This is a genomic window from Pseudonocardia sediminis, from assembly GCF_004217185.1.
Lineage (GTDB): Bacteria > Actinomycetota > Actinomycetes > Mycobacteriales > Pseudonocardiaceae > Pseudonocardia > Pseudonocardia sediminis.
The window spans coordinates 6029433-6084480 of sequence record NZ_SHKL01000001.1 but is presented as its reverse complement, the minus strand read 5'-3'; the positions used below and the strand labels follow the sequence as shown (position 1 = coordinate 6084480).

64 protein-coding genes, 1 tRNA gene and 2 riboswitches (1 of these 67 running past the window's edge) are annotated in these 55048 nt (G+C 72.4%); of the genes, 45 read left to right on the top strand and 20 right to left on the bottom strand.

The genetic code is table 11. The features are described 5' to 3' along the window. Positions 1 to 68, top strand: the 3' end of a protein-coding gene (locus EV383_RS28485; protein ID WP_207223683.1) for a YihY/virulence factor BrkB family protein. It extends 976 nt beyond the left edge of the window; 68 of the gene's 1044 nt are visible here — the last part of the coding sequence; its start codon lies beyond the left edge, outside the window; the stop codon is at positions 66 to 68. 23 nt (positions 69 to 91) lie between these two features. On the opposite strand, the gene EV383_RS28480 is transcribed toward EV383_RS28485, so the two are convergent. Further along, on the bottom strand, positions 92 to 1594 hold the full coding sequence (locus tag EV383_RS28480; RefSeq protein WP_242623350.1) for a helix-turn-helix domain-containing protein: 1503 nt from the start codon (positions 1592 to 1594) through the stop codon (positions 92 to 94). Positions 1595 to 1849: 255 nt separating this feature from the next. Here EV383_RS28480 and exaC point away from each other — a divergent pair, with 255 nt between their 5' ends. The 3 genes from exaC to EV383_RS28465 all read left to right on the top strand — a co-directional run bounded on the left by exaC (position 1850) and on the right by EV383_RS28465 (position 4491). Next, positions 1850 to 3373: an acetaldehyde dehydrogenase ExaC gene (gene exaC, locus EV383_RS28475; RefSeq protein ID WP_130292913.1), complete on the top strand. Its 1524-nt coding sequence runs from the start codon at positions 1850 to 1852 to the stop codon at positions 3371 to 3373. Continuing rightward, positions 3373 to 3795, top strand: a complete 423-nt coding sequence (locus EV383_RS28470; protein WP_130292911.1) for a DUF779 domain-containing protein — start codon at positions 3373 to 3375, stop codon at positions 3793 to 3795. Before exaC ends, EV383_RS28470 begins: the two co-directional genes overlap by 1 nt. Before the next feature lie 105 nt (positions 3796 to 3900). Next, on the top strand, positions 3901 to 4491 hold the full coding sequence (locus tag EV383_RS28465) for a cysteine hydrolase family protein (protein WP_130292908.1): 591 nt from the start codon (positions 3901 to 3903) through the stop codon (positions 4489 to 4491). 58 nt (positions 4492 to 4549) lie between these two features. Here the strand turns inward: EV383_RS28465 and EV383_RS28460 are convergent, their stop codons facing one another. Beyond that, positions 4550 to 5314: an SIR2 family NAD-dependent protein deacylase gene (locus EV383_RS28460; protein WP_130295154.1), complete on the bottom strand. Its 765-nt coding sequence runs from the start codon at positions 5312 to 5314 to the stop codon at positions 4550 to 4552. 95 nt (positions 5315 to 5409) lie between these two features. Further along, complete coding sequence (locus EV383_RS28455) at positions 5410 to 5733, bottom strand: antibiotic biosynthesis monooxygenase family protein (protein ID WP_130292906.1); 324 nt, start codon at positions 5731 to 5733, stop codon at positions 5410 to 5412. Between the two features lie 18 nt (positions 5734 to 5751). Between EV383_RS28455 and EV383_RS28450 the strand changes: the two genes are divergently transcribed. Next, a complete protein-coding gene (locus EV383_RS28450; protein ID WP_242623349.1) occupies positions 5752 to 6567 on the top strand; it encodes an alpha/beta fold hydrolase in 816 nt (271 codons plus the stop codon). A 159-nt stretch (positions 6568 to 6726) separates the two neighbouring features. Here the strand turns inward: EV383_RS28450 and EV383_RS28445 are convergent, their stop codons facing one another. From EV383_RS28445 to EV383_RS28435, 3 genes are read right to left on the bottom strand one after another with little or no spacing between them, the layout of a single operon-like run. Beyond that, a complete protein-coding gene (locus EV383_RS28445; protein WP_479725237.1) occupies positions 6727 to 7056 on the bottom strand; it encodes a Clp protease N-terminal domain-containing protein in 330 nt (109 codons plus the stop codon). A 5-nt stretch (positions 7057 to 7061) separates the two neighbouring features. Further along, positions 7062 to 7559 carry a 2'-5' RNA ligase family protein gene (locus EV383_RS28440; RefSeq protein WP_130292904.1) on the bottom strand — a complete coding sequence of 166 codons (498 nt, stop codon included), beginning with the start codon at positions 7557 to 7559 and terminating at the stop codon, positions 7062 to 7064. A 4-nt stretch (positions 7560 to 7563) separates the two neighbouring features. Beyond that, a complete protein-coding gene (locus EV383_RS28435) occupies positions 7564 to 8436 on the bottom strand; it encodes an HhH-GPD family protein (RefSeq protein WP_130292902.1) in 873 nt (290 codons plus the stop codon). A gap of 324 nt (positions 8437 to 8760) precedes the next feature. On the opposite strand from EV383_RS28435, the gene EV383_RS28430 reads away from it, so the two are divergent. Continuing rightward, positions 8761 to 9609, top strand: a complete 849-nt coding sequence (locus EV383_RS28430; RefSeq protein WP_130292900.1) for a RodZ family helix-turn-helix domain-containing protein — start codon at positions 8761 to 8763, stop codon at positions 9607 to 9609. Positions 9610 to 9631: 22 nt separating this feature from the next. Here EV383_RS28430 and radA read toward each other — a convergent pair whose 3' ends face one another. Continuing rightward, positions 9632 to 11005: a DNA repair protein RadA gene (radA, locus tag EV383_RS28425; protein WP_130295150.1), complete on the bottom strand. Its 1374-nt coding sequence runs from the start codon at positions 11003 to 11005 to the stop codon at positions 9632 to 9634. Then, on the bottom strand, positions 11002 to 11715 hold the full coding sequence (locus EV383_RS32450; protein ID WP_165438177.1) for a copper chaperone PCu(A)C domain-containing protein: 714 nt from the start codon (positions 11713 to 11715) through the stop codon (positions 11002 to 11004). Before EV383_RS32450 ends, radA begins: the two co-directional genes overlap by 4 nt. 321 nt (positions 11716 to 12036) lie before the next feature. On the opposite strand from EV383_RS32450, the gene EV383_RS28420 reads away from it, so the two are divergent. From EV383_RS28420 to ispF, 3 genes are read left to right on the top strand one after another with little or no spacing between them, the layout of a single operon-like run. After that, positions 12037 to 12528 carry a CarD family transcriptional regulator gene (locus EV383_RS28420; protein ID WP_130292898.1) on the top strand — a complete coding sequence of 164 codons (492 nt, stop codon included), beginning with the start codon at positions 12037 to 12039 and terminating at the stop codon, positions 12526 to 12528. A 23-nt stretch (positions 12529 to 12551) separates the two neighbouring features. Continuing rightward, a complete protein-coding gene (ispD, locus tag EV383_RS28415; RefSeq protein WP_130292896.1) occupies positions 12552 to 13253 on the top strand; it encodes a 2-C-methyl-D-erythritol 4-phosphate cytidylyltransferase in 702 nt (233 codons plus the stop codon). Next, positions 13250 to 13717 carry a 2-C-methyl-D-erythritol 2,4-cyclodiphosphate synthase gene (ispF, locus tag EV383_RS28410; RefSeq protein ID WP_130292894.1) on the top strand — a complete coding sequence of 156 codons (468 nt, stop codon included), beginning with the start codon at positions 13250 to 13252 and terminating at the stop codon, positions 13715 to 13717. Before ispD ends, ispF begins: the two co-directional genes overlap by 4 nt. Positions 13718 to 13727: 10 nt before the next feature. On the opposite strand, the gene EV383_RS28405 is transcribed toward ispF, so the two are convergent. Next, positions 13728 to 14156, bottom strand: a complete 429-nt coding sequence (locus EV383_RS28405; RefSeq protein WP_130292892.1) for a VOC family protein — start codon at positions 14154 to 14156, stop codon at positions 13728 to 13730. Positions 14157 to 14254: 98 nt separating this feature from the next. Between EV383_RS28405 and cysS the strand changes: the two genes are divergently transcribed. After that, complete coding sequence (gene cysS / locus EV383_RS28400) at positions 14255 to 15643, top strand: cysteine--tRNA ligase (RefSeq protein ID WP_130292890.1); 1389 nt, start codon at positions 14255 to 14257, stop codon at positions 15641 to 15643. Between the two features lie 43 nt (positions 15644 to 15686). Continuing rightward, on the top strand, positions 15687 to 16652 hold the full coding sequence (gene rlmB / locus EV383_RS28395; protein ID WP_130292888.1) for a 23S rRNA (guanosine(2251)-2'-O)-methyltransferase RlmB: 966 nt from the start codon (positions 15687 to 15689) through the stop codon (positions 16650 to 16652). 71 nt (positions 16653 to 16723) lie between these two features. Here the strand turns inward: rlmB and EV383_RS28390 are convergent, their stop codons facing one another. Genes EV383_RS28390 through EV383_RS28380 form a run of 3 tightly spaced genes read right to left on the bottom strand, consistent with a single transcriptional unit; the run spans position 16724 to position 19510 of the window. Next, a complete protein-coding gene (locus tag EV383_RS28390) occupies positions 16724 to 17569 on the bottom strand; it encodes a metal ABC transporter permease (RefSeq protein WP_130295148.1) in 846 nt (281 codons plus the stop codon). An 8-nt stretch (positions 17570 to 17577) separates the two neighbouring features. Next, a complete protein-coding gene (locus EV383_RS28385) occupies positions 17578 to 18453 on the bottom strand; it encodes a metal ABC transporter ATP-binding protein (RefSeq protein ID WP_423213670.1) in 876 nt (291 codons plus the stop codon). A 46-nt stretch (positions 18454 to 18499) separates the two neighbouring features. Next, complete coding sequence (locus EV383_RS28380) at positions 18500 to 19510, bottom strand: metal ABC transporter solute-binding protein, Zn/Mn family (protein ID WP_130292886.1); 1011 nt, start codon at positions 19508 to 19510, stop codon at positions 18500 to 18502. A 178-nt stretch (positions 19511 to 19688) separates the two neighbouring features. Here EV383_RS28380 and EV383_RS28375 point away from each other — a divergent pair, with 178 nt between their 5' ends. Both EV383_RS28375 and EV383_RS28370 read left to right on the top strand, forming a co-directional pair. Further along, the gene (locus EV383_RS28375; RefSeq protein WP_130292883.1) at positions 19689 to 20792 is read left to right on the top strand and encodes a LacI family DNA-binding transcriptional regulator; all 1104 of its coding nucleotides are present in this window, start codon (positions 19689 to 19691) and stop codon (positions 20790 to 20792) included. After that, entirely contained in the window at positions 20789 to 21685 is an 897-nt protein-coding gene (locus EV383_RS28370; RefSeq protein ID WP_278044856.1) for an MOSC domain-containing protein, read from the top strand. The genes EV383_RS28375 and EV383_RS28370 overlap by 4 nt, the downstream gene beginning before the upstream one ends. A 17-nt stretch (positions 21686 to 21702) precedes the next feature. On the opposite strand, the gene otsB is transcribed toward EV383_RS28370, so the two are convergent. Genes otsB through EV383_RS28355 form a run of 3 tightly spaced genes read right to left on the bottom strand, consistent with a single transcriptional unit; the run spans position 21703 to position 25412 of the window. Further along, positions 21703 to 22470 (bottom strand): trehalose-phosphatase, encoded by a 768-nt coding sequence (otsB, locus tag EV383_RS28365; RefSeq protein WP_130292879.1) that lies wholly within the window; start codon positions 22468 to 22470, stop codon positions 21703 to 21705. Continuing rightward, on the bottom strand, positions 22467 to 23915 hold the full coding sequence (locus EV383_RS28360; RefSeq protein ID WP_130292877.1) for an alpha,alpha-trehalose-phosphate synthase (UDP-forming): 1449 nt from the start codon (positions 23913 to 23915) through the stop codon (positions 22467 to 22469). Before EV383_RS28360 ends, otsB begins: the two co-directional genes overlap by 4 nt. A gap of 51 nt (positions 23916 to 23966) precedes the next feature. Next, complete coding sequence (locus EV383_RS28355) at positions 23967 to 25412, bottom strand: threonine/serine exporter family protein (protein WP_242623347.1); 1446 nt, start codon at positions 25410 to 25412, stop codon at positions 23967 to 23969. A gap of 136 nt (positions 25413 to 25548) precedes the next feature. Between EV383_RS28355 and EV383_RS28350 the strand changes: the two genes are divergently transcribed. From EV383_RS28350 to cutA, 7 genes are all read left to right on the top strand, one after another. After that, positions 25549 to 25827, top strand: coding sequence for a hypothetical protein (locus EV383_RS28350; protein WP_130292875.1), 279 nt, complete (start codon positions 25549 to 25551; stop codon positions 25825 to 25827). Between the two features lie 38 nt (positions 25828 to 25865). Beyond that, a tRNA-Thr gene (locus EV383_RS28345) sits at positions 25866 to 25940 on the top strand. Positions 25941 to 26030: 90 nt separating this feature from the next. Beyond that, a complete protein-coding gene (locus EV383_RS28340; RefSeq protein ID WP_130292873.1) occupies positions 26031 to 27344 on the top strand; it encodes a tyrosine-type recombinase/integrase in 1314 nt (437 codons plus the stop codon). Positions 27345 to 27368: 24 nt separating this feature from the next. Continuing rightward, a complete protein-coding gene (locus EV383_RS33225; RefSeq protein ID WP_130292871.1) occupies positions 27369 to 27656 on the top strand; it encodes a colicin E3/pyocin S6 family cytotoxin in 288 nt (95 codons plus the stop codon). Further along, positions 27649 to 28008: a hypothetical protein gene (locus EV383_RS28330; protein WP_130292869.1), complete on the top strand. Its 360-nt coding sequence runs from the start codon at positions 27649 to 27651 to the stop codon at positions 28006 to 28008. The genes EV383_RS33225 and EV383_RS28330 overlap by 8 nt, the downstream gene beginning before the upstream one ends. Continuing rightward, positions 28001 to 28942, top strand: a complete 942-nt coding sequence (locus EV383_RS28325) for an ImmA/IrrE family metallo-endopeptidase (RefSeq protein ID WP_165438532.1) — start codon at positions 28001 to 28003, stop codon at positions 28940 to 28942. The genes EV383_RS28330 and EV383_RS28325 overlap by 8 nt, the downstream gene beginning before the upstream one ends. Before the next feature lie 27 nt (positions 28943 to 28969). Then, on the top strand, positions 28970 to 29290 hold the full coding sequence (gene cutA, locus EV383_RS28320; RefSeq protein ID WP_130292865.1) for a divalent-cation tolerance protein CutA: 321 nt from the start codon (positions 28970 to 28972) through the stop codon (positions 29288 to 29290). Here the strand turns inward: cutA and EV383_RS28315 are convergent. Together EV383_RS28315 and EV383_RS28310 are read right to left on the bottom strand one after the other, a co-directional pair. Continuing rightward, the gene (locus EV383_RS28315; protein WP_130292863.1) at positions 29246 to 30616 is read right to left on the bottom strand and encodes an NsdA family TPR-like regulatory protein; all 1371 of its coding nucleotides are present in this window, start codon (positions 30614 to 30616) and stop codon (positions 29246 to 29248) included. The genes cutA and EV383_RS28315 overlap by 45 nt on opposite strands. A 204-nt stretch (positions 30617 to 30820) precedes the next feature. Next, positions 30821 to 31177 carry a helix-turn-helix domain-containing protein gene (locus tag EV383_RS28310; RefSeq protein WP_130292861.1) on the bottom strand — a complete coding sequence of 119 codons (357 nt, stop codon included), beginning with the start codon at positions 31175 to 31177 and terminating at the stop codon, positions 30821 to 30823. A 175-nt stretch (positions 31178 to 31352) separates the two neighbouring features. On the opposite strand from EV383_RS28310, the gene EV383_RS28305 reads away from it, so the two are divergent. From EV383_RS28305 to mobF, 11 genes are all read left to right on the top strand, one after another. Continuing rightward, positions 31353 to 31610: a helix-turn-helix domain-containing protein gene (locus EV383_RS28305; protein ID WP_130292859.1), complete on the top strand. Its 258-nt coding sequence runs from the start codon at positions 31353 to 31355 to the stop codon at positions 31608 to 31610. Further along, entirely contained in the window at positions 31610 to 31855 is a 246-nt protein-coding gene (locus EV383_RS28300) for a hypothetical protein (RefSeq protein WP_130292856.1), read from the top strand. Before EV383_RS28305 ends, EV383_RS28300 begins: the two co-directional genes overlap by 1 nt. After that, entirely contained in the window at positions 31852 to 32046 is a 195-nt protein-coding gene (locus EV383_RS28295) for a hypothetical protein (protein WP_130292853.1), read from the top strand. Before EV383_RS28300 ends, EV383_RS28295 begins: the two co-directional genes overlap by 4 nt. Further along, positions 32043 to 32396 carry a hypothetical protein gene (locus tag EV383_RS28290; RefSeq protein ID WP_130292851.1) on the top strand — a complete coding sequence of 118 codons (354 nt, stop codon included), beginning with the start codon at positions 32043 to 32045 and terminating at the stop codon, positions 32394 to 32396. The genes EV383_RS28295 and EV383_RS28290 overlap by 4 nt, the downstream gene beginning before the upstream one ends. A gap of 101 nt (positions 32397 to 32497) precedes the next feature. Beyond that, positions 32498 to 32950: a WhiB family transcriptional regulator gene (locus EV383_RS33275; RefSeq protein WP_130292848.1), complete on the top strand. Its 453-nt coding sequence runs from the start codon at positions 32498 to 32500 to the stop codon at positions 32948 to 32950. Further along, positions 32950 to 33483 (top strand): hypothetical protein, encoded by a 534-nt coding sequence (locus EV383_RS28280; RefSeq protein WP_130292845.1) that lies wholly within the window; start codon positions 32950 to 32952, stop codon positions 33481 to 33483. Before EV383_RS33275 ends, EV383_RS28280 begins: the two co-directional genes overlap by 1 nt. Next, entirely contained in the window at positions 33459 to 35363 is a 1905-nt protein-coding gene (locus tag EV383_RS28275) for a type IV secretory system conjugative DNA transfer family protein (protein WP_242623346.1), read from the top strand. The genes EV383_RS28280 and EV383_RS28275 overlap by 25 nt, the downstream gene beginning before the upstream one ends. Next, on the top strand, positions 35360 to 35980 hold the full coding sequence (locus EV383_RS28270) for a hypothetical protein (protein ID WP_130292843.1): 621 nt from the start codon (positions 35360 to 35362) through the stop codon (positions 35978 to 35980). The genes EV383_RS28275 and EV383_RS28270 overlap by 4 nt, the downstream gene beginning before the upstream one ends. Next, positions 35977 to 36669: a hypothetical protein gene (locus tag EV383_RS28265; RefSeq protein ID WP_130292841.1), complete on the top strand. Its 693-nt coding sequence runs from the start codon at positions 35977 to 35979 to the stop codon at positions 36667 to 36669. The genes EV383_RS28270 and EV383_RS28265 overlap by 4 nt, the downstream gene beginning before the upstream one ends. After that, positions 36666 to 37547: a hypothetical protein gene (locus tag EV383_RS28260; RefSeq protein ID WP_130292839.1), complete on the top strand. Its 882-nt coding sequence runs from the start codon at positions 36666 to 36668 to the stop codon at positions 37545 to 37547. The genes EV383_RS28265 and EV383_RS28260 overlap by 4 nt, the downstream gene beginning before the upstream one ends. A 202-nt stretch (positions 37548 to 37749) precedes the next feature. After that, the gene (gene mobF / locus EV383_RS28255; protein WP_130292835.1) at positions 37750 to 42123 is read left to right on the top strand and encodes a MobF family relaxase; all 4374 of its coding nucleotides are present in this window, start codon (positions 37750 to 37752) and stop codon (positions 42121 to 42123) included. A gap of 81 nt (positions 42124 to 42204) precedes the next feature. Here mobF and EV383_RS28250 read toward each other — a convergent pair whose 3' ends face one another. Continuing rightward, entirely contained in the window at positions 42205 to 42780 is a 576-nt protein-coding gene (locus EV383_RS28250; protein WP_130292832.1) for a hypothetical protein, read from the bottom strand. Between the two features lie 977 nt (positions 42781 to 43757). Then, positions 43758 to 43819, top strand: a riboswitch (Fluoride riboswitch). Between the two features lie 26 nt (positions 43820 to 43845). Here EV383_RS28250 and crcB point away from each other — a divergent pair. The 7 genes from crcB (at position 43846) to EV383_RS28215 (ending at position 48954) form a co-directional block, all read left to right on the top strand. Next, on the top strand, positions 43846 to 44337 hold the full coding sequence (crcB, locus tag EV383_RS28245) for a fluoride efflux transporter CrcB (RefSeq protein ID WP_341273750.1): 492 nt from the start codon (positions 43846 to 43848) through the stop codon (positions 44335 to 44337). Then, positions 44334 to 44711, top strand: coding sequence for a fluoride efflux transporter FluC (locus tag EV383_RS28240; protein WP_130292826.1), 378 nt, complete (start codon positions 44334 to 44336; stop codon positions 44709 to 44711). The genes crcB and EV383_RS28240 overlap by 4 nt, the downstream gene beginning before the upstream one ends. 13 nt (positions 44712 to 44724) lie before the next feature. After that, positions 44725 to 45174, top strand: a complete 450-nt coding sequence (locus tag EV383_RS28235) for a universal stress protein (protein WP_165438531.1) — start codon at positions 44725 to 44727, stop codon at positions 45172 to 45174. 43 nt (positions 45175 to 45217) lie between these two features. Further along, positions 45218 to 46129, top strand: a complete 912-nt coding sequence (locus tag EV383_RS28230) for a LysR family transcriptional regulator (protein ID WP_130292820.1) — start codon at positions 45218 to 45220, stop codon at positions 46127 to 46129. A 73-nt stretch (positions 46130 to 46202) separates the two neighbouring features. Next, positions 46203 to 46895 carry a uracil-DNA glycosylase family protein gene (locus tag EV383_RS28225; RefSeq protein ID WP_130292818.1) on the top strand — a complete coding sequence of 231 codons (693 nt, stop codon included), beginning with the start codon at positions 46203 to 46205 and terminating at the stop codon, positions 46893 to 46895. Continuing rightward, positions 46892 to 48679, top strand: coding sequence for an aa3-type cytochrome oxidase subunit I (gene ctaD, locus EV383_RS28220; RefSeq protein WP_207223680.1), 1788 nt, complete (start codon positions 46892 to 46894; stop codon positions 48677 to 48679). The genes EV383_RS28225 and ctaD overlap by 4 nt, the downstream gene beginning before the upstream one ends. Then, positions 48676 to 48954, top strand: a complete 279-nt coding sequence (locus EV383_RS28215) for a DUF3040 domain-containing protein (RefSeq protein WP_130292816.1) — start codon at positions 48676 to 48678, stop codon at positions 48952 to 48954. Before ctaD ends, EV383_RS28215 begins: the two co-directional genes overlap by 4 nt. Positions 48955 to 48965: 11 nt before the next feature. On the opposite strand, the gene EV383_RS28210 is transcribed toward EV383_RS28215, so the two are convergent. Beyond that, positions 48966 to 49889, bottom strand: coding sequence for a LysR family transcriptional regulator (locus EV383_RS28210; protein WP_130292814.1), 924 nt, complete (start codon positions 49887 to 49889; stop codon positions 48966 to 48968). Positions 49890 to 49960: 71 nt separating this feature from the next. On the opposite strand from EV383_RS28210, the gene EV383_RS28205 reads away from it, so the two are divergent. From EV383_RS28205 to EV383_RS28190, 4 genes are all read left to right on the top strand, one after another. Then, positions 49961 to 51142 carry a TDT family transporter gene (locus EV383_RS28205; protein ID WP_130292812.1) on the top strand — a complete coding sequence of 394 codons (1182 nt, stop codon included), beginning with the start codon at positions 49961 to 49963 and terminating at the stop codon, positions 51140 to 51142. A gap of 29 nt (positions 51143 to 51171) precedes the next feature. Further along, the gene (locus EV383_RS28200) at positions 51172 to 52161 is read left to right on the top strand and encodes a malate dehydrogenase (RefSeq protein ID WP_130292810.1); all 990 of its coding nucleotides are present in this window, start codon (positions 51172 to 51174) and stop codon (positions 52159 to 52161) included. Positions 52162 to 52263: 102 nt separating this feature from the next. Further along, positions 52264 to 52324: riboswitch (Fluoride riboswitch) on the top strand. A 24-nt stretch (positions 52325 to 52348) separates the two neighbouring features. Then, a complete protein-coding gene (locus EV383_RS28195) occupies positions 52349 to 52663 on the top strand; it encodes a DUF3040 domain-containing protein (RefSeq protein WP_130292808.1) in 315 nt (104 codons plus the stop codon). Between the two features lie 74 nt (positions 52664 to 52737). Next, on the top strand, positions 52738 to 53088 hold the full coding sequence (locus EV383_RS28190) for a YrhK family protein (RefSeq protein WP_412763166.1): 351 nt from the start codon (positions 52738 to 52740) through the stop codon (positions 53086 to 53088). Here the strand turns inward: EV383_RS28190 and EV383_RS28185 are convergent. Beyond that, positions 53042 to 53503 carry an SRPBCC family protein gene (locus EV383_RS28185; protein WP_130292804.1) on the bottom strand — a complete coding sequence of 154 codons (462 nt, stop codon included), beginning with the start codon at positions 53501 to 53503 and terminating at the stop codon, positions 53042 to 53044. The genes EV383_RS28190 and EV383_RS28185 overlap by 47 nt on opposite strands. A 189-nt stretch (positions 53504 to 53692) precedes the next feature. Here EV383_RS28185 and EV383_RS28180 point away from each other — a divergent pair, with 189 nt between their 5' ends. From EV383_RS28180 to EV383_RS28170, 3 genes are all read left to right on the top strand, one after another. Beyond that, a complete protein-coding gene (locus EV383_RS28180) occupies positions 53693 to 54094 on the top strand; it encodes a hypothetical protein (RefSeq protein ID WP_130292801.1) in 402 nt (133 codons plus the stop codon). Between the two features lie 75 nt (positions 54095 to 54169). After that, positions 54170 to 54451: a hypothetical protein gene (locus tag EV383_RS28175; protein ID WP_130292798.1), complete on the top strand. Its 282-nt coding sequence runs from the start codon at positions 54170 to 54172 to the stop codon at positions 54449 to 54451. Between the two features lie 65 nt (positions 54452 to 54516). Continuing rightward, positions 54517 to 54777, top strand: coding sequence for a hypothetical protein (locus tag EV383_RS28170; RefSeq protein ID WP_130292796.1), 261 nt, complete (start codon positions 54517 to 54519; stop codon positions 54775 to 54777). Positions 54778 to 55048: the final 271 nt, after the last annotated feature.

Below are 55048 nucleotides of genomic sequence, written 5' to 3'. Positions count from 1 at the left end.
TGCCCGACACCGACGACGACGGCATTCCCGACACCCTCGACGCCCACCCGGGTTCCGGCCCGCGCTGACCAGCGACGCCGGCTCGGAGCGGTCAGGGACGGCGCAGGGTGGTCAGCTCGATGTGCCGCGGGTCGGTCGGGGGCAGGGCGCGTAAGAGGCGGGCCACCAGCTCGGTGTCCTCCCGGCCCTCGGGCGTGCGGGCCAGGGCCCACATCGCCTCGGCGTCCCCGCGCTGCACGACGGCCGCGCGCACGCTCGCCTCCAGATGCTCCCGCTCGGCCCGGACGCCCGGCGCCTCGGACGCGGGGAGCAGCGGGCCGCGGGCGGCCTCCTCGGCGGCGTCGCGGATGCGTCCGGAGCGCAGGGACTCGCGGACGTCGAGGAAGTCGGCGTCCACCCCGGCGTGGAGCCGGTAGGGCTGGGTGCGGATGACACCCTCGTCGAGGTGACAGCGCAGCCGGTGCATCTCCGCGCGCACCGTCACCGGGTTGCCGGCGTCGCCGTAGAGGGCGGTGGCCAGACGGTCCGCGGTCAGGCCCTCCGGGTGCAGAGCGAGCAGGGTGAGCAGCTCGGCGTGGCGCAGGCTCAGCCGCACCGCGCGCCCGTCCAGCCACACGACGGGGCGCTGCGCACCGAGGAACGGCATCGACAGCGACGCCCACCGACGACCGCCGGGGCGCAGCACGCGGAGCAGGTACCCCTCGGCCAGCGGCTCCAGGACGCCCTCGGTGTCCTCGCCGAGGATCACGCGGTCCCCCTCGTGCGGGAGCACCACGCGGTCGCTGACCCAGCCCAGCGGCTGCGCGGCCAGCACCCGTCCGCGGGAGGAGAGCAGCGCGCCCGGGGCGTCACCGAGCCCGGCCAGGTGCGGCAGGTTCCGGGCCCGGAACACCTCGTCGCGCAGCGCCATCCGGCTGGTCAGGTGGTTCTCCGCGAGCCGGGCCGCGGCCACGACCAGCGACATCGTCGTCGGGTGGAACGTGCTCAGCGGACCGGTGACGTCCACCGCGCCGATCGTCTCGCCGGTGTCCGGGTCGTGGATCGGGGCGGCCGCGCACGTCCACTGGTGGTAGGTGCGGACCAGGTGCTCGGCCGAGTGGATCTGGACGGGGGAGTCGGCGGCCAGCGCGGTGCCCATCGCGTTCGTGCCGATCGACTCCTCGCTCCAGCGGGTGCCCTCCACGAGCTCCACCTGCTCGGCGCGGCGCAGCACGTCACGCTCGCCCTCGCGCCACAGGATGTGTCCCTGGGCGTCGGTCACGATCATCATGTGGTGGGCCTGGTCGGCGATCGCGACCAGGGTGTCGCGCAGCAGCGGCAGCACCGGGGAGAGCGGGTGCCCCTCCCGCAGGTCGTCGACCTCGCGGCGCTCGAAGGCGTGCCACGGGCGTCCGTGCTCCGGGTCGACGTGCGCGGCCAGCGACCGCTGCCAGGACTCCGAGACGACCTCACGGGGCCCGTCGTCGGTCGCGTCCCGGGACAGGACGGCCTCACGCGTGCGGGCGAGCCGGTCGACGTTGCGCGAACGGGTGGTCCTCGTCGCGTGGTCGCGGTCGACGTCCCCCGCGGGTCGTGCACTTCGGCCCTGAGCCACATCGCTCCCGTGTCGACGAAGGGTGGTTCGCCCGGTGCCGGCGTCGAGCACAGCACCCGGCCCCCCTCCCCGCTGTCCTCCGAGCATCCCCTAGATCATGAACTGAGGCAATCCTGAGCTTGATCCGCTGCTGCGGCCCTACCCCTCAGGTGAGGATTCGCATCTGCGTGCAACGCGGTTGCAACCCCGGCCTTTCTAGTGTCGGGCGTCACGTGCAAGCACTGACGTGCATCCCGACGTATGGAGGATCCGAAGATGGCCAAGTACGCGGCTCCCGGCCAGCCGGACAGCGTTGTCACTTTCAAGCCCCGTTACGACCACTACATCGGTGGCGAGTACGTGGCGCCGGTCAAGGGCCAGTACTTCGAGAACCCGACGCCGATCACCGGTGAGGTCTTCACCGAGGTCGCGCGCGGCACCGCCGAGGACGTCGAGAAGGCTCTCGACGCGGCCTGGGGCGCGGCACCGGCCTGGGGCAAGACCTCGGTCACCGAGCGCGCCAACATCCTCAACAAGATGGCCGACCGCATCGAGGCGAACCTCGAGATGATCGCCATCGCGGAGAGCTGGGAGAACGGCAAGGCCTGCCGCGAGACCCTGGTCGCCGACATCCCGCTCGCGATCGACCACCTGCGCTACTTCGCCGGTGCGATCCGCTCGCAGGAAGGCAGCATCTCCCAGATCGACGAGGACCTCGTCGCCTACCACTTCCACGAGCCCCTGGGCGTCGTCGGCCAGATCATCCCGTGGAACTTCCCGATCCTGATGGCGATCTGGAAGCTGGCCCCGGCCCTGGCCGCCGGCAACGCGGTCGTGCTGAAGCCGGCCGAGCAGACCCCGGCCTCGATCCACGTCCTGATGGACGTCATCGGCGACCTGCTGCCCCCGGGCGTGCTGAACATCGTCAACGGCTTCGGCGTCGAGGCGGGCAAGCCGCTGGCCTCGAACAAGCGCATCCGCAAGATCGCGTTCACCGGTGAGACCACGACCGGCCGACTGATCATGCAGTACGCGTCGGAGAACCTGATCCCGGTCACGCTGGAGCTCGGCGGCAAGAGCCCCAACATCTTCTTCGACGACGTCGCCTCGCAGAACGACGCGTTCTACGACAAGGCGCTCGAGGGCTTCGCGATGTTCGCCCTCAACCAGGGCGAGGTCTGCACCTGCCCGTCGCGCGCGCTCATCCAGGGCGGCATCTACGACGACTTCCTGCAGCAGGCCGTCAAGCGCACCGAGCAGATCAAGCAGGGCCACCCGCTCGACACCGAGACGATGATCGGTGCGCAGGCCTCGAACGACCAGTTCGAGAAGATCCTGTCCTACATCGACATCGGCCGGCAGGAGGGCGCCAAGGTCCTCACCGGTGGTGGCAAGGCCGACCTCGGTGGCGAGCTCGCCGGCGGCTACTACATCCAGCCGACCGTGTTCGAGGGCAACAACTCGATGCGGGTCTTCCAGGAGGAGATCTTCGGGCCGGTCGTGTCGGTGGCCCGCTTCACCGACTACGACGACGCCATCAAGATCGCCAACGACACGCTGTACGGCCTCGGCTCGGCCGTCTGGTCGCGTGACGGCGGCGTCGCCTACCGCGCCGGCCGCGACATCCAGGCCGGCCGGGTGTGGGTGAACAACTACCACGCCTACCCGGCGCACGCGGCGTTCGGCGGTTACAAGAACTCCGGTGTGGGTCGCGAGAACCACAAGATGATGCTCGACCACTACCAGCAGACCAAGAACCTGCTGGTGAGCTACTCGCAGAACGCCCAGGGCTTCTTCTGATGAGCCAGGACTCGACCGCCACCGAGGTACCGGAGGTGCCCGGTGGCACCGAGCGGGTGACGCTCACTCCGGCGGCGGCCGAGCTGCTGGTGAAGATGACCGACATCCACGGTCCGCTGATGTTCCACCAGTCCGGTGGCTGCTGTGACGGCAGTGCTCCGATGTGCTACCCGGACGGGGACTTCAAGACCGGTGCGTCCGACGTCCATCTCGGGGACCTCTCGGTCCCCGGGCTGGAGAAGACCATCGGTTTCTACATGGCGGCGGACCAGTTCGAGTACTGGAAGCACACCCACCTCACGGTGGACGTCGTGAAGGGCCGCGGCAGCGGGTTCTCGGTCGAGGCGCCGGAGGGCGTCCGGTTCCTGATCCGCTCCCGGCTGTTCACCGACGACGAGTACCGGGCGATGGAAGGCAAGTGACGTAGCACCGAACGGGCCCGGGGCGAGTGAAGCCCCGGGCCCGTTCGGCGTCCCGGGTCGCGTGTGAGCACGCGGCCCACCAGCGTGTCGAAGGAGACCGCACACATGTCCGACCTGCACACCCTGCGCGGACTGATGGGGCTGCCGGCCACGCCGGCGCCGCTGTCCGAGTCCGCTCTGATCATGGTCGACCTCCAGAACACCTACACCGAGGGGATCATGAAGCTCGACAACGTCGAGCCCGCCCTCGAGGAGGCGGCGACCCTGCTCGACCGGGCCCGATCGGCCGGCGCCAAGGTGATCCACATCCAGCACGACGCCGGCGAGGGCTCGCCCTACGACGTGAAGGCCGACATCGGCGCGATCCACTCCTCCGTCGCCCCGCGCGACGGCGAGTCGATCATCATCAAGAACTTCCCCAGCTCGTTCGTGGGCACCGACCTGCAGGCGCAGCTCGGCGACATCCAGAACCTGGTCCTGGCCGGGTTCATGACGCACATGTGCATCAACTCGACGGCACGCAGCGGCTTCAGCCTGGGCTTCGCCCCGACCGTCGTCGCCGCCGCGACCGCGACCCGCTCGCTGCCGAACGGAAACGAGGACGTCCCGGCCGCGCACGTCCAGGCCGCGAGCCTGGCCGCGCTGTCCGACCTGCCCGGCATCGTGGTCCCGGACAACACGTCCGTCCCCAGCTGAGCATGCTCCCAGCGAGCGGCACCCTCGTCGGAACCTTTCCGACGAGGGTGCCGCTCGTTCACGTTCCGGGGTGCTCCAGCGCGGCGTCGAGGGCCGCGAGGGTGGCGGCGGCGGGCGCGGCGAGGCCCACTCCGTGGCCGTGGCGGACCTCGGGTTCGCGGACGTTGATCCGCACCAGGGCGCCGGACGAGGCGGCGGCCAGCTCCGACTGACGGCGCACGGTGGGCACCGCTGTCCCCGCTCCGAGCTCGACGACGGCGAGGCGGGCGCCGTCGCGGCGCAGCTCGCGCAGCCAGGCGACGTGCCGTTGCAGGCGGGGCCCGATCTCGCGGTCGTCCCACGCCAGGTCACCGAACATCAGGATGTTGGGCCGGGCCAGCGAACCGCAGCGCGGGCAGGACGGCAGGGCGCCGACCGCGCGCATGGTCGTCTCGTCGACGTCCACCTCGACGTCGTCGGCCCGCCATACCGGCTCGCCGCACTCGGCGAGGCACTGCAGGTGGTGGATCGTGCCGTGCACCTCGGCGACGTCGGAGGCGTCGAACCCGGCGCGCTGGAACTGCCCGTCGACGTTCGACGTGAACACCCGCGCCGGCCACCGCCGCGACCAGCGCAGCAGGACGTCGAACCCGGAGTGCGGCACCGTCGTCCGGTAGAGCTGCATGCGGTGGCCGTAGAAGCCCCAGGCCAGCGGCGGATCGTCGACGAAGTGGACGGGCCCGGCCAGGTCCTGGAAGCCCAGGCCGAGCCCGCGGTAGGCCGGATAGGCGCGCCAGAAACCCTCGTGTCCCCGGAAGTCGGGCAGCCCGGAGTCCACGCCCATGCCGGCCCCGGCGCAGACCAGCACCGCGTCGGCGGAGCGCAACAGCCCCGCCGCCGCGTCGAGATCCTCCGCCGGGACCGGGGTGGTGTCGGTGATCAGGACCCCGCCGACTGCTTCGCGATCTCCTCGAGGTCGACGACCTCGAACTCCAGCACGGACGACCCCGACCCGACCGGGCGGGCGCGCTCACCGGAGTGCGCGGCGACGCCGTCGCCCTTCATCCAGTTGTGGAACGCCTCGTCGGACTCCCACTGGGTGACGATGAAGTAGCGCTCGTCACCGGAGACCGGCCGCAGCATCTGGAAGCCCAGGAAGCCGGGCTGACCGTCCACCGCACCCAGACGGTGGGCGAAGCGGCGCTCCAGCTCGGGGCCCTGGCCCTCGGGGACCTCGATCGCATTGATCTTCACAACAGCCATGCCCCCTACGCTAGCCGCGTGCGGCGGACGGTGCGGAGCTCGGACGGTGTGGCCCTGGAGGTCGTCGAGTTCGGTGGCGACGGAACCCCGGTCGTGCTCCTGCACGGACTGATGGGGCGGGCGACGACGTGGTGGCCGGTCGCGCGCGAGCTGACCCGGCACGGGCGGGTGCTGGGCCTCGACGCCCGGGGGCACGGCCGGTCCGAGCGCCCCGCGACCGACGCGTGGGACCCGCAGCGGATGGCCGCCGACGTCGTCGAGCTCGTCGAGGGGCTCGACGCCGGGCCGGTCGCGCTGATCGGGCACTCGATGGGCGGGCTGCATGCACTGCTCGCCGCCGCCGCGCGCCCGGACCTGGTCCGCGCGCTGGTCGTGGAGGACATGGCCGTCGACCTGACCGGCCTGTCCCCGCACACCGTCGACGACATGCACGCCTGGTTCTCCGCGATCCCGCAGCCGCAGCCGTCCCTCGCCGCGGTGCGCGAGGCGTTCGGGCACCCCTACCCGGAGGCCGGTGACTACATGTCCGAGTGCGTCGTCGAGCGCGCCGACGGCTACCACCTGCTCACCGACGTCACGGACGCGACGACGATCGCCGCGCACTGGACCCGGACGGCACACCGGGACGCGGTCGAGGCGCTCGCCGCGGCCCGGATCCCGACGCTGCTGATCGAGGCCGGGCAGTCGATCACCCCGCCCGGGCAGCTCGCGGCCGTGGCGGCGCGGATCCCCGGCGCCCGGCATCTGAGGATCGAGGGGACGGGACACCTCGTGCACGCGGCCGCGCCGGAGGCCTACCTGGACGCCGTGCACGATCTGCTGGCCCGGACATGATCGCCGTCGTGGCAGCGGATCCCGCCGGATCCGGTGCCGTTCGCTGCCGGCGCGCCGATCATCCGGGGACCGCGGGTCAGCCCTCGGCCCGGACCCGGGCCTTCTCGACCTCGATGCGCACCTGCTCGTCGGCCGCGGCGCGGTCGAGGCCGAGCCCGGTCAGCGGGCCCTTCCCGTCCTCCAGCTCGAGCAGCGCGAGCAGGATGTGTTCCGTACGACGTAGTTGTGGCCCAGCCGCAGCGCCTCGCGGAACGTCAGCTCCAGTGCCTTCTTGGCCGCGGAGTCGAACGGGATGAGCGAGGGGAGATCCTTGGCCGGAGCCGGCAGGGTCGTGGTGAGGGTCCGCCGTGCCGTCTCCACCGAGACACCGAGGGCCCGGAACACGCCCCCGGCCAGGGAGGACTCGGCCTCGTCGAGGAGCCCCAGGCCCAGGTGCACGGTGCCGATCTCGGCGTTGGAGGACCCGCACGCGTGGTTCTGCGAGGCGATGACGATCAGGCGAGGGTGTCGGTCTCCCCGGAGCGGGTGTCGTGCAGCTCGACGGCCGTGATCCGGGCCCGGATCGGGCCGACCGGGTGCAGCAGCGCGAACGCCTCCGCCGGGCGGGACCGGGCGAGGACGACGTGCGGCAGCCACGAGCCCGGCAGGTGCGCGGCGAACGGCGAGCGCACCCGGCCGGCCAGCACGTCGTGCACGGCGATGTGCACGGCCAGTACCTCCGGATCGGTGACGGCGGCGAGCACGAGACGCTCGTCGTCGCCCGTGACCGAACCGAGCGTGGCCAGCCACAACGCGGGCAGCGCGACGAGGCGCAGCTCGGCGACCAGGGCGTCCCGGGCCGCGCGCGGGACGGTCGCCGTCGCGGCCACCGTGACGTCCGGCCGGTGCCCGGCCGGCGGGGCGTCGACACCGGCCGCCGTGAGTCGTGCCCGCAACCCGCTCAGGGCGGCGACGGCGTCGTCGTCGAGCCGGAGCCGGACGTAGTGCGGCACCGGGTCAGGCGGGCAGTGCGAAGCGGCCGTCGTCGGTCTGCTCGCACAGGCCGTCGACCAGCAGGGAGTCCAGGCAGCGGTCGCGCTGCCCGGCGTCGGACCAGACGGCGTCGAGCGCGGCGCGGGGCACCGGGCCGGGGGAGTCGCGCAGCACGTCGAGAAGCTTGCCGCGGACCTGACGGTCGGTCCCGGCGAAGCCCTGCACGGGCTTGCGCGGGCCGTCGTAAGCCGGGCGCCCGTTGGCCACCCACGCGCACACCGACGACGCCGGGCAGAGCCCGCAGTGCGGCGTCCGGGCGGTGCAGACGACGGCGCCGAGCTCCATCAGCCCGGCCGACACGACGGCCGCGGAGTCGTCGTCGGGCGGGAGCAGCGCGTCGACGTCGGCGAGGTCGGCGCGGACCCGGGCCGGGCCGGCGTCGCCCGCCCCGTGCACCGCGCGGGCCACCACCCGCCGGACGTTGGTGTCCACCACCGGCGCGCGCAGCCCGTAGCCGAACGCGGCGACGGCGCGCGCGGTGTAGGAGCCGACGCCGGGCAGCGCCTCCAGGGCGTCGACGTCGGAGGGGACCTCGTCGCCGTGCTGCTCCGCGATCGCCGCGGCGGCGTCGTGCAGCCGGATCGCGCGGCGGGGGTAGCCGAGCTTGCCCCAGGCCCGCAGCACGTCCGCGCGCGGCGCCGCGGCCAGGTCCGACGGTCGCGGCCAGCGCTGCATCCACACGTTCCAGATCGGCTCGACGCGGTTCACCGGCGTCTGCTGGAGCATGAACTCGCTGACGAGCACGCCCCACGGCGTCGTCTCCGGGCGGCGCCACGGCAGGTCCCGGGCTTCGGCGCGGAACCAGGGGAGGACGAGATCGGCCAGCGGGGACGACACGGCCCCATTCTCGCCGTCGCGTCCGCCCGTGAACCGGCCGGGCCCCGTACCCGGTCGGCCCGCGTTCCATGCGCCGGGCACACGCGGGCCCGGCGTCCGGGACGTACGGCGCCACGGTGCGTGTGCGGTCGCGGCACCGGAGCGTGAACGACACCGGGGTGGCGCTGTTCCTGCAGGTGACGGGCGATGGCGGTGGGTCCGGCGCCGACGTATCCGACACGGACGGGACGGCGGGTGTCGATCAGAAGGGTGGACCTGCGCCCGCTGCTCGGAGCCCGGTGCGTCGTCGCGACTATCCGTAATGGACGACCTACCGTGAGTCACGTGATGGACCCGGTAGGACCGCTACCGGCGTCGGTGTACTGGCGTCGTCGGATGCTGGCGGTCGGTGCGACGCTGCTCGGCCTGTTCGGGCTGCTCTGGCTCGCGACGGCACTGATCCTGCCACCGGCCGACGACTCCTCCACCGACCGCGCCGCCCAGATCGAGCAACAGAACCCGGCCGACCAGAACCGACAGACCGGCGGTACCCCCGCCGCCGGGACCCCCGCTTCCGGGCCGGTGAACCCGGCCCCGCCGACGTCCCCCGCGTCGGTGACACCTGCCGCCCCCGGTACGCCCGGCCTCGCCGGTGCTCCCCCCGCCGGGGCGGCGACAGGTTCGTCCACCGGGCCCGCGTCCCCGAACGCGGGCCCGGTGGACGAGACCGTGCGGCCCGACGACACACCGCGCCCCGCCGTCGTCGTACCGCCGTCGGGTCCCTCCCCGCCCACCGGCCCGCCGCCCTGCACCGACAGGATGATCAAGGTCGGCGCCGAGGTCGGGCAGCCGGAGTACAAGGTCGGCGCACGCCCGGTGCTGCGCCTGGTCGTCACGAACGTCAGCGGTCAGGCCTGCGTCCGCGACCTCGACGGCACGCTGCAGGAGATCGTGGTCTGGAGCGGCGACGGCAAGAACAGGCTCTGGTCGAGCAACGACTGCTCCAACCCGGCCTCGGACGACCTGCGCACCCTCGTGCCCGGACAGCCGGTCGCGTTCGCGGTCACCTGGAGCGGCCTGGGCTCGGTGCCGGGCTGCGGGGTCGCGCGGGACCGGCTCCCGGCCGGGGCCTACCGCGTGCTGACCCGGCTCGGCCCGGTGATCAGCGACCCGGCGCCGTTCCTGCTGAGCTGACCCTGTCCGGCCCGGCGGCGGCTCAGCGGATCCGGGCCAGGACCTGACCCAGGTTCGTCACCTCGGTGACCTTCATGCCCGCGTTGCGGACGTCGGAGTCCGGCGGCACGAGGGCCTGGGTGAACCCGAGCCGCGCGGCCTCCGCCAGCCGACGCCCGACGCCCCCGACCCGGCGCAGCTCCCCGGCCAGGCCCAGCTCGCCGAGCACGATCATGTCCGGGGGCAGCGCGATGTCGCGCTGGGCCGAGGCGACGGCGAGCGCGACGGCCAGGTCCGCGGCCGGCTCGGAGACCTTCATGCCGCCGACGGTGGCGGTGTAGACCTCGGAGTCGTGCAGCTTGAGGTTGCCGCGCCGTTCCAGGACGGCGAGCAGCATCGCGACCCGGGCGGAGTCCAGCCCGGACACCGCGCGTCGCGGGCTGGGGATGTTCGACCCCGCGACGAGTGCCTGCACCTCGGCCAGCAGCGGGCGGCGGCCGTCCATCACGACGGTCACGGCGGTGCCGGGGACGACGTTGTCACGGGTTGCGCCGAAGCGGGCCAGGAACAGCCCCGACGGGTCCGGCAGGCCGACGATGCCCTCGTCGCGCAGCTCGAAGCAGCCGACCTCGTCGGCCGGGCCGTAGCGGTTCTTCACCCCGCGCACCATGCGCAGCGTGGAGTGCTTGTCGCCCTCGAACGAGAGCACGACGTCGACGAGGTGCTCCAGCACCCGCGGCCCGGCGATGCCGCCGTCCTTGGTGACGTGCCCGACGAGCAGGACGGCGAGGCCGCGCTGCTTGGCCAGCGCCGTCAGCGCGACGGTGACGGCGCGGGTCTGGGTGACCCCGCCCGGCGAGCCGTCGGCGGTCGCGGTGGACATGGTCTGGATCGAGTCGATCACCAGCAGCTTCGGCGCGAGCTCGTCGACGTGCCCGAGCACGGACTCCAGATCGGACTCCGCGGCCAGGTAGAGGTCGTCGTGCACGGAGCCGGTGCGTTCGGCGCGCAGCCGCACCTGCCCCGCGGACTCCTCGCCGGACACGTAGAGCACCCGCGCACCGTCCGCGGCGCGTGCGGCGACCTCGAGCAGGAGTGTGGACTTCCCGACACCGGGCTCACCGGCGAGCAGCACCACCGCGCCGGGGATCAGGCCGCCGCCGAGGACGCGGTCGAGCTCCTCGACGCCGGTCGGGCGGACCCGGGTGGCGTCGAGCTGGACGTCGCCGATCCGCTGGGCGGGCGTGGTCGGAGCGCCCGCGACGACCTGGCGGGGCCCGGCGCGCGGCGCCTCGAGCTGCTCCAACGAGCCCCAGGCCTGGCAGCCGGGGCAGCGCCCCACCCACTGTGCGGCCTGGACGCCGCATTCGGTGCACCGGTAGCCGCCGCTGCGGGCGGCCCGGGTCCGGGTGGTCAGTTGCCGCCCTCGGCGGGTGCCGGGGCGGGAGCGCCCGGGGCCTCGGCGGGCTGCGGCGCCGGCACGATGGCCTCCCCGCCGGCGGGTGCGCCGGCCTCGGCCGGGGCCGCGGGCTCGGGGGACGCCTGCTCGGAGCCCTCCGCCTCGGCGTCCGCGCGCTCGGGCTCGGTGCCCTCCGGCGGCGCCGCGATCGGGACCTGCAGCGTGACGGACCCGGCGCGCTCGAACGAGAACGTGACCGGCGTCGGCAGGCCCGGACGGATCGGCGCGGTGAGGCCGCCGAGCTCGATCGTGATCGGCCGGTTGCCCGGCTGGACGCCGCCCTCGGCCGCCACCTGGGCGACGAGCGGGATGTTCTGCGGCAGGGTCGGGTCGCCGGCGACGCGGACGGCGGGAGCGACCGGGCTGCTGATGCCGACGAGCCGGTCGGAGACCGACGCGGTGTTGAGGAGGGTGACCTCCAGCGGAGCGGCGCTCCCGGCCGGGTAGACGTTGCCCTCGGCGCCCCGCGGCGGGTAGGCGACACGGGCGTCCCGGATCACGACCTGGCCCACCTGCGAGCTGATGCCGTTGACGGCGGAGATCTGGTTCGCGGTCTGGGCCAGCTGGCCCGCACCGCATCCGGTCAGCGCCAGGACTCCGGTGAGGGCGACGGCTCCGGCGGCCCCGGTGAGGGTCCGGGACGGGCGGAAGCGGCGGGTGCGGCTCACGGTCGGCGTGTCCTTTCCTTGACACTGCCGGGGGGCACGTCCCGGCACGGTCTGACGCTGCTGCGGGCGCGGGGAGCGGGAACACCGAGGCGGTGTCGCCACACGGAAGTCCCCGCGCGGTCCGCGGCGAGCCTAGTCGCGCAGGGCCGTGAAGCGCGCACTCGGTGGTGTGACGTGGTCCGTCCGGGCGCTCCGGAGACCCCGGAAGGCATGTTTGCCGGAGGTTGTCAACCCCCTGACCTGCGACGACGGTGCAGTCCGGTCACCGGCGTGTCGGCGCGACGTGTTAACCTGGGTGCAGCGAAAGGGGCCAGAGGACACATGGTTTTCAAGGTCGGAGAGACCGTCGTCTACCCGCACCACGGTGCCGCACTCATCGAGGCGATCGAGACTCGAACGATCAAGGGTGAGGATGTTCAGTACCTCGTCCTGAAGGTCGCTCAGGGTGATCTGACGGTACGCATTCCCGCGGACAACGTCGAGGTCGTCGGCGTCCGCGACGTGGTCGGTCAGGAAGGCCTGGATCGGGTCTTCGAGGTGCTGCGTGCGCCGCACACCGAGGAGCCCACGAACTGGTCCCGCCGATATAAGGCGAACTGGGAGAAGCTCACCTCGGGTGACGTGAACAAGGTGGCCGAGGTCGTCCGCGACCTGTGGCGCCGTGAGAAGGACCGGGGGCTGTCCGCGGGCGAGAAGCGGATGCTGGCCAAGGCCCGGCAGATACTGGTCAGTGAGCTCGCGCTGGCCGAGGGCACCGACGAGGAGAGGGCCGAGGTCCTGCTCGACGAGGTGCTCGCCACCGCGAACGCCTGATCTCCCCCGACGCGGTGACGGCGGTGGACCCGTCGGGTGTCGCGGCGATCGTGCCCGCCGCAGGCTCCGGCCTGCGGCTGGGTGCGGGGGTGCCGAAGGCGTTCGTCGACCTCGGTGGCCGGCCGATGGTGCTCCGTGCCGTCGACGGCCTGCTGGAGTCCGACGTGGTCGGCAGTGTGGTGGTCGTCGTCCCCTCTTCGGAGGTGACGGCGGCCGCGTCGCTGTTCCCCGGCCGTCCCGTGACCGTGGTTCCGGGTGGCGCGGACCGCACGGCGTCGGTGGCCGCCGGTCTCCGTGAGCTCGCGTCGGATGTGGACGTCGTCCTCGTGCACGACGCCGCCCGCCCGCTCACCCCGCCCGAGGTCGTCCGGCGGGTGGTGGCGGCCGTACGTTCCGGCCTCCCCGCGGTGATCCCGGTCCTGCCCGTGGTCGACACCGTGAAGCGGGTCGACGCCGGCGGCGTCGTCACCGCGACCGTCGACCGCTCCGCCCTGCGTGCGGTGCAGACCCCGCAGGGCTTCCGCGCGTCCGATCTCGTCCGCGCCTACGCGGGCGTCACCGGCGCGCTCACCGACGACGCGGGTCTCGTCGAGGCGCTCGGGGAGGACGTGCACACCGTCGCCGGTGACCCGGTCGCGTTCAAGGTGACCACCGCCTGGGACCTGCGCATCGCCGAGCTGCTGCTCGCCGGTGCCCCCGTCCCCCTGACTCCGGAGCGTTCATGAGGGTCGGCATCGGCACCGACGTGCACCCGGTCGAGCCCGGCCGTGACTGTCACGTGGCCGGCCTGCTGTGGCCCGGCGTGGACGGCTGCGCCGGGCACTCCGACGGCGACGTCGCCGCACACGCGCTCTGCGACGCGCTCCTCTCCGCGGCCGGCCTCGGCGACCTGGGCGCGGTGTTCGGCACCGGCCGCCCGGAGTGGTCCGGGGCGAGCGGGACCGCGCTGCTGACCGAGGTCCGCCGCCTGCTCGACGAAGCGGGCTGGACGGTCGGCAACGCCGCGGTGCAGGTCATCGGCAACGACCCGAAGATCGGCAAGCGCCGGGCCGAGGCCGAGCAGGTCCTCTCCGGCGTCGTGGGCGGCCCGGTCGCCGTCTCCGGCACCACCACCGACGGCCTGGGCCTGACCGGCCGAGGTGAGGGCCGCGCCGCCGTCGCGACGGCCCTGCTGCTGCCGAACGGCTGACCGGCGCCGGTCAGTGGTTCGCGACGGTGCGGGCCTGGATCTCGTCCGGGGTGAGGTCCTCCGTGCGGGTGGCGAGCATCCAGACGTGGCCGAACGGGTCGGACACGCGCCCACCCCGCTCGCCGTACTCGTGGTCGCTCACCTCGAAGATCACCGTCCCACCGCCGTCCACGACCGCCGCGGCGACGGCGTCGGCGTCGGCGACGTGGAGCGCCAGGATCACCGACGCCCCACCGGACCCCGGGGCCGGGTCGTGGCCGTCGGCGTCCTTGACGGCCCAGACCGCCGGGCCCGCGCGGAGCAGGGCGTGCACGACGTGCCCCGCGGAGTCGGTGTAGCGCTCGACGAGCTCGGCGCCGAACGCCCGGGCGTAGAACGCGATCGCGTCGTCGGCGCCGTCGACGACGAGACGGGGGTAGAGCTGCTGTATCTCGGTCATCGTCCCAGCGTGGCGCACCGATGGGGAGCCGGTCTTGGACGAACCGGAACTGCCCGGGTGGCGGGTGGGCTCCCGAGGGACGTCCGTACCCTGGTGATGTGAGCCTCAGACTTCTCGACTCAGCGACCAGGGAGCAGCGTGCGTTCATGCCGCTGCGGACCGGAGCCGTGTCGATGTACGTCTGTGGGGCCACGGTGCAGGGGCTGCCGCACATCGGGCACGTCCGCAGCGGCCTGAACTACGACGTGCTGCGCCGCTGGCTCACCCACGCCGGCAACGACGTGCTGATGGTCCGCAACGTCACCGACATCGACGACAAGATCCTGCGCAAGGCCGCCGACCACGGACGTCCGTGGTGGGAGTGGGCCGCCACGCACGAGCGGGCGTTCTCCGCGGCCTACACCGCGCTGGGCTGCCTGCCGCCGTCGATCGAGCCGCGGGCGACCGGGCACGTCACGCAGATGACCGAGCTGATCGAGCGTCTGATCGAGCGCGGGCACGCCTACGCCGCCGGTGGCGACGTCTACTTCGCGGTGCGCACGTTCCCCGAGTACGGCGCGCTGTCCGGGCAGAAGGTCGACGACGTCGCGCAGGGCGAGGGCGAGGCCACCGGCAAGCGCGACCCGCTGGACTTCACGCTGTGGAAGGCCGCGAAGCCGGGCGAGCCGAGCTGGCCGACGCCGTGGGGCGCCGGCCGCCCGGGCTGGCACCTGGAGTGCTCGGCGATGGCCACCGCCTACCTGGGCCCGGAGTTCGACATCCACGGCGGCGGCCTGGATCTGGTGTTCCCGCACCACGAGAACGAGCAGGCCCAGTCGCACGCCGCGGGCGACGGGTTCGCGCGGTACTGGCTGCACAACGCCTGGGTCACCATGGGCGGCGAGAAGATGTCGAAGTCGCTGGGCAACACGCTCGCGATCGAGGCGCTGCTGGGGCGGGTGCGCGGTGTCGAGCTGCGCTACTACCTGGTCGGCCCGCACTACCGGTCGGCGATCGAGTACTCCGACGCCGCGCTGGACGAGTCGGTATCGGCGTACCGGCGGATCGAGGCGTTCGTGAACCGGGTCCGGGAGCGCCACGGCGTCCCTGAGGCGGCCGCCGACGTCCCGGCCGAGTTCGCCGCCGCGATGGACGACGACCTGGGCACGCCGGGCGCGCTCGCCGTCGTGCACAACGCGGTGCGCGAGGGCAACACCGCCCTCGACGCCGGCGATGCGGCCGCGGCGAGCCGTTCCGCGTCCTGCGTGCGGGCGATGACCGGCCTGCTCGGTGTCGACCCGCTCGCGATCGCGTGCGACTCCGGTGCCGACGACGCCGCCCGCCAGGCGCTGTCCACCCTCGTCGACGCCATGCTCGACCAGCGCCGCGAGGCCCGGGCGGCGCGCGACTTCGCGACCGCGGACCGGCTGCGCGACGAGCTGCTCGCCGCCGGTGTCGCCGTCGAGGACGGCGCGGGCGGTTCCACCTGGTCGCTCAAGGACTCCTGAGCCACCGCACCCACTTCATCATCAGATCGGAAGTACACGACTCATGGCCGGCAACTCCAAGCGTCGCGGAGCCGTCCGCAAGGAAGGCACGAAGAAGGGCGCCGTCACCGGGTCCGGTGGGCAGTCCCGCCGCGCGCTGAAGGGCAAGGGCCCGACCCCGCCCGGCGAGATGCGCCCCGGGCACCCGAAGCAGCGCCGCGCCGCCGCGGCGGACCGTCGCAACCAGAAGGTCGCCGGCCGCCGGCACCGTCCGGGCGACGGCGAGACGCCGGAGACGGTGCTCGGCCGCAACCCGGTCGTCGAGTGCCTGCGGGCCGGTGTGCCGGCCACGGCGCTGCAGGTCGCCGAGGGCAGCGCCAACGACGAGCGGGTCACCGAGGCGATCGCGCTGGCCGCGAACGCCGGCATGTCCATCATGGAGGTGCCGCGCAACGACCTGGACCGGATCGCCGGCGGCGCCCTGCACCAGGGCATCGCGCTGCAGGTCCCGGCGTACGCCTACGCCCACCCCGACGAGCTGCTCGAGCGTGCCGCGAACAGCCGCAACCCGGCTCTGATCGTCGCCCTCGACGGGGTGACCGACCCGCGGAACCTGGGTGCGGTCGTCCGGTCGGCGAGCGCGTTCGGCGGGCACGGCGTCGTCGTGCCGCAGCGCCGCGCGGCCGGGATGACGGCCGTGGCGTGGCGGACCTCGGCCGGCACCGCGGCCCGCCTGCCGGTCGCCCGTGCCACCAACCTGACCCGGACCCTGCAGGAGTACGCGCAGGCCGGGCTGATGATCGCCGGGCTCGCCGCCGACGGTGACGTCTCGCTCGACGAGTTCGACCTGGCCACCGGCCCGCTCGTGCTCGTCACCGGGTCCGAGGGCAAGGGGCTGTCGCGCCTGGTCAAGGAGACCTGCGACCTGACGGTCTCGATCCCCCTGGCCGCACAGGTCGAGTCCTTGAACGCCGCGGTCGCGACGGGCGTCGTCCTCGCGGACGTGGCGCGTCGCCGTCGCATCGGCTGAGCCCGCTCGCCCGAACCAACGGCACCCTCGTCGGACACTGTCCGACGAGGGTGCGGTTCGTTGCGGGCGGGTCAGGCGCGGACCGGCGTCCGGCCGCGTAGGCGCGCCACCAGGCGGCACGTGAGGTAGGCCAGGAAGCCGATCGTGGCGACGTAGCCGGAGACCGGCAGGCCCGGGGCCAGCGACAGGATCGTGCCTCCGAGCAGCGACACCTCGGCGATGACGACCGCGAGCAGTGTGGCCAGGGCCGGGTTGGCCGTCACCCGGTTCGCCGCGGCACCCGGGACGATCATCACCGCGAGCACCAGGATCGAGCCGACGATCGGCACGGCCAGCGCCGTGGTCAGCCCGATCAGGACGGCGAACATCAGCGACAGCGCGCGGACCGGCACGCCGCGGGCGAGCGCGACGTCGGGGTCGGTGCTGGCGAACAGCAGCGGCCGGAACACCACCGCGAGCACCCCGACCACCACCACGGCGACGACGGCGAGCACCCACAGGTTCGTCCCGTCGACGGAGACGATCGAGCCCGTGAGCAGCCCGAACTTGTTCGACGCCCGTCCCTCGTAGAGCGAGAGCATCAGCACACCCAGGCCCAGGCCGAACGCCATCACGACGCCGATCACCGAGTCCCGCTCGCGCTGGCGCAGGCCGAGCAGCCCGAACACCATGGCCGCCACGACGGCGCCGACCACCGATCCCAGACCCACCTCGATCCCCACCAGCAGCGCCGCCGCACCGCCGGTGAACGCCAGCTCGGCGGTGCCGTGCACGGCGAAGGACATCCCGCGCGAGACGATCAACGGCGTCAGCAGCCCCGCGACCAGGCCGAGCACGGCGCAGGCGATCAGGGCGTTCTGCACGAACGGCGCCTCGAGCAGCTCGCCGAGCCCCTCGAAGCTGATCAGCCGCGACAGCAGGTCGTTCACGACGCGACCGCCTCGCCGGAGTCCCCGTGGGTGTCGTGCCGGTCGACCGGGCCGTCCTCGGCGCCGACGACCACCAGCCGGTCGCGCACGCGCAGGACGTCGACGTCGGTGCGGTAGAGCTCGGAGAGCACCTCGGAGGTCATGACCTCCTCGGTCGGCCCGATCCGGAACCGGCCGTCGACGAGGTAGAGCACCCGGTCCACCAGCGGCAGCACCGGGTTGATCTCGTGGGTCACGAACAGCACCGCGGTGCCGGTGGCGCGACGGCGCTCGTCGATCAGACGGGTCACCGTGCGCTGGTGCGAGATGTCGAGCGAGAGCAGCGGTTCGTCGCAGAGCAGCACGGCCGGGTCGCCGACGAGGGCCTGCGCCACCCGCAGGCGCTGCTGCTCGCCGCCGGACAGTCGCCCGACCGGCGAGTTCGCGTAGTGCGTCCCGCCGACGGCCTCCAGGGCCGCCGACACCCGTCGACGACGCTCGGCGCGCCCGCGCAGGCCGAGGCCGAACCGGTGGCCGTCCAGGCCGAGCCCGACCAGGTCCCGCCCGCGCAGCGGCAGGTCCGGGTCCAGCGGCTTCTGCTGCGGCACGTAGCCGATCTCCGGGCTGCCCCGCCTCGGCGCGCTCCCGGCCACCCGGACCTCGCCCTCGGAGAGGTCGAGCAGCCCGAGCAGCACCCGCATCAGGGTCGTCTTGCCCGAGCCGTTGGGCCCGAGCACGGCGACGAACTCGCCCGGGGCGACGTCGAGGTCCAGCCCCGACCACAGCGTGCGCCGGCCGAACGCCAGCCCGGCGCCGCGCAGCGACAGCGCGGACGGGGCGTCGGTCCTCCGGCCGGCGACGCGGTGCGTGTCGCGTCCGATGTCGGTGGTCACCGCCCCAGCCTCCTCCCCCCGTCCCGGCGCTCCGGCTCCCGGTGGGTCACGGCGCCTTGGCCAGGGCCCCGGACAGCGCGTCGATCTGGGCGTTCATCCAGGTCGCGTAGTCGGTCGTGCCCTCCGGCAGCGTCTCGGTGACCTCGACAACCGGCACGCCTCCCGTGGTCGCGGCCTGCTTGACCTGGTCGGTGGTGGGGGACTGGGTCTGCCCGTTGAGCACCAGGGCGGAGACCGGCGGCTGCGCGGTGAACAGGGCCAGCGTCTGCTGCAGGACGGCGGCGGGCGGATCGTTGCCCTCCTCGACGGCCTCGGAGAAGGCCTCCGGGGTCACGTCCTGCAGCTTCGCGGCCTCCAGCAGGTAGCCGGGGACCGGCTCGGTGACGGCGACCTTCGCGCCCGGGTGCGCGGCGCCGATGGCTCCCGCCTTCTGCACGAGCCCGGTGACGGCGCCGTCGAAGCGCTGGGCGTTCTGGGTGAACGTGGCCGCCCCGGCGGGGTCGATCGCGCCGAGCCGGGTCGCGACGTCGTTCGCGACCTTCTGCACGGTGGGCAGGCTGTACCAGACGTGCTCGTTGAACGCGCCGTGCTCGTGCCCGGCCTCCTCGCCCGCGGCCTCGCCCTCGTGGCTGTGTCCCTCGGCCGCGGTGTCGGCGCCCTCCAGCCCGGAGAGCGCGACGGCGTCGACGACCGGCGCCTTGTTGCCGGACGCGCTGACGAGGCCGGTCATGAAGGCGTCGTAACCGCCGCCGTTGACGAGGACGAGTCCGGCCTTGCCGACGGCGGTCGCGTCGGTGGGGGTGGCCTCGTACTCGTGCGGGTCCTTGTCCGGGCTGTCGATGATCGAGGTGACCGCGACCCGGTCGCCGCCGACGGCCTTCGCCACCGAGCCCCACACGTCGGTGGACGCGACGATCTGGATCTGCCCGGGGGCGGCGTCACCGCTCGGAGCGGCGGCGCCGGATCCGGTGTCGGAGGAGCCGCAGGCCGTCAGACCGAGGGTGACGGCGGCCAGCCCGGCGACCAGCCGGGCGGTGCGGGGGAGAGCAGCGGACATGGTGGGAGTGCTCCATATCAACGAGTAGGCATGAGTTTATTGATAACCGTTGTCACTTCACTCTAGCGTGTGAGACGCTGATCGGACCCGCGACGGATCTGTGAGGTACGTCGGTCTCCCGATCACCTCGACCCGCGCGACTTCCACCCGAGGTGGTGCGCCCGTTAACGTCTGCGGGATGACCGGGTCCCCCCACCTCCGACGGCCGGCGACCCTGGCGTCGCTCGCCGCCGAGCTGGGCGTCTCCCGGACCACCGTCTCGAACGCCTACAACCGTCCCGACCAGCTATCCGCCCCGCTGCGCGAGCGGGTCCTGGAGGCGGCGCGCCGGCTCGGCTATCCGGGCCCGGACCCGGTCGCCCGTTCGCTGCGCACCCGCAAGGCCGGGGCCGTCGGCCTGCTGCTCACCGAGGCCCTGAGCTTCGCCTTCCGCGACCCGGGCGCGACCGGGTTCCTGGAGGGACTGGCCCTGGCCTGCGAGAAGGCCGGGACCGGCCTGCTGCTCGTCCCGGTCAGCCCGGAGCACTCCGATGTCGACGCCGTCTACCAGGCCGGTGTGGACGGCTTCGTCGTCTACTCCGTCAGCGAGGACGACCCGCACTTCCAGGCCGTGCTGCAGCGGCCGCTGCCGACCGTCGTCTGCGACCAGCCGTCCGGGGTGCAGGGCGTCGACCGGGTCGGCGTCGACGACCGGGCCGGAATGCTCGCGCTCGGCCGTCACCTGAGCGGGCTGGGGCACCGGCGGGTCGGGGTGCTGTGCATGCGCCTGGGCGCCCGTCGCCAGGACGGTCCGGCCGACCTCGACCGTCAGACGGGCAGCACCTACAGCGTGCAGCGCGAGCGTCTGGCCGGGCTGCGCGACGCGTTCGACGAGGTCGGCGTCGACTGGGCCGACGTGCCCGTCCACGAGCGGTTCGAGCACTCCGAGGAGGCCGGTGCGGCGGGTGCGAAGGCACTGCTCGACGCCCGGCCGGACATCACGGCGCTCGTGTGCACCTCCGACCTCCTCGCGATCGGTGCGCTCCGCGAGGCCCGCGAGCGCGGCCTGCGGGTGCCGGAGGACCTCAGCGTGGCCGGGTTCGACGGCATTCCCGAGGCCGAGCGGATCGGGCTGACCACGGTCCGCCAGCCGTTCCGGGACAAGGGACGCGAGGCCGGCCGTCTGCTCCTCGAACGCGGCGACCGCAACACCTCCGAGCAGGTCACGCTGCCCACCGAGCTCGTCGAGGGGACCACGAGCCGCGCGCTGCGCCAGTCCGGGGAGTTCTTCTCCGGATGGTGAGCACCTCTCCCTCCGCGCTGCGCGACGGCGGCCGGATCCTCGACGCCGGAGCGCTCACCGCGATCCACCGCTACCCGGTGAAGTCCTGCCGGGGCCTGGCCGTCGACCGGGCCCGGGTCGAGCGCGCGGGCCTGGACGGCGACCGCCGCTGGATGCTCGCCCACCCCGACGGCACGATGGCCACCGCCCGCACCCAGCCCGGCCTCGTGCTCGCCGTGCCGGAGCCCGGGCCGGGCGGCCTGACGATGACCGCGCCGGGGATGACGCCGTTGCAGGTCGCGGTGCCGTCGCCGGACGCGGAGCCGATGGCGGTGCGGGTGCACCGCTGGGACACCGCAGGCCTGCGCGCCGGCCCCGTCGCCGACGCCTGGTTCTCCGCACTGATCGGCGCCGACGTCCGCCTGGTGCACCTCGACGACCCGGACCGCCGCCGTCCGGACCCGGACTTCAGCGACGCCGCCGACCGCGTCTCCTACGCCGACGGCTTCCCGCTGCTGCTGGCCACCGAGGAGTCGCTCGCGCAGGTCAACGAGTGGGTCGCCGACGGCGCGAACGCCGTCGAGGGTCCACTGCCGATGACGCGGTTCCGGCCGAACGTCGTCGTGACAGGGTTCCCCTCGTTCGCCGAGGACGGCTGGCGCCGGATCCGGATCGGCGACGCCCGGTTCCGCGCGGTCAAGGGCTGCGCCCGCTGCGTTCTGACGACGGTGCACCCGGACACGGCGGCCAAGGGCCGGGAACCGATGGTTACCCTCGCCCGGCACCGCCGCTTCGACAAGAAGGTGTGGTTCGGGGTCAACCTGATCCCGGACGACCTCGGCGCCGAGATCCGGGTCGGCGACCCGATCGAGATCCTGGACGCCGTCGACCCGTCCGATGGCCCGCGCCGCTGAGGCGTCGTCGCCCGAGGTCAGCCGGTCCGCGCCCCCGCCAGGTGGGTGAGCACGTCGGCCATCTCCTCGGGGGAGGCGACGCGGTGGGATGCCGCGGTGTCGCCGTCGCCCACCTTGATCCCGACATCGGTGCTGGTCAGGCGGTTGAACACGGTCTCGTCGGTGACGTCGTCGCCGGCGAAGAGCACCGCGTCGGCGTCCAGGTGGGCGCGCAGGGCGTCCACCGCGGAGCCCTTGGTCGTGACGAGCACGGCGAGGTCGACGACGTCCTTGCCCTCGGTCGCGTCGATCCCGTCCCGGGCCGCGGCGCCGTGGCGGACCCGGTCCAGCAGGGCCGTCCCGGCGACCGGGTCCACGCCGCGCACGTGCACCGCGGCGCCGGCCGGCTTGATCTCGACGCGCGCACCGGGGACGTCGTCGACGAGGGCCTGCATCTCCTCGATCAGGGCCGCGCGGCGCTCCTGCTGCTCCGGGGTCAGGAACTCGCCCCGCCCCAGCGACGCCGCCAGGTCCGGGTCGAACTCGCCGCCGTGGCTGCCGACCAGTCGTACCGGCGCGTCGAACCCCGACACCGACGCGAGGTCGTCGCGCCCGCGCCCGGACACCATGACTACGGTCGTGCCCGGCAGCCCGGCCAGCGCCCGGACGGCGTCGGCGGAGGCGGGCAGCGGGCGTGACGACGACGGGTCGTCGACGAGCGGGGCGAGCACCCCGTCGAAGTCGAGGGCGACGAGCAGCGCCGGCACCCCGGCGAGCCGGTCGAGCTCGGAGGTCAGGTCGCTCACGCCTGCCCCTGCTCGTCCGGGACGTCGACCCCCAGCGCCTCGAGGAAGGAGCGGGCCCAGCGGTCCACGTCGTGGTCGAGGACCTGGCGGCGCAGCGTGCGCATCCGCTTGCCGGCCTCCTCGTCGTTCATGGTCAGCGCCGCGTACAGCGCCTCCTTGACCCCGTCGGTGTCGTGCGGGTTCACCAGCAGCGCGCTGGTCAGCTCGTTGGCGGCTCCGGCGAACTCGCTGAGCACGAGCACCCCGCGCTCGTCCGGGCGGCACGCGACGTACTCCTTGGCGACGAGGTTCATGCCGTCGCGCAGCGGGGTGACGAGCATGACGTCGGCGGCGAGGTAGAACGCGGCCAGTTCCTCGCGGGGCAGCGACTGGTGCAGGTAGTGCACGGCCGGGTGCCCGACGCGGGCGTACTCGCCGTTGATCCGCCCGACCGAGAGCTCGATGTCGTCGCGCATCTGGCGGTAGTGGTCGACGCGCTCGCGGCTGGGGGTGGCCAGCTGGATCACCACGGCGTCGTCGACGGAGATCCGCTCCTCCTCCAGCAGCTCGTGGTAGGCGCGCAGCCGGACGTCGATGCCCTTGGTGTAGTCGAGCCGGTCGACGCCGAGGATGATCCGGCACGGGTTCCCGAGCTCGGTGCGGATCTCCGCGGCCCGTTTCACGACGGTGTCGGTGCGGGCGAGCGTGTCCAGCGTCGAGGAGTCGATCGAGATCGGGAACGCGCCGAGCCGCACCGGCCGGTCGCCGACGTGGACGATCTCCGGGTCGCGGTCCGGGGTGGCCCCGGCCAGCTCGGTGGCCAGCCAGTGGAAGTTCCGCACGCCGCCGTCGGTGTGGAACCCGACCAGGTCCGCGCCGAGCAGGCCTTCCATGATCCGCGTCCGCCACGGGAGCTGGCGGAACAGCTCGACCGGCGGGAACGGGATGTGCAGGAAGAACCCGATCTTGAGGTCGGGCCGCAGCTCCCGCAGCTTCCCGGGCACGAGCTGCAGCTGGTAGTCCTGCACCCAAACCGTCCCGCCCTGTGCGGCGACCGCCGCGGTGGCCTCGGCGAAGCGCTCGTTGACGCGCACATAGGCCCGCCACCAGTGCCGGTGGAACGCCGGGGTGGCGACGACGTCGTGGTAGAGCGGCCACAGCGTGCCGTTGGAGAAGCCCTCGTAGTAGTCGGTGACCTCCTCCGCGGACAGCCGCACCGGGTGCAGCGAGAGGCCGTCCTCGCTGAAGGGGTCGACGTCGACGTCCGGGACGCCGGGCCAGCCGACCCAGGCGCCCTCGCGGGCCCGCAGCGTCGGTTCCAGCGCCGTGACCAGGCCTCCGGGGCTGCGCTTCCAGCGGGTGCCGCCGTCCTCGAGGGTCTCCAGGTCGACGGGGAGGCGGTTGGCCACCACCACCAGGTCGGACGGGGTGTTCTCCGGGGCGGACTCGGTACTGCCGCTGGTCACATGCCCTCCTTCGGGTGCTCGGGCGTGCTCCGGTGAGCCGCGCCCGTGACCCTACTGTGATTCGGCGGCGGGGGCCGGGGTCTCGGCCGTGGTATCGGTCGGTCTCTCCTGAGGTGCCCGCCGCGGACGGGTCACGAACTCCCCCAACGCAACCCCCGCGGCCAGCGCGAGACCGGTGGCCAGGGCGAGGGTGACCGTCACGAGTCCTTCGGCCACGCCCTCGACGGCCAGCTGGTAGAAGCCGCGGTAGGCGGCCAGACCGGGCAGCAGCGGCGTGACGCCGGCCAGCGTGATCACCATCGGCGGGGTGTTCCCGCCCCGGCGCAGCACACCGGCGGCGAGACCCACCACGAGCGCCGCGATCCCGGTCGAGGTGATCGGTCCCAGGTCGGTGAACTGGCTCAGCGCGCCGAAGACAGCCCAGCTCGCGGCGCCGACGATGCCCGCCACCGGCAGCGAGCGCAGCGGCGAGTAGCCGGCGAGCGCGTAGAACATCGCCGACGTCGCACCGGCCAGCGTCGACAGGCTGAACCGCGCGGCGCTCGACGGCAGGTCACCGGAGACCTCGATGCTCACCCCGACCGCGAAGCCGAACTTCAGGCCGACGACGACGCCGGTCAGCAGCCCCGCCGACAGCAGCGCGATCTCCACGATCCGCGCCGCCGACGTCAGGTAGTAGCTGGTCAGCGCGTCCTGCACGGTCGAGACCACGCTGAGCCCGGACAGCAGCACCGTGATCCCTGCGGCCACGATGTAGGACGGCCGGGTGCCGGCCGGGAAGAAGTCGAGCGAGATCAGGCCGATCGTCGACACCGTGACGAGCAGTCCGCCGATCGTCTGCTGGAAGAACGCGGCCAGCCCCCACCGGTTCAGCAGCCGCCCGATCCGGTCGATCACCGCCGTCGTCACGAACGCCGCGGCCGCCGTGATCGCGCCGCCACCGAGCAGCAGGGCGATCGACGCGGCCAGCCCGGCCCAGCCGAACGTGGCGACCCACCGCGGGTAGGGGTGACGGGCGTTGACGACGTCGGAGACCCTCGCCGACGCCGCGCGCACGTCGAGCTTGCCGGCCTCGAGGTCGGCGACGATCCGGTCGGTCACGGCCAGGCGCGAGAGGTCGAGCGCGCGGTAGCGGACCAGCCGCATCGACGTCACCGGCTGTGCGGCGTTGCCGCGGTGGCAGCACATCGTGATCGAGGTGAACGTGATGTCGACGTCGACGGCGGGCAGCCCGGCAGCGTTGGCCAGCCGCAGCATCGTCGCGGTGACCTCGTCCACGCTCTCGCCGCTGGAGAGCTGGATCTCCCCGACCCGCATGCAGAGGTCGAGCACCTGCTGGACCTGCGCGTCGTCCGGGACCTGAGGCCCCAGCATGAGCATCGGGACGGTGGAGGGCCCGGGCGTGAGCAGGCGTTTCGCGTCCCGTCGCAGCGCCCCGCGCAACCGCCGGCTGAACCGGTCGGCCGGGTGCGACTCGTCGGCCACGGTACGGACCACCCCCTTCTCTCCGGCGCTCCGCGACGGTGGTCGCGTGCGCCGCGTCCAGGCTAGGACCCGGCTCCGTCGCGGCGTGCGGGGACGGGCGGGTCTCACACCGCCGTGGGCACCGCACCCACTCCGCTACCGTCGCGCGATGACAGCCACGCGCCCCGTCCCGTGGCGCAAGCGCGCCCGGAGACTGCGCCTGACCGGGATCGTCGTCCTTCTCGCGGCCGCGGCGTTGATCGTGAGTGCGAACTTCCTGGGTGGCCTGCTGGTGGCACTTCTCGGGGTGGGGAACATGCTCGCGGCCGGTTCGGTGGCGACGACCGGGACGGTCCCGGCCTCGACCCGAGCCCTGATCGTCGTGGGTGGGGCGGGGTTCGTGGTCGTGATGGTCGCGGGGAGCGTCCTCGCTCTCCTGCGGAGCTGACTAGTCTGTACGCGCCGGCGTCCTCGTCGGTGACACCCGCCGGTGTAGCTCAGTGGTAGAGCAACCGCCTTGTAAGCGGTAGGTCGTCGGTTCGATCCCGACCTCCGGCTCCACGTCCGACCAGTGTGTTCGCTCGTTCTCTTGATCGACAAGACAGACTTCGTGGCATCAATCATGGTGCGAGTGAGACTTACGCTCGTCTCATGGCGTCGAACAGACGGGCGAAGGGCAGCGTTGAGACGCTACCGAGCGGCGCGCTGCGGGTCCGGGTGTACGCCGGCATCGATCCGGTCACCGGTCGTCGGCACTACCTGACCGAGCAGGTCCCGGCCGGCCGCAACGCCGAGCGGGAAGCGGAAGCGGTCCGGGCCCGGCTCGTCGCCGAGGTCGCCGAGCGCCGGAATCCGAGGACCCGCGCGACCGTCGCGGAGCTGCTGGAGCGCTACCTCGCGCAGTTCGACGGCTCGCCGAACACCCTGCGGTACTACGAGGGCCTCGCCCGCAACCACATCGGCCCGCTGATCGGCCGCGTCGCCGTCGGGCAGGTCGACGCGGAGATCCTGGACTCGCTCTACGCCGAGCTGCGCCGGTGCCGGAAGCACTGTACGGGCCGCGGCGGGGTCGACCACCGGACCGACGGCGACCACGAGTGCGACGACCGGTGCCGGCCGCACCGGTGCCGGCCGCTCGGCGTGTCCGCGGTGCGGGCGGTGCACTACGTGCTGTCCGGTGCGTTCCGTCGGGCCGTCCGCTGGCGGTGGGTCGCGGTCAACCCGATCGCCGAGGGCGAGCCGCCGGCGGCGAAACCGCCGAACCCGCGGCCGCCGACGCCCGCCCAGGCGGCGCGCATCCTCACCGAGGCGTGGGACAAAGACCCGGCGTGGGGTGCCCTCCTGTGGCTGATCACGACGACGGGGATGCGGCGCGGCGAGCTTTGCGCGCTGCGCTGGCACCTGCTGGAGATCGACGACGCGGACCGCGCCGTCGTGTGGATCCGGGAGGCCGTGCGGAAGGGCGCCGACGGGCGGCCCGAGCTGGCGGACCTCAAGACGCACCAGCAGCGCCGGATCGCGCTCGACGCGGAGACGGTCGAGATGCTCCGGGAACACCGCGCCGAGCAGCAACGGGTCGCCGCCGCGTTGGGCGTCGAGCTGCGGGCAGACGGGTTCGTCTTCTCGTCGAGCCCGGACGGGTCGGAGTTCCTGAAGCCGGACACGGTGACGCAGCGGTACGAGCGCCTCGCGCGGCGGCTGGGGATCGAGACGACGCTGCACAAGCTGCGGCACTACTCGGCGACGGAGCTGATCGCGGCGGGGGTGGACATCCGCACCGTCGCCGGCCGCCTGGGGCACGGTGGGGGTGGGGTGACGACCCTGCGGGTCTACTCGGCGTGGATCTCCGAGGCCGACCAGCGGGCCGCTGGAGGGCTCGCCAGCCGGATGCCGAGGCGACCCTCTGCAACGAGGCCGCGCCCTGATCGTGGCGGCGCAGAGGGCGACCGGGTGAGGCGGGTCTGAAACCGCCACTCGTAGACTGCGCCCGTGCCAGATGAGGTATCGCACGGATTGCGCCCAGATGACTGGCCGCCTCCGTCACCCGTGCCGATACCCGAAGGCTGCTATCTCAAGAGTGGCGATGTCGAGTACCTCGGATTCGTGCACGGAAGTCAGCGCTGGCGCTCCAGGGACGAACCACGGCTCTACACCTGGGACCGCCAGCACGGGCACATCGAACTCTTTAACAAGCGAGGGCGCCACCTGGGTGTACTTGACGCCTTCACAGGTGCGATGATAGGTCCGCCAGTTCCTGGGAGGAGGATCGATGTCTGAGGCGCAGACTTTCATCGACGCCTGCCTCGCTGGCGCAGCGCTGCTTGACGACATTGATGACTGGGTCGATGTCTGGCATGAAGCTGATGGCGCACCGAGGGGGAATCCCTTGGAGCTGCATGACTTCCTTGGGTTGAGTCGCTTCGAATATCAATTGTGGGCTGAGCGCCCGAGTTCTCTAAGGACAATCGTCGCAGCAAGGTATCAGGGTCGACCTATCGCAGATATGCAGTCAGCGGCGAGCTATGCACTGGCGGCAAGGGCCACTAGTGACAAGGAAGCACTAAGTCTATTTGCTTGGCTAAAGCAGACGGGGCGAATCGGTTCGGATGAGTTCCCGGAAGTTGGCTGACACGCTCGTTGAGCGGTACGATCTTACACCTCCTGTGGATGTTCTCGCACTCCTTGAAGGTGTCGCGGATGTAGAGCACTTGGTCTGGGAACAGTCGGTAGATGGTCTTGTTCTGGGTCTGTCCCACCCGGGGCGTCCACGGGCGTTTCTGCGCATGAACCAGCCGTCGAGACGTAAGCGATTCACGGCGGCCCATGAGTGGGGTCATATTTCGATTCCATGGCATACGGAGTCGCTTGAGTCGTGCCACATCGATAATTCTGCGTACTCTGCGCTTGGTGTGCGGGAGCGGGAGGCAAACGAATTCGCATCTCGAGTGCTGATGCCGGATCGCTACATGAAGCGGCTAGTGACTGAGTCATTGAATGTCGCGGATTGGCTTCAAGGCGTCGCGTACTGCGACGTTAGCGCCCACGCCGGATTGATCTCACTGGTGGACTACCTTCCGAGTGGGTACACGTTCGCCCTGCATCAAGGGGATGCGCTCTCGCCCAAGCTGTTCCGGTCGAGCGGGACTCCAATCGTTCTGTCAGGTGGACGTAAACCGGTGGAATCGCTGGTGGCGTCCAGCTTCCGTAGTGGCAAGATTGATCTAAATGGTAAGCAGGTGTGGTGGTTTCAGCACATCGACACCTCGCTTCCGCCGCGTGGATCTGCATCGTCGGCTCAGCTGCTAGCGGAGATTGTCTCGCGCTATGGGCGCGAGCTGCGACCGGGGCGTCCTACGGATAAGGCAATCAACAGCGTTATCGGCGGAAAGCTCGGGCGTCGTGATCGCATGAGTCTCGGTCAGATGTTGGGTGTCTTGAAGTTGCATATGCAGTCAGATCCAGATTTGCAACCACTCCTGGCGGACCCCACCTTCGAGGAACTGCTCTTGGTTCGTGTGTACGAGATCGCAGAGAAGGACAAGGCCAACGGTCGAAGTCAGTAGTTCCAGTCGTCGCCTATGCTGTCGGGCATGGCCGATCTCTTGTCCGTCTCGACGGCGGTACCCAGCCGCGCCGCCGCAATTGTTCTTGCGCGTTCGGTGATTTCGTCTGGCCTGGCGGCAGGTAGTCAAGTTGCAGGGCCGGTTGGTTCGGTCTTCTGGCATGCCGGTGAGTTCGGCGAGGGCGAGGAGTGGGTGGTCTCGTTCAAGACCACCGCCGCTCGCTACGACGAACTGGAGGCGCACCTCATCGAGCACCACAAGTGGCAGAACCCCGAGGTGACGGCGGTACCGATCGCTCGTGCGTCAGTGGCGTACGTCGAGTGGGTGGAGCGCGTCACCGCGAAGTAGCTCCCGCACGGCTGGGACGTCGCCGTGGTGCTGCCCGAGCCGCGCGGCGACCTCGGCGAGCCGCTGCCGCGGTCGCACCGAGGCCACGTTGCCCATCACCCGCAGGCTGGCCGTGATCGTCTCGGCGGCCTGCTCGACCTCCCCGGCGTCGGCGTAGCTCTGCGCCAGCCACGAGGAGTAGAGCGCCTTGTCGCGGGCGTGCGCGTCGCTGTACCGACCCAGCGCGCTCTCCAGGACGGGGACGGCGCGGAGCGGTCGGCGGAGTTCGGACCAGCAGCGGCCGGTCATGATGGCCAGCTCGTCTGCGTCGATCCACGCGGCGTAGTCCGGGGTGCGGGCTTCGGCGACGGCGTGGGCCTCCTCAGCGAGGCCGAGGCAGCGGGCGGTGGTGTCGGCGTCGCCGTCGAGGGCGAATGTCCAGGCGGCGCGGGAGTAGAGCAGGGCGCGGACGCCGGGGTCGACGCCGTCCTGGCCGGCGGCCTGGACCGACTTCTCCGAGATCGTTCGTGCAGGCTTGCCGAGGGCGATGAGCTGGTAGGCGTGGAAGGCGAGTGCGTTCCCAGCCAGGCCGGGGTCGCCGGACTCGAGGGCGGCGGCGTGGCTGCGACGGAAGTGCTCGCGGGCCAGGTCGTGCCATCCGGCGTCGAATGCGGCCCAGCCGGCCTGCTGCGACTGCTCGGCGTGCACGGCCAGGAGCGCGCGCTGTACGACCTCGCCCGCGGTGCCGCCCTGGAGGATCCGCGCGGAGAGTTCGGCCTCGGCGTTGTAGAGGCGGTAGGTGTCAGCGCCGCCGAGGGTGTCGTCGAGGCGGCGCAGGCTGGTGAGCCGGTTCGACAGGTCGGTGGCGACGTCGATCGTCGTGGCGTTCGAGCTGGTGTCTCCGAGCACGCTTCCAAGGAGGCCGGAGAGCGCGAGCGAGCCGCTCGCTCGGAGGAAGTCGCGTCGCAGCACTGAACTGTCACCGTCCCAGGCGTCGGAGTCCCGATCGGACGGTGTCGACGCTACGGAGACGGGCTCGGCAGGAGCAGGGCATCCACCCGGCATATCCGCGACAGGCCGGGTGACGGCGGGCACTCGCCGGGCCGACGGGACGGGGGCGCCGAGCTGGTCGAGCAGCCGTCGGTAGACGGCCTGAGGTCGTTGTACGGAGCCGGTTTCCCAGCGGCCGACGAGCCGGACGTCGAGCTTGGTGCCGCGCTCCTCGTTCGTCGTGAACGCCAACCGCACCACGTGGTCCACGAGGTCCTGCTGCGACCAGCGCTGTACTTCGTCACGCCAGCGCCGGAGCTGATGACCCCAGGGTTCGTCGCTGCTGTTCTGATCCACGCCGACGGCCACCCCCGATCGCTCGCAGAGCCCAGTCTGCCGGGCGAATGCCCTGCGCTACCAGGGTTCTGACCTGCTTTGTTCCGCCGAGATTCACCATCGTCGACGGCATGAACAGCAGTGCACCACAGCCACGGGAGCCCCGGGCCGAGTTCGCAGAACTGCGCGAGCTGACCTGCGAGATGGCCGAGCGGATCGAGCGGCTCAGGCGTCGCCGGCGTCGGGACCTAGCCGACGCTCGATGGCATCGATCCGTCGAACGAGAGCGCTCACGTCCGCCCTGAGAGCGTCCAGCTCGACGAGGACGGGGTCGTCGGCGTCGGGGTCGGCGACCTGGTCGCCGTCGAGGATCCGGGCGATGTGGTCGCCTGGCCACCCCAACGCCTCGGAGACGGCGGCGAGGGTGCGAGGGCTGCGTCGGCGGGGCGTGAGGTTGTGCTGCAGCTCGCGGACGGTCATCAGGGCGACGCCCGCGCGGGTCGCGAGTTCGGCCTGGGTCATGTCGAGCTCGGCCAGACGCGTCTTGATCGCCTCGGCGACGGCGTCCCAGTCCTTGGCCACGCAGACCTTCCTCAGTGCCTCAGTAGGTACGGACCTGCTGATTTCGGTGCCGAGGCTAGCGGTCGCAGGTCCGCCCAGGTGCGACGACCTGCTCAGCTACACGATGAGACTAGTATTAGCAGCTAATATTGGTGCTATTGTTAGCGCACAGCGGATCGAGAGGAAGGGGCAGTCGATGAGCAAGCAGGAGCCGGTGGCCGTGGCGGCGGCGCCGCGGTTCTACAGCGTCGCGCAGGTTGCGGCGATGTTCGGGATGTCGACGATGACGGTCTACCGGGCGATCGCGGCGGGGGAGTTCCCGGCCGTGAAGGTCCGGGGGCGGCTGATCGTCCCGGCGAAGGCGATCGATGCGATCGCGGACCTGGCGGTGGCCGAGCAGACGGTCGTCGACACGTCCGGGTGGGCGCCGGCGCAGCGTGGGAGCGCCGTCTGATGGGCGGCGTCGGAGTGGTGCTGCTGGTCCTCGTCGCGGGCGCGTTCATCTGCGCGAAGGCGCGGTCGGCGGCGGGGGCGGCGTTCTTCACGGTGGTCGCGGCGGTGGTGTTCGTGGCGACGCCGGTCGGGCAGGGCGTGCCGGGAGCGGTCGCGACGTTCATGTCGGCGTTCGACCAGGCGGCGACGCCCGCGCTGAACCGGACCCCGGCCGAGCACGCCGCGACCGAGGGCGGTGCGGGGTGACGGCCGCGGCCCAGCGGGTCGAGCTGTCCGCGCTGGTCTGCCCGGGCTGCGGGCACCCGGTGGCGGGGGAGCCGCCGACGGGGTGGCCCGACCGGGCCGGACGTCCGCCGGAGTTCTCGCACCGCGACGGGTCGGTGCTGTGCCCGGACGACCGGGGCCGGGTTCCCGAGCCGGTCGAGGTGCTCCAGTGACCGGGGCGGTGCGGCTGGGCGATCTCGACCTGAGGCTCGCCGAGGTCACCGGTCGGACGATCCGGTTGCAGGTCCTCGTCGACCACAGCGCGCAGAGCGCGGGCCGGTGCCCGACGTGCCGGTGGGCGGTGAGCCCGACCCGGCCAGGGTGCCCGTCGCACGTGGTCGCGCTGTCGCTGCTGGAGAACCGGCCGCTGCCGTCCTGGCTGGCGCACCTGGCCGGAGAGGTGCCGGGCATCCGGGTCCGGACCGAGACGCCGAGCGACGACGAGCGCCGCGCCGCCGAGGACTCCGCGGCCGGCTTGTTCCCGGCGCCGCGCCGGGTCCGGCCGAGCGGAGCGCGGCCATGACACGAGCACACCACCTGGGACGGCCCGGCGACGGGTTCTTGGCGGGACACAGCCGCCGGGCCGCTCTCACCGCACATCAGCAGAAGGCCGGAGAGGAAACGATGGTAGAGCGAGACGACGACCGGTGGCGCGCCCGCGCGGCGTGCCGGTCGGTGGACCCGGAGATGTTCTTCCCGACCGCGGAGAGCGGCGCCGCGTACGACCGGCAGGTGGCCCGCGCCAGGCGGGTCTGCCGCCGCTGCCCGGTGCAGGCCGCGTGCCGGGACTGGGCGATCGACGACCTCCCGCACGGTGTCGCCGGTGGGCTGACAGAGAACGAGCGCCGCCGTGCCCGTCGGGCGACGACCCGCCGGGCCCGTCGCGCCGAGCTGCGCCCCGCCGTCGCTCCCGCGCCGGTGCTGCGCACCGACCGGGCGCCGGTCATCTCTGCCGGCCGCGCCGCCCTCGCCGCGGGCGTCGACCGGGACGACATCGCCCGTGTCCTCGGCGTGACCCGTCGGACCGTCGACCGCTGGGCCGCGGCCGGTGCCGTCGTCGCGGGTGGTGGTCGGTGATGGCCGCGTTCGACATCTCCCCGACGACCGCGGCGTCCGGCCGGATCCGCGAGCTGCTCCGGCGGATCGCGGTCGAGGCGTTCGGTTCGACCGAGACCGAGGTCCCGATCCCCGGGTTCACAGTGTTCACCGATCGGAAGCTCGACGATCCGTTCGCCGGGATCCGTGCGGCGTTGTTGATGCGCACCGTCGCCGAGGGGCAGCTCTACGAGTACGCCCGCGCCGCTCGTGCGGCGGGCCGGTCGTGGGACGAGGTCGGCGCTGCGCTCGATCTGTCGTCAGGGGAGTACCGGCCGGTGGGGGAGGCGGCGTTCGACTGGCTGGTCTGCGGTCGGGTCCCGGACCCGGAGCCGGACGGGGTGCGCTCGTTCCGGACGCCGTCCGCGTACTGGCGCTGCTCGACCTGCGACGGCCTGGTGACCGACCACGGCCAGTTCGAGGGCAACCCAGCCAATAGCGAGGACGGCCACGCCAAGGGCTGTGCCCGTCACGCCGCCGAGGTGCAGGCGTGGAACGAGGGGTGGGAGCACTGATGGAGATCCTGTTCAGCTCCACCGCGCTCGTGCTCGCTATGTTCGCCGCGGGCGCCCTGCTTGCCTGGGCTCGCGGGGCACGGGCCCTGGCAGCTGGCCTCGCCCTGGTCGCGCTGCTCCCGGCGGCGACGATCGTCACGGCCCTGTCCTGGCCTGCCCTGCTCGCCGTGACGGGGCTGGCCGGGGTGATCGTGTGGCACCGGTGGTCGCGCTCCTCGGCGACCGTGTCGCGGTGGGCGGCCCGGTCGCGCCGCAAGGTCGGCGTGGCCTCGTCGCTGGACATCGTCCGGCACGCCGGGACCTTCGCGGTGCGGCGTCGGACCGGCACCGTGCGCCCGTCCCTGGCCGCTCTGTCGCGGTGGCAGCGGGCTCGGCTCGCGACCAGCGAGGCCGCGGTCGAGCTGTGCCGTACCGGCGCGTTGCGGGTGTGGGCGCTGGTCGAGGACGTCGTGATCGTCGTCGGCGGCCCCCGCACCGGCAAGACCGGTTGGCTCGCCGGGCGCGTCCTCGACGCCCCGGGTGCCGCGCTGGTGACCTCGACCCGCACCGACCTGCTGGACCTGTGTGCGCCGCTGCGCCGGCAGTCGCGGGGTGAGGTGTTCGTGTTCAACCCTGCCGGGCTCGGGGACCGGGCGTCGACGATCACGTTCGATCCGCTGACCGGCTGCACCGACCCCGTCACGGCCACGGAGCGGGCGACGGACATGCTCGCCGCGGTCGCCAGTGGGTCGGGTGGGGATCGGGAGTTCTGGGACGGTCAGGCCCGCCGCGTCCTCGCCGCGCTGCTGCACGCCGCCGCGCTCGGGCACAAGCGGATGACCGACGTCCTGGGCTGGGTGGCCGACCCGGATTCGGCCGGCCGCGAGGTGCCCGCACTGTTGCGTCGGTCGGGGGTGACGGCGTTCGAGCAGGACGTGATGCAGTTCATCACCACGAACGAGCGCACCCGGTCCTCGATCACGTCCTCGGTGATGCCTGCGTTGGGGTGGCTGACCCACCCGGCCGCGGCTGCGGCGGCCGAGCCGGGGGAGGGGTTCGACGTCGCCCGGCTGCTGGACGGGCGGGCGACGGTGTTCCTGCTCGGCGCCGAGGAGGCGCAGACCGCACCCCTGGTGTGCGCGCTGACCGGGCACATCGCCCGCGAGGCCCGACGGCTCGCCGCCGGACAACCGGCCGGGCGGCTGGACCCGCCGCTCGGACTGTTCCTGGACGAGGCCGCCCTGATCAGCCCTGTGCCGCTGGAGTCGTGGACGGCGGACATGGGTGGTCGTGGGGTGACGATCCTGTGCGCGTTCCAGTCCCGCGCCCAGCTCCTGGCCCGCTGGGGCGAGCACAAGGCGGCGACCATCTTGAACAACACCGCCGCGGTGATGATCTTCGGTGGGACGAGGGATAAGGCGGACCTGGAGTTCTGGTCCACCCTCGCCGGGGAGCGGGACGAGCGGGTCTCGACCACGGACGAGCACGGCCGGGTCGCGTCGAGGTCGGTGCGGAAGGTGCCGGTGCTGGCGCCGGCGCAGATTGCGAACCTGCCCGCAGGGCGGGTGGTGGTGATCCGCCGCGGGATCGCCCCGGTGATCGGCCGGGCCCGCATGGCCTGGACCCGTCGCGACGTCCGCGCCCACGGCCGCGACGCCCGCCGGGTCGACACCCGCGCGGCCCGCGCGCTCCAGCTCGACGAGCTGCGGATGTGGCGCGACGACCTCGCCCAGGCCGCGCTCTCGGTCCTGGCCACGTGGTGGCCGGACCGGTTCGCCGAGCGCCACGAGCGGCGTCGGGACGCAAACGCGATGTTCCGCGAGCTGGCCGTCATCCACGACCAGTCTCTGCACACCCCTGCCGCCCCGCGGCCGGGCACCGATGGGGAGGCAGACCGATGAGACAGCGACCGCAGGTCACCGAGTCCGACGTCGTCGCGCTGGAGGAGCGCCTTCGCGCCCTCCTCACCGCGCGCACCGCCGGAGCTGTGCACGACGACGAGATCGCCCGCTACGAGGCCGACCGCGACCGGCTGCTGGACCTGATCGGAGACCAGATGCGCGAGCAGCGCGAGTACGACGGCGCCATGCGTCGCCTGCGCGCGGAGATGGAGCAGCAGGCCGACCCCGACGGCTGGTTCACCGGCGGCCACGACGCCGCGCACCAGGCGCACCTCGACGCGACCGCCCACGTCCACGACGACCCGGACGACGACCGGACCGCGACCGAGATGGACCTCCGCCGAGTCGAGGACATGATCAACGCTCCCTACCGGGACGCCGCAATCGAGGCGAAGTACGCGGACGACCACGACTCGACGGGCGGGATGTGGTTCACCCCGGACGAGACCGCCCCGGGCGGTGTCCGCCCGCTGACCGACACCGAGATGCGCCGCGTCTCGGACCTCGTCCGCGCGACCCAGGCCGAGGCCGTCGCCGACGACCTGGACCACCGCGACCCGCCCGCACCGGACCGGTCGACCGACTCCGCCACCGACGACGGGGGGTGGAGCCGATGAACACGCCCCCGCACCCCGAGCCCCGCGCGGAGCGGCCCGACGACGGGTCCGCGACCGGCACGGCCGTCGTCGGGCTGGCCCGGCAGGTCGACGACCTGACCCGCCGCCTGGACATGCTCGGCCCGGTCGACGGCCGGATCGACGAGCTGGCCAAGGTCGTCGCCGAGACCGCACAGTCCCTCGCGACCCTGGCGGCCCGCCGCCGCCCGGCTCCTGCGCCGTCGTGGCTGCTCGCCCCGACCGAGACGGAGAAGGTCGCGCAGCTGCTCGACGAGCTGACCGAGTGGCTACGCCGGGTGTTCCTGCGCTACCCCGACGGCGCCGCCGTCGTCCCGGAGTGCTGGGCCTGGCACTCCGACGTCGTCGAGGAACTGCTGTGGCTCATGCACGCCTGGTGCGCCGCCTACCAGGGCCCGGACGCCTCGGTGCAGCTCGCCGGGGACTGGCACGACCGCCAGCGCCCCGGCGTGATCAACCGGCTCCGTAGGAGCGTCGGGTCGTGCTCGATCGAGGCGCACCAGACCCGGCCCGGTTGGGGAGCCCCGCCCGGGGCCGCCGCGCCGGTGCCCGGGATCCGGCACACCGAGCTGATCGTCGGCTGGTGGGCGACCGGGCGGGAGCAGGCACCGCCCGAGCCACCCGCCGACGACCGAGCGGTGCCCGGGGCGATCGGGGGTGCGCTGCGATGACCGCACGCAGCACCGCCCGGGCCGGTCGCGCCGCGATCTGGCTGCCCGGCCTGGCGGTCGCCCTCGGTGCGGCGGTCGCGACGGCGCACGGCCTGTTCGAGGTCGCGCTCGCCGCGCGGGTCCCGGCCGGGATCGCCTGGATCTACCCGCTGATCACCGACGGTCTCGCGCTGGTCGCCTACACCGCCACGGCCAGGCTGTCCGGGTCGGCGGCCCGCTACGCCTGGTCGGTGGTGATCGTCTCGGCCGGGCTGTCGGGGCTCGCGCAGGCGGTCTACCTCGCCTCCGACTCGGTCACCGCGGGCGGGGAGCTGGCCGTCAACGCCGCGCTGCGGTTCGGCGTCGGGGCGTGGCCCGCCATCGCGGCCGCCGTCGTCGCGCACCTGCTCTACCTCCTCGCCGAGACCCGCATCGACGACCCGGCGGCCGACCGGGACCCGGCCGAGCCGGATCGCGCGGCCGGACCGCGGGTCCGGGCGACCATCACCGTCCCGCCGTCCGACCGGACACCGGTGGAACGCCCGGACACGGTGGGACACGGGACGGGTGTCCCACCCGCGCTGGACGGACCGGTCATTCCCGGCCCGCCGCGGCCGGTGTCCCACCCGGCCCCGCGCCCCGCCGTCCACTCGGACCGGCTGGGGCCCGGTGGGACGGGCGGATCGGGTGCGGGCGCGCAGGAGCGCGCCCGCACCACCGCCCTCACCCACTGCGAGCGCCACGGCGCCCTCCCGACGGTGCGCGAGCTGGAGGAGCTGGCCGACGTCGGCCGGGGCACTGCCGCCCGAGCCCTGCGACAGCTCCGCGACACCCCACCGCAGGCCTCGAACGGCCTGCACCTCGTCCCCGACGAGCCCCAGAACAGGACCACCCGATGAGCACCGACAGCGAGAAGGCGACCGCGACCGAGCAGAACACCAGAGCCGAGAGCGACTACCCCGAACAGAGCAACAAGAGCCCAAGATCAAAGCCATCACACCGATGCATCACGATCCGAGGGGGCGGGCCGGCCTCCGGCCGGCCACGCCGGAGGACCCGTGCCATCGACCGCGACCAGGCCCCGACGACGATCGTTTCGGGGTGGTCGGGGTGCTGAGCATCTCCTCGGGCTACAGCCCGGAGTACCTGTTGAAGGAGGTCGCGACCGGGCGGGAGAACTACTACACCGGCGCGGTCGCCGCGGGCGAACCGCCGGGGCGCTGGTGGGGCGCGGGTGCGGAGAAGCTCGGCTTGCGCGGTCTGGTGGACGCCCAGGACATGCGGGCGGTCTACGAGCGTTTCATCGACCCTCGGGACACCGCGTTCGGTGACCCGCAGCAGTGGGACAGCGCGGCGACGCTGGGACACGTGGGACGCAAGTACCGGACCGCCGAGGAACTCTATGAGCAGGCGTTGGAACGCGAGCCGGACGCCGCCGCGGAACGCCGCGCGGAGCTGCGTACCGAGGCGGGCAAGGCCGCTCGGCACAACGTGGCGTTCTTCGACATCACATTCAGCGTGCAGAAGTCGGTGACGCTGCTGCACACCGCGTTCGAGGCCCGCGAGGTCGCCGCCCGCAACGCGGGCGACGAGGAGACCGCCGCGGCGTGGGGCCAGTTCCGCACGGCCGTCGAGGACGCGATCTGGGCGGGCAACAACGCCGCGCTCTCGTACTTGCAGGACAAGGCCGGTTACACCCGGGTCGGGCACCACGGCGGCGCCGCGGGCCGCTACGCCGACGCTCACGAGTGGACCGTGGCGTCGTTCTTCCAGCACGACTCCCGCGACGGGGACCCGCAGCTCCACATCCACAACGGCACCCTGAACCGGGTCGAGGGCCCGGACGGGCAGTGGCGCACCCTCGACGGCCGCTCGCTGTACCGGTGGCGCCCGGCCGCCGCGGCGGTTGCCGAGCGCACGACCGAGGAGACGCTGGCCTACACCCTGGGGACGCTCGCGGTGACGCGTCCGGACGGGAAGTCCCGCGAGATCCTCGGCGTCCCGGACGAGGCGATCTTGCTGCTGTCCTCGCGGCGGCACAAGGTGACCGCGAAGACCGCGGAGCTGTTCGAGGCGTTCGAGGACCGCTACGGCCGCGCCCCGAACTCCGCCGAGCGCGACCGGCTGTCCCGACAGGCGACGTTCGCGACGCGGGCGGCGAAGTCCCACGACGGGCAGACCCGGGAGGAGTTCCTGGACGAGACCGCGGCGAAGCTGCGCGCGGACATCGACGGCGGGCTGGCCGGGATCGCCGACACCGCCCTCGCCGCCCGCCGCGAGGGCGTGCAGCCGCAGACGTTCAACCCGACCGCGGTCGTGGAGATCGCCGTCGCCGACGTACGCGACCGCAAGGCCGGGTGGACCCGCGCCGACCTCACCCGGGCGGTGAACGCCGCCCTGCCGGACTACCTCGGCGTCCCCGACGGCGCCGAGGTGGCGACCCTGTTGGACCAGCTCACCGACGTCGCGTTGGAGCACCTGGTCGACCTCGACGCAGCCGAGCCCGGCGAGGACCTGCTGCCCGCCGACATGCGGACCGCGAACGGGGAGTCGGCGTTCCGCGCGCCGGGCGGACGGCTCTACACCACGACCGACCAGATCCGCTCCGAGCGGATCCTGCTCGCGGCGACCGCCGCCCACAACGGCACCGCGCTCACCCGCGGCGCGGCGGACCGCTTCGTCGACCGGCTCCGGACCGACGGCATCGAGCTGGGCGTCGACCAGGCCGCCGCGGTGCGCGGAATCCTGACCTCCGGTGCCCGGGTCGAGACCCTCGTCGGGCCCGCGGGAACCGGGAAGTCGTTCGTCGTCGGCGCCCTGGCCCGGGCGTGGAGCGACCCGGCCCTACCCGCCGGCCCCGACGGCACCCCGCCGGCCGCGCCGCGGCGGGTGTTCGGATTGGCGACCAGCCAGAAGGCCACCGAGGTCCTGACCGCCGAAGGGCTGACCGCAGCGAACATCGCCCGCTGGTCGGCCACCCAGGCCCGCCTCGACGCCGCCCCGGCCGAGCGCCGCACCCGCGACGGCGACGAGGCATGGCGGCTGCGCGAGGGCGACCTGGTCGTGGTCGACGAGTCCGCGATGACCGACACCGCGTCGCTGGAGCAGATCCATGCCCGCGTGGCGGCGGCCGGGGCGAAGCTGCTGCTCACCGGTGACCACCGCCAGCTCTCCGCGGTCGGCGCCGGCGGCGCGATGGACCTGCTCGCCACGGCGGGGTCGAGCTACGAGCTGACCGACGCCCGCCGGTTCAGCGCCGGGTGGGAACGCGACGCCTCGCTGCGGCTGCGCGAGGCCGACCAGACGGTGTTGCAGGACTACCACCAGCACGGCCGCCTCCTCGACGCCGGCGACCGCGACGGGGCGGAAGAATCCGCCGCGCGGGCGTGGCTGGCCGACACCCTCGCCGGTAAGAGGTCGCTGCTGCTGGTCGACTCCAACGACCAGGCCGCCCGCGTCTCCGCCAGCGTGCGGGCCGAGCTCGTCCGGCTCGGCCGGGTCGCCGAGACCGGCGTGCCGTTGGGGATGCAGGGGACCGTGGCCGGGGTCGGGGACCTGGTCGAGGCCCGCGCGATCGACTGGACCCTGGCCGGGTACGAGGGCAACCGGCGACCGGTGATGAACCGCGACCTGTTCCGGGTCACAGCGGTCCGCGACGACGGCGCGCTCGAGGTCACCACCGACACCCACGGCACCGGGACCGGGGACCGCATGGTCCTGCCGGCCGCCTACGTCGCCGAGCATCTCGCGCTCGGCTACGCCGGAACCACCCACGCCGGGCAGGGCGCGACGGTCGACACCACCCACACCGTCGTCACCCCCGCGACCCGCGCGAACTCCCTCTACGTCGGCATGTCCCGCGGCCGGGACTGCAACACCGCACACGTCACCACCCACACCGGCCCCGACGACCTCGCCGACGGAACCCCCCAGGCGCACGGCATCCACCGCAGCCCCGTCGCCGCGGTCGCGACGATCCTCGACGGCGCCGACCAGGCCGTGTCCCAGTCCGCCCTCGCCACCGAGGCCGCCTCCGCCGAGCGAGCGGCCAGCGCGGCGACCGCGGCCGAGCGGCTCGCCGACGGCGCACAGCGGGTCGCCACCGCGCGCACCGCGCACGCGCTCGACCAGCTCGTCGCCACCGGGGCCCTGACCCCCGACGAGCGGGCAAAGGTCGCCGCGGAGGACGGCACCGCCGCCCTGACCCGCATCCTGCGCCGCGCCGAGCTGGCCAGCCACGACCCCCACACCGTCCTCGCCGATGCCGTGCAGCGCGGACCGCTGTCCGGGTCGCGCAGCGTCGCGAACGTGCTCTACTCCCGCATCCGCGACTCCCACCGCTTCGACCCGGTGGGGGAGCGCTGGACCGACTGGGTTCCGCGCACCGACGACGAGGGCTGGAACGCCTACCTGCAGGTGCTGGCCGAGGCCGCCGACCAGCGCGCCGCCCAGCTCGGCGCCGACGCGGTCGCGGAACCGCCGCGGTGGGCGGTGGACGCCTTCGGGGAGCCTCCAGCCGACCAGCAGGCGCGCCAGCGGTGGCAGAGCGCCGTCGGGCAGGTCGCGGCCTACCGGGAGGTCCGCGGCCACGACGACGACACCGACCCGCTCGGTCCGGCGCCGCAGCCGGGGCAGGTCGAGCAGTTCGCCGCGCACCGCGCTGCGTGGCGGGCGCTGGGCCGCCCGGAGGTCGAACGCGAGCACCTGGAGCTGTCCAACGGCCAGCTCCGGATGCGCGTGCGCGCCTACGAGCGCGAGCTGGCCGCCGCGCCCCGCTACGTCGGCAACGAGCTGGCCGGAACCCGACAGGCCGCCGCACGCTACGAGCAGGACGCCGCCCTCCGCCGCGCCGAGGCCGAGAACGCCGGCCAGCAGTCCGATCGGGAACGCCTCACCGCCGAGGCAGAGCAGGCCGCGGCCCTGGCGCGCACGCTGACCGAGCGGGCTGAGGAACTCCAGCAGGTCGACGACGCCCGGGGCCGGTGGCTGCTCCACACCACCCAGACCCGGTTGCAGGCCGAGTTGTCCAAGGCCGAGCTGGCTTCCCGCGACGCTACCGACGACCCCGCCGACCATGTCACCGTCGAGGAATGGATGACCGCGCACCTGGACGACCAGGCTGAGGACGAGCAGCACCGCGAGATCACCGAGGCCGACTTCGTCGACGACCTCGACCCCGCTGAGCACGACGACGACACCGCGACGCACGAGGCGAATGTCCGCGACGACGCACCGCCGCGGACCAGTGCCTCGGAGGACGTCGTCCGGGTCCCGACCGCGGACGAGGCCGCCGACTCGGTCGCCCAGGCCGGGCGGGTACTCGACGAGATCGCCTACCGCGACGCCCTCGACGAGCAGGACGGCGAACAACACGACCGCCACCAGCAGCTCACCCAGTGGCACCACGACGACCAGACCGCCGAACACGCCGACGCCCACGACGCGGAGGACCAGCTGGAACCGACCGGACTTTAGCTACTCGGGACGAGATGAGGGCGGGGAGCCGACCACCTGGTCGGCTCCCAGCCCCCGTTCCGTCCACCGGCAGCGGCGTCGCTACACGGCCGGCTTCTCGCGGTCGGCCAGGGTGCGGATGTGCTCCCAGTGGCGCACCGACTCGTCCAGCTCGCGCTCCTCCCGGCTGCGCTTGGCCGCCAGCAGCGCCGGACGCGACCGATCCACCGGCAGGCAGTAGACCTCCGAGCCCGGCACGACCGCCCCGGACTCGTCTCGGTCCGGAATCCCGATCGGCGGCTCCGCCCGCACCCCCAACAGCCACGACAGCCCCTGCCAGACGCCGCAGCACTGGACCCGATGCGTCGCCCGCGTCGGACCCTGCAGCGCCCCGAGCCGCCGCCAGTCCCTCCCTGTTGGCTCCGGCCGTCCCGCAGCCACCGACAGCGCCGCCCAGGACTCACCCCGCACGAACTGCCAACTCGGAGGGACCGACCGCACCGTCACCGGGGTCTGCCGCTCGGCCGGACGCAATACCCAGTCCAGCGCGACGAACACGCCCAACGCGCTGTCCTCAGCGGCGACGGTCGCCACCTGGTGCGCGTTCCACCAGCAGTCCCGCACCTGCTGCTCGGCAGGGACCACCCACCCGGGCAGCGGACCGATGCACTGGGTCATGGCGCGAGTATGCGACCAAGCACCGACAGAACCGGGACAACACCGTGGGGCTCCGCCCCACACCCCGGCCCTCGCCGGGCAGGCAGGTCTCCGAGATGGGCGCCCCGGCGGCCCGCTGCGGTCCGATCGTGGGAGGCGGTGGTTTGCGCCATCGCGACGACCTCCCGAAGGGCTATCACACCCAGACCAGGGGGCAAGCCTGACGAGGTGGCCGGGTCGCAGCGGCGCCCAAACCCGGGGCGCCAGCTGTAGGTGGTCAAGTGCGCGGCGCGGTTGCCCCCTGCCCTGGGCGTGATCGGGCTGCGCCAGGTCGACGAGATGGCACGAACCACCGCCGTGGGAAGAGACGCGACCACTGTGAGCGCACGTCGAGGTCGGCGCCGCCAGCGGGATTCCTGTCGCGAAGAGCTACCGGATCGGAGACCAGAAACCTAGAGAAATTCCGAGATCGTGGTTCTGGATGGTCCGGGGGAGTGCGGGACGGTACCTATGACCTGCGGGGACGGGTCCGGGTGGTCGCCGCCACCCTGGCCTTGGTCCTGCTCGAAACCGATACCGGACGGCGCGAGTGCCCGGGGCACCACCGTGGAGTTCGCGGTCGCCCGACTCCACGGCCACCACACATCCCCGACACTCTGCCCAGCTGCCTGCGTCACGCACTGCATGACGCGACCTACCAGCGGCCCGAGGAACGCCTGATCGCTGCCGATCTCCTCATCCGGCTCCAACACCGCCAGTGACAGGTCTCGGCCTCGGTCACACCACCGAGGACCAGCCCGCGATCGTGACTCGACAACGAACATCCTCGTCCGGGATCTTTCGGCTGCGCAGGGTCACAATTCTGTCCGATCCGCCTCCTGCCCCGGGGGAGCGTCGGCCGAGTCCGGAAGTATGCATGTGACGGTGTCTCGATGAGGGCGAAGGAACTGCTCGACGCCGTGCCGGACGTGCCTGGAACGGTGCACGGGAGTACATTCTCTGCTGATGGCGATGGAGCTCGCCGACAACCGCTGCTGATGCTGATGGCTCCTACCGATGACCGGTCGCGGTCCGTGAGGTAGGTGAGTGGTGTCCGAGCAGCCCGTTGCCGACGGTGCCGATGGGGCGTGTCCGGTCGAGCAGGCCGGTCCGCCGGTCACCACGCCGAGCAGTCGCCGGTGGCCGGTCCTCGCCGCTGTCGCGACCGGTGGCGTGGTAGGCGCCGAGGCTCGGTTCGTGATTGGGGTCGCGTTCCCGCAGCCATCCGGCGGGTGGCCGTGGACGACGTTCCTCGTCAATGTCTCGGGTTGTCTGCTGATCGGGGTACTGCTGACGGTGCTCTCGGAGCTGACGGTCCCGCACCCGTTGCTGCGCCCGTTGCTGGGTGTGGGTGTGCTGGGTGGATATACGACGTTCTCCACCTACGCGGTGGACGTCGTCGCTCTGGTCGACGCGGGTCGGCCCGTGGTGGCGCTGGGCTACGTGGTGGCGACGCCCCTTGCGGCGGTCGCGGCCTGTGTGCTCGGCGTCGCGGTAACTCGGCGGGCGGCCGGGCGCACGGGCGGTGAGCCGGAGTGAACGGGTGGACGGTGCTGCTGGTCGGAGCAGGTGCCGCGGTGGGGGCACCGCTGCGCTACCTGGCCGATACCGCCGCGAAGGCCCGGTTCGCGTCGGTGTGGCCGTGGGGGACGTTCGTGGTCAACGTCGTCGGGTCGCTTGTGCTCGGTGCGATGACGGCGGGGTCGGCCGAGTTCGGGCCGGAGGTCGTCGCGGTGGTCGGTACCGGGTTCTGTGGTGCGCTGACCACCTACAGCACGTTCGGCTACGAGGTCGCGGGTCTGGCGGAACGGGGTCGGGCCGGGGCGGCTTGGGGCTACCTGGCGGCGAGCGTCGCGGTCGGGGTGTGTGCGGCGGCGATCGGCTTCCTGGTCGTGCGGGTGCTGCTCGGGTGAGGAGATGATGGTGATGGAGCCAGTGGTGGGAACGGTCGTGGTCGGGTACGGCCGGGGCGAGGCGGGTGACCGGGCCGTGACGACGGCTGCGGATCTGGCGGTGCGTCTGAGCACGGAGCTGCTGGTCGTACACGTGGTGGATGCCGGTGACTATCCGGTGGATCCGGACTCGGCGTCGTTCGAGGCTGAGGCACAGGATGCCCTGGGTGTTGCGCACGACCACGTCGCCGCGCTGATGGGAGGGCTCGCGGACGGGCCGGAGTGGAAGCAGCGGACCGAGCGGGGTGACCCGGTCACGGTGTTGGCGGAGCTGGCGGAGTCGTGCAGCGCGTCGATGATCGTGGTCGGTAGCCGCGGCGGGGGACCGGGTGGTCTGCTGTCGCGGGTGCTGGAGCCGTCGGTGTCGCACGGGCTGATCCGACACCAGACCCGCCCCGTGCTGGTGGTCCCGGCGGGGCACTGACATCGCGGCAGCCGCCGGCGGCGACTTCTACTACGGTCCCGGCATGCCGCTTTCCTCCCGCACGCCCGAGGTCGGCGCGCTGGACGTGTTGCTGAGTGTCGCCCGGACCGGGAGTCTCGGCCGGGCCGCTGCGGAGCAGAGCCTGTCCCAGTCCGCCGTCGGCTCGCGGATCAAGTACCTGGAGGGACTGCTCGGGCTGGCGCTGATCGAACGGAGCGCACTGGGATCGAGACTGACCCCGGACGGCGCCATGGTGGTCGAGTGGGCGCGCGAGGTGGTTGCCGCGGCGTCGCGGCTCGACGAGGGCGTGACGGCGCTGCGTACCGGGCACGGGAGCCGGGTCCGGATCGCGGCCAGTCTGACCGTCGCCGAGTATCTGGTGCCGGGCTGGCTGGCGGATCTGCGGGCCCGTCGCCCACAGTCGGTGGTGTCGCTGCGCGTGGTGAACTCGGCCGAGGTCGCACGATTGGTCCTGGCCGGCGAGGTGGGTGTCGGTTTCGTGGAGGGCCCGCACGTTCCTGATGGGCTGGAGCAGGAAGTCGTTGCCCGCGACCGGCTCGTTGCGGTCGTCGCCCCCGGTCACGAGTGGACCCGCCGCGACGGAGGTGTCACCTCCGAGGAGCTGGCCGGGACCCCTCTGGTGCAGCGTGAGCCCGGCTCGGGCACCCGCGAGACCGTCGAGCAGGCTCTGACCGACGGGGCCGGGGTGGTCGATCCGGTGGTCGAGCTGTCCTCGACCACCGCGATCAAGTCCGCGGTGCGGACCGGTGCCGGCCCTGCGGTGTTGAGCTTTCTCGCGGTGGCCGACGATCTGCGGCGCGGCGATCTGGTCGCCGTCGAGGTCGTCGACGCCGACCTGACCCGCCGGCTCCAGGTGGTCTGGGCGTCGGGCCGACGTCTGTCGGCCGAGGACCGCGACGTCGTCGCGGTCGCCCGGCTCCACCCGGGAGGGTGACTCCGGGTGGACCGGGCGGTCGCCCGGTCGGCCGAGGGTGGCCGAGCGTGGTCCGCTGCGAGACCGTCGACCGATGTCCTGTCCCGTCGCTCTGCAGCGTGTCCGCGCCGATGTCCTGACGTGTGCGCGGTGCCCGCGGCTGGTGGCGCACCGACGCGGGGTCGGGACCGGTGGACGCGCCGATCGGCCGGTCCCCGGTTTCGGTGATCCGCTCGCCGGGATCCACGTGCTCGGGATGGCGACCGCGGCCCGTGGGAACCCGCACGGGCGGCCGTTCACCGGCAACCGGTCCGCATCGTTTCTGACCGCCGGTCTGCACCGGGCCGGTCTGGCGAACTCTCCGACCTCGGAGAGCGCGGATGACGGTCTGGCGCTGTACGGGGTGTGGACGTCGTCGGCGGTGCGTTGTCCGCCCCCTTCCCATCGCCCGACGGCGACCGAGCGCGATACCTGCGCGACCCATCTGCGGGCGGAATGGGCGGCGCTTCCCCGGCTCCGGGTGGTGCTGGCACTGGGTGCGCTCGCCTGGACCGCGGCGCTGGCCGCGGCACCGGACACCGGTCGGGTGCGGTTCGCCCACGGCCGCGAGCATCTCCTGCTGCCCGGACTCGTCCTGCTCGGCAGCTACCACCCGAGCCCGCAGAACACCCACACCGGAGTCCTGACCCCGACGATGCTCGACACGGTCCTGGACCGTGCCCGTTCGCTCGGCGGTGGCCGGGCACGACGCGCCGCGACCACCGAGCCCGAGGAGATCTCCCCGTGACCGCCACCGAACCCCGACCGATCACGACACACTTCCGTCCCGCGCGTCGCGCGGCGAGGGGCGCCCGGTTCCTGCACATGCTGGGGACGACCGACCCGAAGGACATCGCCGTCCTCTACCTGGTGACGTCGTTCGCGATGTTCCTGGCCGGCGGGGCGATGGCGCTGCTCATGCGGGCTGAGCTGGCCCGCCCCGAAATGCAGTTCCTCTCCACCGAGCAGTACAACCAGCTGTTCACCATGCACGGCACGATCATGTTGCTGCTCTACGCCACGCCGATCCTGTTCGGTTTCGCGAACTACATCGTGCCGTTGCAGATCGGGGCCCCGGACGTCGCGTTCCCACGCCTCAACGCGTTCTCCTACTGGCTGTTCCTGTTCGGCGCGCTGATCGTGCTCGCCGGCTTCCTCACCCCCGGCGGTGCCGCGGACTCCGGGTGGTTCGCCTACCAGCCCCTCGCCGGCGCCATCCACTCCCCGGGGCCGGGCCAGGACCTCTGGGCGATGGGGCTGATCGTGTCCGGACTGGGCACGATCCTCGGGGCGGTCAACTTCGTGACGACCATCGTGTGCATGCGCGCTCCCGGGATGACGATGTTCCGGATGCCGGTTTTCTGCTGGACGATCCTGGTCACCGCGCTACTGATCCTCATCGCGTTCCCGGTGCTGACCGCGGCCCTGTTCGCGATGGAGGCCGACCGCCACCTCGGCTCGCACGTGTTCGATCCCGCGAACGGCGGAGCCGTGCTGTACCAGCACCTGTTCTGGTTCTTCGGACACCCCGAGGTCTACATCGTCGCGTTGCCGTTCTTCGGCATCATCTCCGAGATCGTCCCCGTGTTCTCCCGCAAACCGGTCTTCGGCTACAAGGGACTGGTCTTCGCCACGATCGCCATCGGAGCGCTGTCGGTCGTGGTCTGGGCTCACCACATGTACGCGACGGGGGCGGTGCTGCTGGCGTTCTTCTCCTTCACCAGCTTCCTGATCGCGATCCCGACCGGGATCAAGTTCGTCAACTGGATCGGCACCCTGTGGAAGGGGAAGATCACCTACGAGACGCCGATGCTGTTCGCTGCGGGATTCCTGGTGACCTTCCTGTTCGGCGGGTTGTCCGGGGTGCTGCTGGCCAGCCCACCGATCGACTTCCATGTCTCGGACACCTACTTCGTGGTGGCGCACTTCCACTACGTCCTGTTCGGCACGATCGTGTTCGCGACCTACGGCGGAATCTACTTCTGGTTCCCGAAGATGACCGGCCGCTTCATGGACGAGCGCTTGGGGAAGGTCCACTTCTGGCTGACCTTCGTCGGGTTCCATCTGACCTTCCTGGTCCAGCACTGGCTCGGCAACGAGGGCATGCCCCGCCGCTACGCCGACTACCTGCCCACCGACGGGTTCACCGTGCTGAACACGATCTCCTCGGTCGGGGCGTTCGTCCTCGGTGCCTCGACCTTGCCGTTCCTCTACAACGTGTTCAGCAGCTACCGGTTCGGCCGCGCAGCCGAGGCCGACGATCCCTGGGGATTCGGGAACTCGCTGGAGTGGGCGACGTCGTCCCCACCGCCACGACACAACTTCACCGAGCTGCCCCGGATCCGCTCCGAGCGCCCGGCGTTCGACCTGCACTACCCGCACCTGGTGCAGCGGGCCCGGGCCGAGGCACATCTGCCCGGTCTCGGCCGGCTGGCCGATCGGGCGTCGGCGCACGGAGTCGGGCCCGAGACGGTCTCGGCCTCCGACGATCCCAAGGCGGGCCGTTCGCCCGGGGCGGAGCGGGGCCGATGACCGACGACACCCGCTGCCCGCCCCTCGGTCCGCACGAGCGCGACCGGCTCGACCGTGTCGAGGACGGCTTCGCCGCGGACCCGGGGCTGCGTGCTGCCCTGCGCGACGGCGTCGCACCGGCACGAACACCCCGCACAGGACGGCTCGCGGGCGGACTCGCGGCCGGCTGCGTGGCCGTGCTGGTCGCCTGCCTCGTCGCGGGCCCCGTCGCCGCACTCGCCATCGCCCTGCTCGGACTGGTCCTGCTGGTCGTAATGCTCGCCGCCTGCGGCTGATCGGTTCCTGTTCAGCGCCGGGGTGTGGTGCCCGAGCGGTGGGCCAGCTCGACGAGGTCGCGGGCCGGTCCGGTCAGGGGGCGTCCGCGGGGCCAGACGGCGGCGAGATCGCGGTGCAGAGCGAGACCTCGGACTCCGACGGCGACGAGTGTCCCGCTGGCCAGCTCCCCGGCGACAGCGAGTGAGCTGAGCACCGCGGGGGCGACGCCGTCGGCGGCGGCGTTCTTGATCGCGGTGGTGGAGGACAGCTCCAGCACGGGGTCGGCGATGACGGCGGCGCCGGCGTCGCGGAGGGCGTGTTCGAGGTGGTCGCGGGTGCCGGAGCCCGCCTCCCGGGTGACCAGCGGGGTGGCGGCGAGTCGGGTGGCGTCGACGCCGCGTCGGCGGGCCCAGGGGTGGTCGGGGGCGACGACGAGGGTGAGGTGGTCGCGGGCGACGACCTGCTCGTCCAGTTCCGGTGAGTGGTGGGGGCCTTCGACGAAGCCGAGGTCGGCGCGGCCGGACAGGACGTCGTCGGCGACGTCGGTGGAGTTGTGGGTGCTCAGCGCGACGCTCGTGTCCGGGCGACGGGTACGCAGGCTGATCAGCCAGCGGGGGAGCAGGTACTCGGCGACGGTGAAGCTGGCCGCGACCCGCAGCCGGGCGTCGTCGGCGTCGCGCAGCGCCGCGATGCCCTCCTCCAGCGACTGAGCGGCGTCGACGGCGGCGCGGGCCCAGTCCGCGACGAGGGCACCGGTCGTGGTGAGCCGGGTCCCGCGCGGGGAGCGTTCGAACACGGTGACGCCGATGGCGCGTTCCAGGGAGCGGATGCGGGCGCTGACCGCGGCCTGGCTGACTCCGTGCGCGGCGGCCGCGCGGCCCATGCTGCCTAGCTCGGCCACCGACAACACCAGGTCGAACGGGGCGAGATCAGCGACCCGCGGAGGAAGAGGCACAAGTGTGGATTATGGGTCCACAAGATCGGGGCCGCTACCGGGGGCCCGCGGGCGGAGGCATCGTCGTGGTCATGACACAGACCGACGCCAGCTTCTTCCGGATCACCGCACAGCCGGTGGACCGGCCGACGGCACCGTCCGGCGGTCCGCACCGAGCGGCCCGGGTCGGACTGCTGCGCGACCTGCAACGCCCCGGGGACTTCTTCTCCAACATCGGGCCGAACTGGTACTCCTCGATCATGGGCACCGGCATCGTCGGTGTCGCCGCGGCGACCCTGCCCTACCAGTTCCCCGGTCTGCACACCTTCGGCGTCGCGGTGTGGCTGCTGGCGTCGTTCCTGCTCGTCGCGCTGACCGCGGCGTGGGCGGTGCACTGGATCCGCCACACCGACACCGCCCGCGGCCACGCGCACAACCCGGTGATGTCGCAGTTCTGGGGCGCGGTCGCGATGGGTGTGATGACCGTCGGGGCCGGCGCGGTCAAGTTCGGCGGCCCGCTGGTCGGAGAGACCGGCGCGATCGGCGCCGGATGGGCGCTGTGGGGCGTGGGCACCGTGCTCGGGCTCGTCACCACCGCGTGGATCCCCTACATGATGATCGTCCACCACGAGGTCGGGCAGGAGTCGGCGTTCGGGGGCTGGTTGATGCCGGTCGTACCGCCGATGGTCTCGGCGGCGAACGGTGCGCTGCTGGTGCCGCACACCCCCGCCGGCCTCGCCCCGACGATGCTGGTCGCCTGCTATGCGATGTTCGGCGTCTCGCTGTTCGCGACGCTGGCGATCCTGCCCCAGATCTGGAACAAGCTCGTCGTGCACGGCACCGGCCCGGCCGCGACCGTGCCGACCATGTGGATCGTGCTCGGCCCGCTCGGGCAGTCGGTGACCGCGGCCAACCTGCTCGGCGATCAGGCCGGGGTGCTCGGTGAGCCCTACGCCACGGGCGCGCACGTGTTCGGGATCCTCTACGGCGTCCCCACCTGGGGATTCGCGATGGTCTGGCTGGTGCTGGCCGCGGCGGTCACGATCCGTACCGCGCGACAGAAGCTGCCGTTCGCGCTGACCTGGTGGAGCTTCACCTTCCCCGTCGGCACCTGCGTGACCGGGACCAGCGCGCTCGCCGCGCACCTGCACCTGCCGATGCTGGCCGTGGCCGCGACGGCGCTCTACGCGCTGCTGGTCACCGCCTGGGCGGTCGTCGCGGTCCGCACCGCGCACGGCTCGCTGGTCCGTGGCCACCTGTTGGCACCCGCCTGAACCCGTCCTTCGTCGACGCAGGAGCCGTCATGTACCGCAGACCCGTCACCGTGACCGTCACCGGCGCCGCCGGCCAGATCTCCTACGCCCTGCTGTTCCGCATCGCCTCCGGAGACCTTCTGGGTCCCGACACTCCCGTCCGGCTCAACCTGCTGGAGGTCCCGGCCGCGCTCGCCGCGACCGACGGGGTCGCGATGGAGCTGGAGGACTGCGCCTTCCCCCTGTTGCGCTCGGTCGAGATCACCGACGACCCGATGGTCGCATTCGACGGCTGCTCGGTCGGGCTGCTCGTCGGTGCTCGCCCCCGGGGCAAGGGCATGGAACGGTCGGACCTGCTCGAGGCCAACGGCGCCATCTTCGGTCCCCAGGGGGCCGCGATCAACACCGTCGCCGCCGACGACGTGCGTCTCCTTGTCGTCGGGAACCCGGCCAACACCAACGCACTCATCACCCGAGCGAACGCCCCGGACGTCCCGGCCGACCGCTTCACCTCGATGATGCGGCTCGACCACAACCGGGCGGTGGCACGGCTGGCCGGGCATCTCGGCGTCGGGTCAGGAGAGGTGCGACGGATGGCGGTCTGGGGTAACCACTCCTCCACGCAGTACCCCGACCTGACCCACGCCGAGGTCGACGGAGCCGGCGTGGTCGACCGGCTCGACCCGACCTGGGTGCGAAAGGACTTCATCCCCACCGTCGCCGGCCGTGGCTCTGCGATCATCGACGCCCGTGGTGCATCGTCGGCGGCGTCTGCCGCCAACGCCGCGGTCGACCAGGTCCGTGAGTGGTACGACGGTACCGAGGGGGACGACTGGACGTCTGCGGGAATAGTGTCCGACGGTGCCTACGGCATACCGGAAGGTCTGGTCTGCTCGGTTCCGGTCCGTGCAACCGGCGTTGGCTACGACGTGGTCCGGGACCTCGACGTCGATCCGTTCTCACGGGAGCGGATCGAGGCGACCGTGGCCGAGCTGGTCGCCGAACGTGACGCCGTCCGTGCCGCCGGCCTGATCAGATGACCGGGTGGGCGAGACCGGCCGATCGCGACCTCACCTGTCCGTAGGCTGAGCTGCCCAGCGTCCGGATCGATGGTGCGCACCGCCGACCGCCGGAGTACTCTTACATCTGTAGGCGATGGAGCTCGCCACAACCGCCGACCAGGCTGATGGCTCCTACCCCGGGTCCCACCACGGGTAGGAGCTGGCGATGGCCCACAACCTCTTCGACCCCTCGCCCGCAGACCCGCCACCGCACGGGTTCCGGCTGGACTGGCGTTCCCGGCGGGTGTTGGGGCGCATCGAACGGCACGCCGCCGCCGAGGATCCCCGGTTAGATGATCTGCTCCGCGGCCCGGTGGACCACGCAGCACGTACCGGTCGCCGGGTCGGTCTGACGCTGCTGTGGCTCGGCCTCGCCATGCTGGCGGCTGGGCTCGCCGCGCAGGACGCCGGGCTGACCGCGGGCGGGTGCGTGCTGCTGGTGCTGGCGTGGTTCCCCACGCAGTTTCGGAGTGCACCGTGAAAGCCCACCGTGGTTCGCCCGCGGTTCTTCTTGGTGGTGATTGACTGTGGCACACGGTCCTTCTGCTCGGACGAGTGCCGCGGACCGTTCGAGTTAGGAGCCTGACAGTGACAGGGGAATCGCGGGATCTCACGCTGGACGTCGGTCGCGACGAGCTGGTGATCCGGCGTCGCTACGAGACACTGGGAATCGTCAACGACATCCTCATCGGAATCTGGTTTCTTGTCGGGAGCATCCTGTTCTTCTCCGACTCGACCACCTACACGGGCACGTGGCTCTTCGTCATCGGGAGTGTGGAGCTTTTGATTCGACCGATCATCCGGTTGGCCCGCCACGTCCACCTGAGACGGATCCGGACCCCGATGTCGGTACGGGCCGCTACCGGTCTGCGAAGCGCTCGCAGAGTTGACGCAGAGTGGCGGTGATCCCGCGGCCGTTCCGCTCGACACGGCCGGACCATTCGTACATGCGTGCCGCCCAGGAACGGGAGTAGTCGAACGTCTCGGTGACGACGGTGCCGCCGCCGTCGTACGCGAGCTCCCAGCGCCATGTGTGGCCGAGCGGATGACGCCACTCGATCAGCCGATCCTGCTCGATCGCGACGACCTGGCTGGTGATCCGGTAGGGAATCCCGAGCTGGCGCATATTCACCGAGAACCGGTCCCCGAGACGGAGGTGGGACGGCCCGGAGACGGCGGCGCGCACGGTCCCCGAACCGTCCAGCTCCTCGTGGCGATGTGGGTCGGCCAGCAGCGAGAAGATCTCGCCGGGGTCGGTCGGCACCAGGACGCGGCGTGCGACTCGCCGCCTGCCGTTGTCGACGCTGGTAACAGTGTTCATCCTCGTCCTCCAGGAGCAGTATTCGCCGAACCCACCGTGCTCAGCCAGTTGGGATCGCCGCGGCGGCCGGTCCTTCGGGGACTGACTCGTCCCCGAGGGACTGGGATCTCACGTCCCCGCCGCCGGGCTCGCGAGTCGGCCGACGCTTCGATGGACCGGGCTGTTGGCGGAAAGCAAGGAGCCAGTGTCGTGGCGGGTGCGCTGCGGCTGGCAGACGAGGTCCGGCCCGAGTCCCGGCAGGCCATCGAGGCGCTGTACGTCGCCGGCGCACAGGTCGTCATGGTCGCTGATGGTGCGCGCGCCGTGGCGGACGGGGTCGCCTACGAGCTGGACATCGACCAGGTGCTCGCCGGTGTCACGCCGGGGGCAAGGGCGGCGAGTGTCGCCGAACTGAAGGGCGATGGGCCCCAGGAGCGATGGTTGGTGACGGAGTCAACGACGCTCCGTCCCTCGCGCGGGCCGACGTGGGGATCGCTATCGGCGGGACCGACGTCGCGATCGGGTCCACCGGCGTCGCCCTGGCCTCGTCGGACTGCGCACGGTGATGTGGGGATCGAGCTGTTCCGCGCGTCGTACCGGGAGATGCGCTAGAACCCGTGGTGGGCCGCCAGTGACAACCCTCGCCGCGATCCCTCTCGCCGCCGGGGTGCTCGCGTTGGTCGGGTCGTGCTGCCGGTGGGCATCGGAGAGGTCCGGATGTCGGTCTCGACCGTTGTCGTCGCCGTCAACGCACAAGTCCTGCGTCGGCTGGGTCTCGGCCCCGCTCACAGCGTGGCACGCATTCTGGGGACCGGGGCGCCTGGCTGTCAGCTGCCGCCGATGCTGCGCATCCAGGTCGGTCCCGTGAGGTGGGAGTTGGCCGACGCGGTCGCGTACTCGTCGATGCTCAGCGCGTGGCGGATCGCGGCTGACCTGCTCGCCGTCCAGGATCCCGAGCACAGTGCGTGATCGGCATGTGGACAACTCGCCCCGGCCGCTGGCGCGGCCGGGGCGCTGCGCGTCAGGCTCGTCCCATGCGGTGGCGGGTAGGCGTACTGAGATCAGGTGCAGAGAACATCGACTGGACCGACGAACGGGAAGGGGGCGGCTGGCAGGACGCGCGGGACGAGGCTGTGGAGGCGCTGTGCCGGCGTGCGGAACGGGAGGGGGCGCAGGAGTTCCGGCTGCTTGTGGGGGAGCAGGAGGCGTACTGCTGGCCGGGTGTGACCGAGGCCGGCGAGCTGGACCTGTCCAATGTCCGGGACATCATGCCGAGCCGCTACCGGCGCGGCTGATCGCGCGGGTAGCGTGCATCAACCGTGGTGCGAACTGCTGCCGAACCGCGGAGGTTCCTGCACCTCCTGCAACGACCCCGCGTTGCTGTCGTCGCAGGTCAGAGGTCTATGTGGGAGATCACGGCTGCCTTGTAAGCGGTAGGTCGTCGGTTCGATCCCGACCTCCGGCTCCATGCTTCCCTGGCCGTGCTCCTTCGGGATGATTATCCGGTGATGGTTGAGCTCACGCCGGTTGATAATTCACCATCGCCAAGAGTGATTAGTCTTGCGC

Bases quoted from the DNA above. Each gene is read 5' to 3' on its own strand.
- EV383_RS28455 (WP_130292906.1), bottom strand. From the start codon at position 5,733: ATGGCTGTTGTGAAGATCAATGCGATCGAGGTCCCCGAGGGCCAGGGC.
- ispF (WP_130292894.1), top strand. From the start codon at position 13,250: ATGAGGGTCGGCATCGGCACCGACGTGCACCCGGTCGAGCCCGGCCGT.
- EV383_RS28230 (WP_130292820.1), top strand. From the start codon at position 45,218: ATGCCGCTTTCCTCCCGCACGCCCGAGGTCGGCGCGCTGGACGTGTTG.
- EV383_RS28200 (WP_130292810.1), top strand. From the start codon at position 51,172: ATGTACCGCAGACCCGTCACCGTGACCGTCACCGGCGCCGCCGGCCAG.
- EV383_RS28405 (WP_130292892.1), bottom strand. From the start codon at position 14,156: ATGACCGAGATACAGCAGCTCTACCCCCGTCTCGTCGTCGACGGCGCC.
- rlmB (WP_130292888.1), top strand. From the start codon at position 15,687: ATGGCCGGCAACTCCAAGCGTCGCGGAGCCGTCCGCAAGGAAGGCACG.
- EV383_RS28265 (WP_130292841.1), top strand. From the start codon at position 35,977: ATGAACACGCCCCCGCACCCCGAGCCCCGCGCGGAGCGGCCCGACGAC.
- EV383_RS28185 (WP_130292804.1), bottom strand. From the start codon at position 53,503: ATGAACACTGTTACCAGCGTCGACAACGGCAGGCGGCGAGTCGCACGC.
- cutA (WP_130292865.1), top strand. From the start codon at position 28,970: ATGGCCGATCTCTTGTCCGTCTCGACGGCGGTACCCAGCCGCGCCGCC.
- EV383_RS28305 (WP_130292859.1), top strand. From the start codon at position 31,353: ATGAGCAAGCAGGAGCCGGTGGCCGTGGCGGCGGCGCCGCGGTTCTAC.
- EV383_RS28460 (WP_130295154.1), bottom strand. From the start codon at position 5,314: ATGGGCGTGGACTCCGGGCTGCCCGACTTCCGGGGACACGAGGGTTTC.
- EV383_RS28470 (WP_130292911.1), top strand. From the start codon at position 3,373: ATGAGCCAGGACTCGACCGCCACCGAGGTACCGGAGGTGCCCGGTGGC.
- EV383_RS28195 (WP_130292808.1), top strand. From the start codon at position 52,349: ATGGCCCACAACCTCTTCGACCCCTCGCCCGCAGACCCGCCACCGCAC.
- EV383_RS28170 (WP_130292796.1), top strand. From the start codon at position 54,517: ATGCGGTGGCGGGTAGGCGTACTGAGATCAGGTGCAGAGAACATCGAC.
- EV383_RS33275 (WP_130292848.1), top strand. From the start codon at position 32,498: ATGGTAGAGCGAGACGACGACCGGTGGCGCGCCCGCGCGGCGTGCCGG.
- EV383_RS28215 (WP_130292816.1), top strand. From the start codon at position 48,676: ATGACCGACGACACCCGCTGCCCGCCCCTCGGTCCGCACGAGCGCGAC.
- EV383_RS28340 (WP_130292873.1), top strand. From the start codon at position 26,031: ATGGCGTCGAACAGACGGGCGAAGGGCAGCGTTGAGACGCTACCGAGC.
- EV383_RS28280 (WP_130292845.1), top strand. From the start codon at position 32,950: ATGGCCGCGTTCGACATCTCCCCGACGACCGCGGCGTCCGGCCGGATC.
- EV383_RS28465 (WP_130292908.1), top strand. From the start codon at position 3,901: ATGTCCGACCTGCACACCCTGCGCGGACTGATGGGGCTGCCGGCCACG.
- EV383_RS28235 (WP_165438531.1), top strand. From the start codon at position 44,725: ATGGAGCCAGTGGTGGGAACGGTCGTGGTCGGGTACGGCCGGGGCGAG.
- EV383_RS28260 (WP_130292839.1), top strand. From the start codon at position 36,666: ATGACCGCACGCAGCACCGCCCGGGCCGGTCGCGCCGCGATCTGGCTG.
- EV383_RS28250 (WP_130292832.1), bottom strand. From the start codon at position 42,780: ATGACCCAGTGCATCGGTCCGCTGCCCGGGTGGGTGGTCCCTGCCGAG.
- EV383_RS28225 (WP_130292818.1), top strand. From the start codon at position 46,203: ATGTCCTGTCCCGTCGCTCTGCAGCGTGTCCGCGCCGATGTCCTGACG.
- EV383_RS28300 (WP_130292856.1), top strand. From the start codon at position 31,610: ATGGGCGGCGTCGGAGTGGTGCTGCTGGTCCTCGTCGCGGGCGCGTTC.
- EV383_RS28420 (WP_130292898.1), top strand. From the start codon at position 12,037: ATGGTTTTCAAGGTCGGAGAGACCGTCGTCTACCCGCACCACGGTGCC.
- EV383_RS28380 (WP_130292886.1), bottom strand. From the start codon at position 19,510: ATGTCCGCTGCTCTCCCCCGCACCGCCCGGCTGGTCGCCGGGCTGGCC.
- EV383_RS28375 (WP_130292883.1), top strand. From the start codon at position 19,689: ATGACCGGGTCCCCCCACCTCCGACGGCCGGCGACCCTGGCGTCGCTC.
- EV383_RS28350 (WP_130292875.1), top strand. From the start codon at position 25,549: ATGACAGCCACGCGCCCCGTCCCGTGGCGCAAGCGCGCCCGGAGACTG.
- EV383_RS28330 (WP_130292869.1), top strand. From the start codon at position 27,649: ATGTCTGAGGCGCAGACTTTCATCGACGCCTGCCTCGCTGGCGCAGCG.
- EV383_RS28270 (WP_130292843.1), top strand. From the start codon at position 35,360: ATGAGACAGCGACCGCAGGTCACCGAGTCCGACGTCGTCGCGCTGGAG.
- exaC (WP_130292913.1), top strand. From the start codon at position 1,850: ATGGCCAAGTACGCGGCTCCCGGCCAGCCGGACAGCGTTGTCACTTTC.
- EV383_RS28205 (WP_130292812.1), top strand. From the start codon at position 49,961: ATGACACAGACCGACGCCAGCTTCTTCCGGATCACCGCACAGCCGGTG.